Here is a 54,510-nt window from a genome sequence, read left to right as displayed (position 1 = left end):
CGTCGAGGAGGATCTGGCGGGCGACCGCGGCGAGCTCGCGCTCGGTGGGGGCGGTCTCGGCGAAGTCCTGCGCGGCGTTCCCGGACTTCAGGTAGACCGGCGCGCCCACGCGCACCAGCTCGGGGACGTCGTAGCCGCGCAGGAACCCGCCGGTCTGCCGGGGGTTGTCGGTGTGGAGGTCGAGCGGCACGGAGGTCGCGGCGCGCACCGCGGCGACCATCCGCACGTCGAGGTCGCGCTGGAGGTTGACGGAGTCCGCGCCCGCCTCGGCGAGCAGCAGCGCGTGCGCGGGGTTGGCGGCGCCCATGTTGGACGACGCCTTGAGCCGCAGGTCCGCCGGCAGCTCCCCGGCGGCGCGCAGCCGGTGCAGCACCAGGAGCAGCCCCTCGTCGAACACGAGGAACCCGCGCACGCCGAGGTCGACGGCGTGCGCGACGTCCTCCAGCCCCTGCGCCAGGTGGTCGGCGCCGCGCAGCCGGTACGCGCTGGCCGCGGCGACCGCGCTCGACGCGAGCTTCTGCCCGCCCACGTCGTGCAGGCCGCGCGGGCCGACCGCCATCCGGAGCTGGATGCCGCGCTCGCGCGCCACGGCGACCAGGTCGGTCACCTCGGCGTCCAGGTACCGCATCGTGCCGACCGTGTTGGTGACCTGGTGCAGCCGCACGCCCCCGGCGGCGAGCAGGTCGTGCAGGCGCGCGGTCGATGGGGCGTCCAGCGCGCCCGCGACCTCCCACTTGTACTGCCCGCCGTCGGCGAACCTCCCGGTGCTGGTCGCCGGGACGGCCGGGTCCTCCCCCGGCAGGCCCAGCCCCGTGAGCCAGGCGCGGGCGCGGTCCGGGCTCATGCGCCCACCTCCGTCAGCGGGACCTGCACGGCCGGCAGGTCGATGCGGATGTGCAGGTTGCCGTCGTCGTCGAGCCGCGCCTCGTCCCCGGGGCCGATCACCGCGGTCGACTCGGGGAGCTGGAGCACCGCCGGGCCGGTGACCGTGAAGCCCGGACGCTGCTCCAGCATCCGCAGCACCGGCGCCTCGACGGGACCGGTCTCCGGGAACCAGACGGTGCGGCTGCGGGCCGGGGCGGGCCCGTCGGCGACCGGCGGCACCGTGCGGACGAGCTCCGGCTGCGCGAACCGGCCGTACACCCGCACCCGCCACGTCACCACCTCCGCGCGGTCGTAGTCGGGCCGGGTGCCGTACACCCGGGCGTACTCGGTGGCGAACGCCTCCAGGTACTGCGCGGGGCCGTCGCCGTCCGCCACGGGCACCTCGATCTCGAAGCCCTGCCCGACGAATCGCATGTCGACGAACCGCTCGACGCGGTCCACGGGCTGCGCGAGCTCCGCGGCGGCCTGCGCCACCAGCCCGTCGTACAGGTCGGCGACCGTCCCGGGCTGCCAGCCGGCGAGCTCGGTCAGGTGCGTGCGGGACACCTCGACCATCGGCGGCGCCACCAGCAGCCCGGTCGCGGACAGCACGCCGGCCGCGGACGGGATGACGACCTCGCGCAGCCCCAGCGTGCGGGCCACGCGGGCGGCGTGCACCGGCGCGGCGCCGCCGAACGCCAGCATCGTGAACGTCCGCGGGTCGTGCCCCCGCTCGGTCGCGTGCACCTGCATGGCGAGGGCCATGTGCTCGTCGACGACGCGGACGACGCCGGCGGCCGCCGCGAGCGGGTCGTCGCCGAACGCCGCCCCGAGGTGCTCGACCATCGCGCGGCGCGACGCCTCGACGTCGAGCGACATCCGGCCGCCGAGGAAGTAGTCCGGGTCGAGGTAGCCCAGCACGATGTCCGCGTCGGTGACCGTCGGGCGGTCGCCGCCCAGGCCGTAACCGGCCGGGCCCGGGCGGGAGCCGGCGGAGTGCGGCCCGACCTTGAGCAGCCCCAGGTCGTCGAGCGCGGCGATGGAGCCGCCGCCCGCGCCGATCTCCAGCATGTCGACCACCGGCATGCTGACCGGGAGGCCGGACCCGGCCTTCAGCCGGTGCACCCGGCCGACCTCGAACCCGTGGTGCACCGTCGGCCGGCCGCCCTCGATCAGGCAGACCTTGGCGGTGGTCCCGCCCATGTCGAAGGCGATCAGCCGGTCCAGGCCGAGCCGGCGCCCGACGTACGCCGCGCCGATCGCGCCGGCCGCCGGGCCGGACTCCAGCAGCCGCAGCGGGTGCTCGCGGGCGGTGGGCGTCGAGATCACGCCGCCGTTCGACTGCATGAGCACGAGCGGCTGGTCGATGCCGAGCCGGCCGACGGCGCGCTCGATGTCGGCGAAGTGCTCCCCGGCGACGGGCCGGACGTAGGCGTTGGCCAGCGTCGTCACGGTGCGCTCGTACTCCCGGATCACCGGCACCAGGTGGCCGGACAGCGTCACCGGCACGCCCGGCAGCCGGTCCGCGAGCACCTTGCCCACCGCCTCCTCGTGCGCCGCGCTGGCGTAGGAGTGCAGCAGGCACACGGCCACGGACTCCACGCCGAGCTCCGCGAGCCGGTCCGCGATGCGGGCCACCTCGTCCAGGTCGAGCGGGGTGGCGACCGAGCCGTCGGCGCGCAGCCGCTCGGTGACCTCGAACCGCTGCGCGACGGGCACGAGCGGCTCCGGGAGCTTGAGCTGGGCGTCGTACAGGTCGTACCGCCACTCGCGGCCGATCTCGAGGGTGTCCCCGAAGCCGCGGGTGGTCAGCAGGGCGGTGTCGGCGCCGCGGCGCTCGATCAGCGCGTTGGTCACCAGGGTGGTGGCACCGACGACGGAGTCGCCGACGGCGTCCGCCCCGGTGCCCGCCGCGTCGAGCACCTGGCGGATGCCCTGCTCGATGGCGCGGCTGAAGTCGTCGTAGGTGGTCAGGCACTTGCCCAGCCAGGCACGGCCGGACACGTCGTCCAGCAGCACCAGGTCGGTGAAGGTGCCGCCGATGTCGAAGCTCACTCGCACGGGTCGCTCCTCGCGGAGGTCGAAGGGGTCAGGGGGTGGGTGCGGGGTGGTCCGTCGGCGGGCGGGGAGGCACGAGCAGCACGGGCTGGCGGTCCGGGACGGGGCTCACGCGACCACCACCGGGTACGCGAGGACGGGCAGGACGAGGCCGAGCTGGCCGCCGCGCTGCGTCCGGGCGAGCGCGGGGACCCCCCGCGGCGCGGCAGCACGCAGCGCGGCGTCGAACCCGACTCCCGCGGCGGCCCCCAGCAGGGCGGGGGCGGCGCGCACCGGCGAGGTGGCCCGCGTGCAGCGCCGCGACCTCGCCCGCCGCGCCCACCGCGGCCGCCACGAGCGCGAGCGCGCGCACCCGCCGGGCGGGCAGGGGGCCGAGCAGCAGCCGGGCGCCCCCGGCGCTCAGCATCACCAGGCCGGTGGTCGCCCCGGCGACGGTCGCCGCTCCCCCGGCGAGCCCGGCGACGACGCCCGGGAGGGTCGAGGAGAAGAGCCCGAGGACGCCGGTGCAGAGGAAGGCCAGGAGGGCGGGCAGCGCCGCGCGCGCGGGGGCGGCGGAGGGCGCGGACCCGAGAACGGCGGCGGGCGCGGGCGGAGCGGCGAGCGCGGACGCGGGCACCGGCACTCCGGGTGCCGACTCCGCCTCCACGTGGACCGCCGACGACACCGCCACCGGCGCCCCGGCCGCCACGCCGGCCACCTCGACGCGCCGCACGAGCAGCGCCGCGGCGGGCAGCAGCACCAGGCCGACGCCGAGCACCGCGGGCCGCGTCCACCCGGCGGCGGCGAGGCCGCCCGCGAGGAGGGCGCCCGCCCCGACGGCGCCCAGCACCGCCGCGGTCGCGACCGCCGTGCCCCGCGGGTGCCGCGCGATCCCCGCGGTCGCCAGCGGCGTGAGGGCCCCGAGCGCGATCCCCGTGACCACCCGCCCGGCGAGCAGCAGCGCGAACCCGCCGGGTGCGGGCGCGGCGACGAGCAGCACGGCGCCGGCGGTGTCCAGCAGCAGCAGCGCCGCGACGGCCCGCCCGGTGCCCGCCCCGGACGCCCGCGCCGCCGTCCCGGGCCGGGCGACGACCGTCATCGCGGCGACCTGCGCGACGCCGTGGGCGGCGAACAGCACCGCCGTGGTCCACCGCGACCCGGTCTGCTCCTGCACGAGGTGGTACCAGGCGGACGGGAACGCGGAGTACGCGCCGGCGGCGGCGAGCGCCACGGCGAGGCGGGTGGTGCCCGTCATGTCCGCACCCCCGGCAGGCAGGCGGCGAGCGCGACGTCGCAGACGGCGGAGCCCGCGACGTCGAGCAGCACCGGTCCGCGCGGCCGCTCGACGAGCCCGGCCAGCAGGCGCGGCACCGCGGGTGCCTCGGCGCCCGGCCGCACCTGGTCGTCCAGCACCGGGACGCCCGGCTGCCGGTGCCACGTGCGGGCGCCGTCCAGCGCGACGACGGTCGCGTCCGGCGCGAGCGCCGCGACGTCCGCCACGGGTGACTGCGCGCCCGTCGCGGAGAACGCCCAGTCCGCGTCGGCGAGCACCGCCGCGTCCGTCGCGATGCGCAGGTCCGGCACCCGGGGCGCGAGCTCGGCGTGCAGCGCCCGCGCCGAGGCCGCCGTCCGCACGAGCACGCGCACGGCCGCCGCCGGCTCGGACGCCAGCAGGGCGTCGAGGACCGCGCGGTTGGTGGCCCCGCAGCCGACGAACGCGACCGCGCGCGGCGGCCGGCTCGACGCCGCCCGGGCCACCGCGACGGCGGTCGCCGCCGTGCGCACCCGCGTGAACGCCATGCCGGCGACGACGGCGAGGGGTGTGCCGTCCGACGCGTCGGACACCACCACGGTCGAGGTGGACGTCCCCGGCCGGCCCGGCGCGCCCGGGGCGTACGAGGCCCACTTGGCGGCGGCCAGCCCCAGCCGCGGCACGACGCCGGCCAGCGAGAGGAAGAACGCACCGGGCCCGGTGGGCAGCACGGCCTTCGGCGCCTGCGACGCCGCCCCGGTGCCGAGGTCCGCCAGGCAGCGACCGACCTCGGCGACCACCGCGGGCAGGCTCACGCCGGCCACGTCCACGTCCGTCAGCTCACGCACCGGCCACCTCCCCGGGCGCACGGGCGTCCAGCGCCGCGTCGCGGGTGCGGGCCTCGACGGCCAGGGCGACGACGGCGGCGACGGTCCGCAGGTACGCGGAGCGGGCGGGCGGGAACGCCCGGGGCGCCCGGCTGACGAACGCCAGGTCCCCCCACACGCGACCGTGCACGTGCAGCGGGAACATCACGCACGCGTGCAGGTCCTCCGCGGTGGACATCCGGGCGGTCACGGGGAACCGCTTGGACAGCCGCGTCATGTCGGACATCTGGACGACCTCGCCGCGGGCGTACACCTGCGAGCCCATGAACCCCTCGCTGACGGGGTGCCCGGTCGCGATGGACTGCCGCCACCGCGCCGACATCCCGGCCGACGCCACGAGGCGGGAGAACCCGCGTCCGGCGTCGTCGACGTCGAGCCGGAACACCGTCGCCGCGTCGCCGAAGCCCCGCGTCACGGCCCACTGCACGACGGTCTCGGCGACGGTCGCCGCGTCCTGCGCGGCGGGCAGCGTGTCGATGAGCGCCTGGAGCGCGTCGGCCTGGGCGTTCAGCACGGCGATCGCCTGCCGGAGCCGCTCCTCGCTGCGGTCCTCGCCCAGCTCGGCGACGGGCTGGAGGAACTGGTAGCCGAGGCCGCGCGCGGACCCGATCCACCGCGGCGCGCGCGGCGGGTCGCCGATCTTGCGGCGCAGCCGGCCGACGTGGATCCGCAGGGTGTTCCGGACGTCGCCGTGCCGCCACCCCCACACCTGCTGGGCGATCTCGTGGTGCCCCGCGACCTGCTGGGCACGGCCCATGAGGTAGGCCAGCAGGTCGAACTCGGTCTGGCTGAGCTGCACCGGCTCGTCGTCGACCAGGCAGCGCCGGGCCTGCAGGTCCACGCGCATGGGCCCCGCCTGCAGCCACCGCACCTGCAGCAGCGCGTCACCGGCCGCGCTGCGCCCGAGAGCCGTCAGCCGCGCCACGACCTCGCGGGCGCCGGCGCGGGGCTCGACGACCAGGTTCGCGCCCGCACCGAGCAGCGTCAGCTCCTCGTCGGGGGTGACATCGGTCGCCACCACGGCGACCGGGAACGAGCCGGCCGTCCGCAGCTGCCGCACGGCGTGGTGCACCCACGCGAACGTGCTGCCCCCGACGAGCACGATCCGGGTGTCCCGGACCGACGCGACGTGCGCCGCCCGCGTGACGTCGTCGTGCACCGCCGTCGGCCACTCCGTCCGGCCCGCCCGGCCGCGCAGCCGCGACGCGGGCGACCCCGGCTCCGCGCAGAGCACGGCGGGGCTGAGCACCGCGAGGTCCTGCGGGCCGAGCGCGCGGCCGAGGCCGGCCTCCAGCGGCGTCGGGGACGTGGGGGCCGCCACGGCTCAGAGCACCTTCGACAGGAACGCGCGGGTGCGCTCGTGGGTCGGTGCGCCCAGCACCTGCGCGGGCGGGCCCTGCTCGACGATCAGGCCGTCGGACATGAAGGCGACCTGCGAGGCGACCTCGCGGGCGAACGCCATCTCGTGCGTGACGACGATCATCGTCATGCCGTCGGCGGCGAGCCCGCGCATCACGTCGAGCACCTCGCCCACGAGCTCCGGGTCCAGGGCGGACGTCGGCTCGTCGAACAGCATGAGCTCCGGCCGCATCGCCAGGCCGCGGGCGATGGCGACGCGCTGCTGCTGGCCGCCCGACAGGCTGCGCGGGTAGGCGTGCGCCTTCTCGGCCATCCCGACGCGCGTCAGCAGGTCCATCGCGGTCGACACCGCGGCGTCCCGCGAGTACCGCCGCACCCGCATCGGCGCCTCGATGACGTTCTGCAGCACCGTCATGTGCGGGAACAGGTTGAAGTGCTGGAACACCATGCCGATGTCGGCGCGCTGCGCGTGCACGGCCTTCGGGGGCAGCTCGTGCAGGCGGCCGCCGCGCTCCTCCATGCCGATGAGCCGGCCGCCGACCACCACCCGGCCCGCGTCGGGCCGCTCCAGGTGGTTGATGCAGCGCAGCAGCGTCGACTTGCCGGAGCCGGACGCGCCGATCAGGCAGAGCACCTCGCCGGCGCGCACGTCGAGGTCGACGCCGCGCAGCACCTCGTGGGAGCCGAACCGCTTGCGCAGCTCGCGGACCTGCACTAGCGCCTGGGGAGCAGCCACCGGGCCCACCTTCCGTTGCGGGTGACGTCGTCCGGGGTCCGGCGGAACCCGGCGCCGAGCCGGGCCTCGACCCGGGACTCCACGGCCGTGAGCGCGGTCACCACGACCAGGTACCAGAGGCAGACAACGATGAGGACGGGGATGGTCTCGTACGTGCGGGCGTAGATGAGCTGGCCGGCGTACAGCAGCTCCGGCAGCGCGATCACCGACACGACGGACGAGTACTTGAGCAGGCCGATGGCCTCGTTGGCGGCCGGCGGGACGATGACGCGCAACGCCTGCGGCAGCACGATCCGGCGGAACGTGTCGAGGCGCCCGAGCCCCAGCGCGTGCGCCGCCTCCGTCTGCCCCTTGTCGACCGAGATGATCCCGGACCGGATGATCTCGCCGAGGTACGCGGCCTCGTTGAGGGCCAGGCCGAGGATCGCGGCCGTCCACGGGGTGATGAGGTCGTTCGTGCTCGCCGACCACAGCGTGGGCCCGAAGGGCACCCCGATGCTGACCGTCGGGACCAGGATCGCCAGGTTGTACCAGAGGATCAGCTGCACCAGGACCGGCGTGCCGCGGAAGAACCAGACGTACACGCCGGCGGTGCCGCGCAGCAGCGGGCTGGTCGACAGCCGCATCGTCGCGAGCACCAGCCCCAGCGCCGCGGCGATGACCGTGCCGATGAGCGTGAGGAGCAGCGTCGTGCGCAGGCCGGCCAGGATCCGGGGGTCGAACACGTAGCCCGCGACGACGTCCCACTGGTAGTTCGGGTTCGTGACGAAGGACGAGACCACCGCGACCGCGAGCACCGCGACCACGGCCATGCCCACCCAGCGCCACGGCCTGGGCCGCGGGACGACGACGTTGTCGGCGCCCCGCGGCGGCAGGGTGAGGTCCGGACGGGTCATCAGAACGGCGACCCGTTGACGATCGGCTCGTCCATCGCCCGCGACGGGATGCCCCAGTCCTCGAGGATCGCGGCGTAGGTGCCGTCCGCCATGATCGCCGCGAACGCCTCCTCCACCTGGGCCGTGAGGTCGCTGTCCTTCGGGAACGCCGCCGCGAAGTAGCCCTCGTTGAGGTAGCCGCCGGACGTCTTCAGGTCGTCGGGGCTCTGGGACAGGATGTACGCGTTCGCGGCCGAGTCGTTCGGCGTGATGTCGATGCGGCCGGACTTCAGCGCCAGGACGGTCGCGTCGAGGTCGGCGAACTCGTTGACGGTGATCGCCGGCTCGCCTGCGTCCGTGCACGCGGTCGAGGCGTCGGCGAGCAGACCTGCCTCCAGCGCGCCGCCGGGGATGCCGACGACCTCGCCGCACAGGTCGTCCATGGACGCGACGTCGCGGAAGTCGGAGCGGGTGAGGAAGGTGTTCTCCGCCAGCAGGTAGTCCACGAAGTCGACCGTCTGCTGGCGCTCCTTGGTGTCGAACATGCCCGTGAGCGCCATGTCGTACCGGCCGGACGCGAGGCCCGGGATGATCGTGTCGAACCCGGCGCTGGTCATCTCGACCGGCCGGCCGAGCTGCTCGGACAGCGCGGCGGCCAGGTCGACGTTGATGCCCTCCCAGGTGGAGCCGTCCTCGCCGAGGAAGTTGTACGGCAGCAGGGAGGGGTCGGCGGCGGCGACGACCGGGTCGCCGCCCGCGCTCGAGGAGGGGGTGTCGCCGGTCGCGTCGGCGGAGCCGGAGCAGGCCGAGAGGCCGAGCGCCAGCGCCGCGGCGCCGGCCACGAGGAACCGCGTGCGGGAGGTGCGCATGGGAACTCCGTTCGGGGCGGGTCGAGGGTCAGGTGGGGGGAGGGATCCCGGCACCGGGGCGCCGCCCGCAGGGGGTCGGCCGGTGCCCGGCGTGCCGTGGTGACCATGAGACGGACCGGGTGTTACGACCGCGTGACGCTGGACGTTCCGGGCGGTTTCGACGCGGCGGAACCGACACGTTCCCGACACGGAGGGCTTCCTACGATGGCCGGGACGCCCTTCCCCGCGGTCGGGCCGACATGTTCCCGACGCACGAGAGGCCCCTCGGTGCCCCCCACTCCCCCGACGCCGCCCGCCCCGGCCCCCTCGCCCGCCGCGGGTGACGCGGTCGCCCGGATGATGGCGACCGAGACCGCCCCGGACGAGGTCGACCTCTCGATCGGCGAGCCCGACCAGCCGCTCCCCGACGTCCTGGTGGAGGCGGCCGTCGCGAGCCTGCGCGCCGGGCGGACCGGCTACACGCCGAAGCTCGGGCTGAGCGGGCTGCGTGCGCTGGTCGCCGACGACGTCGCCGCCGGGACCGGGTTCCGGCCGGATCCCGCCGACGTCGTCATCACCGTCGGCGGCACGGGGGCGGTGGCGGTCGCCCTGGCCGCGACGTGCGCCCCCGGGGGTGCGGCGGTCGTGCCCGACCCGGCGTGGCCGAACTACCGGGTGCTCGCTGACCGCCTCGGGATCGCGGTGCTGCCCTACCGGCAGGGTCCCTCCGGCGACGGGTTCGCCGACCTGGGTGCCGTGGAGGCGGGGCTGCGGGCGGGCGCCCGCCTCGTCGTCGTGAACTCCCCGAGCAACCCCACGGGTGCGGTCGCCTCGGCGGGTCTGCTCCGGGAGGTGGTCGCGCTCGCACGGGAGCACGACGCCTACGTGCTGTCCGACGAGGCCTACGAGGCCGTCGTGTTCGCGGGCGGCCGCGCCCCGTCACCGCTCGCGGACGGCGGCCACGACCGCACGCTCGCGGCGCGCACCTTCTCCAAGACCTGGTCGATGACGGGCCTGCGGGTCGGCGCCCTGGTCGCTCCGCCCGCGCTGCGGGAGGCCGTCGCCGCGCTCCACGGCACCACGGCGGGCTGCGCGCCCGTCACGGCCCAGCTCGTCGCCGCCGAGGCGCTGCGGGCGCTGCCCGACCGGGGCGCCGAGCTGGCGGCCGTCTACCGGGCGCGGTTCGAGCGGGCGGTGCGCCTGCTCGGGCCGTGGGCCCCGCGGGAGCCGGTCGCCGCGCTCGGCGGGTTCTACCTGTGGGTGGACGCGCGGCGCACCGGGCGCACCAGCACCGAGCTCGTCGCCGCCCTGCGCGGCCACGGCGTCGTCGCCTCGGCCGGCACGGTCTACACCGCGCAGGACGGCTACGTGAGGCTCGCGCTCACCGCCCCGGACGACGTCCTGGACACGGCCCTCGCGACGGCTCGGACGACGCTCGACGCGCTCGCCGCCGAGGCTCCGGCGCCGCGCTGACGGCGCGCCCCTCCCCCCGCTGCCGCACCGACACCCCCGGCGCGGCGGCGCTCAGGGCGCGCTCCGGGTCGGCAGGTCGTGAGGGGCCGGCGGCACCGGCCGTCACCTGGTCGCCCGCGCCCGGACGGCGCCGGCCGCGCGGTCCGGTCCGGGGACCAGCACAGCCGCCCCCGCGAACCGCCCGGCGCGCAGGTCCGCGAGCGCCGCGTCGGCGCGGTCCACCGGGTACGGCACGGCGTGCACGCGGACACCGGCCCGCGCGGCCTCCGCGAGGAACGCCCGGCCGTCCTCGCGGGTGTTCGCCTCGACGGACCGCAGCGTCCTCTCGTGGAACAGGTGGCGCCGGTAGTCGAGCGGGGGGACGTCGCTGAGGTGGATGCCGGCCACCGCCACGGTGCCGCCGGGTCGGACGGCGGCGAGCGCGACCGGCACGATCTCCCCGGCCGGCGCGAACACGATCGCCGAGTCGAGCGGCTCCGGCGGGGTGCCGGTCGCCCCGCCGGCGGACGCACAGCCCAGCTCGAGCGCGAGCCGGCGGGCGTCCGCCCCGCGCGTGAGGACGTGCACCCGCGCGCCGCGGGCGAGCGCGACCTGCGCGGTCAGGTGCGCGGAACCCCCGAACCCGTACAGGCCGAGCACGCCGCCGGCGGGCAGCTCCGCGCGGGACAGGGCCCGGAAGCCGATGATCCCGGCGCACAGCAGCGGCGCGTGCGTGGCGGGGTCCAGGTGCTCCGGCCAGCGGTAGGCGTAGGCGGCGGGCACGGTCGCGTACTGCGCGTACCCGCCGTCGGCGTCCCAGCCGGTGTAGCGCGACTCCCGGCAGAGGTTCTCGCGCCCCGCGCGGCAGTCGGCGCACCGGCCGCAGGTGTGCCGGAGCCAGGCGATGCCGGCGGCCTCCCCCGTCGCCCACCCGGTGACCTCGCTCCCGGCGTCGACGACGCGTCCCACGACCTCGTGCCCGGGGACGACACGCGGGCGGTGGGGCGGCAGGTCCCCGTCGAGCACGTGCAGGTCGGTGCGGCAGACGCCGCAGGCCTCGACGCGGACCAGCAGCTCCCCGGGACCCGGGGCGGGTACGTCGCGCTCCACGCGCGCGAGCAGGCCGGGAGACCGCACTTCCCACGCCCGCACGGTCACCACCCTCCCGAGGCCGCGGCGGCGTCACCGGCGGGCGGTGTCGTCCGCGCACCGGCGGGGTGCTCCGAGCGCGCGGCGCGCCACGCGGCGACCTCCGCGCGGACCCGGTCGAGCTGGCGGTCGAGCCGGTCGGCGCGGTCGGCCGCCGACCGCATCCGCGCCCGCACGTCCTCGGGGAGGCCCGCGTGCGCGAGGTCGTCGCCGAGCGGCCGCCGGAGCGCGTCCCACGCGTCCATGACCACCGTCAGGACCTGGACCTCGACGGTGCGGGTGCCGGGGCCGCCCGGCAGCCGGACCGGCACCGCGAGCACGGCGTGCAGGGTGCGGCAGCCGGAGACCGGCGGGTGGGCGAGGTGGTCCTCGACGGCGAGCAGGCCGGTGCCGGGCTCCGTGAGCAGCGCGCCGAGCACCGGCCGCACCGCGCGGCGGGACGTGCAGACCAGCCGGACGCCCGCGACGTCGGTGACCCCGCGCCGCAGCGCGGCCGGCGAGAGCTCCAGGCCGCGGTGCACCGCGGTGGCGACGATGCTCTCCGGGCTCCGCACCCGCCACGTGACGCGCTCCACCGGGTCGGCGCCGTGCAGCGCGCCGAGCCGGGCACGGACGGAGGCGACACGGCGGAGCGTCTCGTCCACGGCCAGCCGGGCGTCGGCGCGGAGCAGCGAGACGTCGCCGCGCAGGCGCAGGGACGCGGCCCGCGCGAGGTCAGCCTCGTGGCCGTCCGCGCGGGCGGCGGCGGGGCGGTCCACCCGGCACCTCAGCCACGCACGACGAGCACGGGGCAGGGCGAGTGCAGGACGACCGCGTGGCTCGTCGAGCCGAGCAGCATCCGCGACACGCCGTGCAGCCCCCGGCTGCCGACCACCAGCAGGCGCGCGCTGTCGGCGGCGGCGAGCAGCGCACCGGCCGGGTCGGTCTCGACGAGGCGGCGGCGGACCTCCAGGCCCGGGTGCTCCTCCTCGAGCCCCGCGGTCGTCGCCTCCAGGACGGCGCGGGCGTGCGCGTGCGTGGCGGACCCGAGGTCGGGCGGCACGCGGACCGCCCACAGCAGCGACGCCTCCTGCCAGGCGTGCACGACGTCCAGGACGCCGCCCGTGCGCGCCGCCTCGACGGCCGCCGTGCGGACCGCCGCGGCGCTCTCGGCCGAGCCGTCGGTCCCCACGACCACACGGTCGGAGGCGGGACGGGTCAGCGGCGGGACGACGGCGGCCGGGCACTGGGCGCCCGCGACCACCTGGTAGGCGAGGGAGCCGGAGAACACCCGCTGCGCGGGCCCGAGCCGCCGCGTGCCGACCACGACCAGCGCGGCACCCGCCGAGCGCTCCGTGAGGCTGCGCGCGGGGGTCTCGAGGTCGATCTCGGTGCGGGCCTTCAGGTCGGGGACCTGGGCGCAGACGCGCTCGGCCTCCCGCTCGAGCATCTCCCGGACGCCTGCCCGCACGGCCTCCTCCCAGACCTCGCCGTACCCGGCGCGCGGCCGGCCCACGGCGTGGACGAGCACCAGCTCGGCACCACGCGCGGCTGCCTGCTCCCCGGCCCAGTGCACCGCGCGCTCGCTCGACAGCGTGCCCGCGACCCCGACGACGACCTCGGTCATGATGCCTCTCCCCTCGATGCGGAACCTCAGGCCCGGGGCCGCGGCCGGCGACGGCTCAGTGCGACCGGACCACCAGGACGGGGCACGGCGAGTGCAGCACCAGCGCGTGGCTCACCGACCCGAGCAGCATCCGCGCCACGCCGCCGCGACCGTGGCTGCCGACCACCACCAGGCGGGCGGTGGCGCAGGTCGCGAGCAGCGCGGCCGCCGGGTCGGCCTGCACGAGCGTGCGCTCGACCTCGAGGTCGGGGTACATCTCCCCGAGCCCCGCGGTGGCCTCCCCGAGCACCACGCGCTCCTCGTCCTGCACCGCCGACGGGAGCTCGGGCGGCACCCAGCCCACCGACGCGAGGACCGCGGGCTCCTGCCAGGCGTGCACGACCTGGAGCCCCGCGCCGGCCCGGTCGGCCTCCTGCGCGGCGGCGGCCACGGCGGCGACGCTGTCCCGCGAGCCGTCGACGCCGACCACGACGCGGTTCTCGGGGACGCGCAGGGAGGGCGGGACGACCGCCACCGGGCAGTGCGAGCCCGCGACCACCTGGTAGGCGAACGAGCCGGAGTACACGCGGTGGGCGGTCGTCGTGCGGCGGGTGCCGACGACGAGCAGCCGTGCGGAGCCCGACCGGCGGGTCAGGGCGCGGCCGGGCGTCTCCAGGTCGATCTCCGTGCGCACCGTCAGGCCCGGGTGGCCCTGGGTCGCGACCTCGACCTCGTGCGCGAGCATCCGCTGCACGCCGGCGCCGACCGCGTCGTCCCACACGCTCTCGAACCCGCTCACCGGCAGGCCCAGCGCGTGGACGACGACGAGCGCCGCCCCCCGGGCCTGCGCCGCGTCCGCTGCCCACCGGACCGCCTGCTCGCTCGACGGCGTGCCCGCGACGCCCACGACGACCTCGCCGCTCATCAGGTGCTCCCTCCTCCGGGACGCGGGCACGTCGGCCCGGCCGCAGTCCCACCGTCCCGCCCGGGGCCCGGGACCGCCCAGGGCCGAACGACCCGGCGCGAGGCCGCAGCCGACCCCCGCCTGCCCTCAGCAGCGCGATGACAGCACGCGGGCCAGCCCCGTGCCGTGCACGCCGGGGTACTCGACGCAGATCACGTAGTCCCGACCCGCGGCGCGACGCTGCGCCCACCCCTGGACCTCCAGCACGTCGCGCGCCTCGAACACGCGGTGCACGTCGCCGGAGGGCCGCCCGTGCGTGACGAAGTCGACACGGTAGACGGGTTGGTCGTCGTCCTCGGCGGCGTGCCGGGGATCGCGGGGCAGCGTGCGCACGGCGGTGTCCTCTCGGTGGGTGGTGGGGGGCTGCGACGGGTCGTCAGGGCCGGGCGACCGGTCGGTGCCGGCGCGCGAGCCCGCGCAGGCCGCGGCGGCCGTGGTCGAACTCCTCGACGGCCTCGAGCGCCTCGTCGAACGTCCGGAAGATCGTCCCGCGCCCCTCGATGAGCTGCGGGGGCGTCCCCGTGGCGGGGACGAACACCGCCTCCCACCGCAGGTCGCGGATGCAGCGCACCTCGTAGCAGCCGTCGGCCGTCCCCGCGACGTGCGAGCTGCCGACCAGGTGCCACGCGAAGTCCGGCCCCGGACGCGGGCGCCCGGCCCTCCCGCCGGGGGTGCCGCCCGCGGGCGTCACCGTCTGCTCGTGCATGGCTCACGTCCTCCCTGCCTCGGCGCCGTTCCCGTCAGCGCCGGACGACCAGCACGGGGCACGGCGAGTGCAGGACCACCGCGTGGCTCGTCGACCCGAGCAGCATCCGCGCCACACCGTGCAACCCGCGGCTGCCCACGACGAGCAGCAGCGCCGACGCCGAGGCTGCCAGCAGCGCCGCGGCGGGCTGCGCGCGCACGAGCGTCCGCTCGACCTCCAGGTCGGGGAAGTCCGCACCGAGTCCCGCGGACGCCTCGGCCAGCACGACCTGCTCCTCCTCGCGGGTGACGTCGGACAGGTCCGGCGGCAGCCACGTGGCGGTCATCGTGACCGCCGGCTCCTGCCAGGCGTGGACGACCTCCAGCACGGCGCCGGCGCGGTCGGCCTGCTCGGCGCCCGCGCGTACGGCGGCGACGCTGTCCGGCGAGCCGTCCGCCCCGACGACCACGCGGTTCTCCGCGGGACCGGTCACGGGCGGCACCACCGCGACCGAGCAGTGCGACCCGGCGACCACCTGGTACGCGAGCGACCCGGTGAACACCCGCTCCGCGGCCGTCATGCGGCGGGTGCCGACGACCACCAGGCGCGCGGTCGCCGACCGGCGGGTGAGGCAGCGGGCGGGGGTGTCGGCGTCCACCTCCGTGCGGATCTTGAGCTCCGGCAGGTCGTGCCGCGCGCGGGCCGCCTCGCGGTCCAGCATCGCGGCGACCTCGGCGTCGAGCATCGAGTCCCAGGCCGACTCGAGCCCCGGCGAGGGCCGTCCGGTGGCGTGCACCAGCACCAGCTCCGTCCGGCGCGCCCACGCCTCCTGGGCGCCCCACTGCACCGCGCGACGGCTCGACTGCGTGCCGTCGACCCCGACGACGACCTCGTGGCCCATGCCGGACTCCCCTCCGTCCCGCCCCGAGCGGCGGCGTGCTGCCGTCACCCGCGACGCTAGGACGCCGCGCGGCACGGCGCAGGGGCCGGTCGTCCCCTCCCCGGCCGCCGACCGTCCCGGGCGCTCAGGGCCCCGCGCGGGCCGGGCGGACGGGGCCCAGCGGCACGCTCCACACCAGGCGCGTGCCGCCCTCCGGCCGCTCCCGGATGCTCAGGCCGCCGCCGAGCTCGGCGGCCCGCGACCGCATGTTCCGCAGGCCGTTCCCGGGCACGACGGCACCCTCGGACAGCCCCGTGCCGTCGTCCTCCACCTGCAGGGTGAGCGCGTCCGTGCGCGCGGAGACCAGCACCTGCACGGCGTGCGCCTGCGCGTGCCGTGCCACGTTGGTCAGCGCCTCCGTGAGCACCGACGTCAGGTGGGCGGCCACCGGCTCCGGCACCACGGTGTCCAGCGGCCCCTCCATGCGCACGCGGGGTTCGCAGCCGAGAGCAGGGACCGCCGCGCTGACCGTCTCCGTGAGCCGCCCCCGGAGCCCCTCCGCCATGCCCGGGCGCTGCAGCGCGAAGATGGCCGACCGCAGGTCCCGGATGGCCTCGTCGAGCTGGCCGACCACCTCGTCCGCCGTGGCGCACAGCTCCTGCGGCAGGCGCGGGCGCATGCTCTGGACCGTGAGGCCCGTGCCGAAGATGCGCTGGATGACCAGGTCGTGCAGGTCCCGGGCGATCCGCTCGCGGTCCCGGTAGACCGCCAGCGTGCCGCGCTGCACCTGCGACGTCGCGAGCTCCAGGGCGATGGCCGCCTGCCGGGCGAAGGCGTCCACCATCGCGCTGTCGTGCTCCCCCAGCGGTGACGCGCCCGGCCGGCGGGCGACGAGCAGCACACCGAGCACGTGCCCACGGGCGGACATCGGCACGATCCGGGCCGGTCCGAGCGCCGGCGCCCCCCGCAGCGTGGCCGAGCGCGAGTCGGCGCGGAAGTCCGGGACACCCTCGGGGGCCCCGGCCCGCAGCACCGCCCCGGTGAGCGAGCGCCCGACGGGCACGCGCGCGCCGCGCATGTCACCGGCGACGCGCCCGCTCGCGGCGTGGACCACCAGGTCGTCCCCGTCCGGCAGCAGGATGCTCACGAGGTCCGCCCGCGCGAGCGCCAGGGCCCGGTCGCACACCAGCGCCAGCGCCGCGGAACGGGGCATGCCCGCGAGCAGCTGCTGCTCGATCTCGACCGACGCCTCGAGCCACTGCTGCCGGTGCCGGCCGGTGTGGTACTGCCGCGCGTTGTCGATCGCGACGGCAGCCGCCGCGGCGAGCGACACCATGAGCTCCTCGTCGTCGCGGGTGAAGTCCGCGCCGCCCCGCTTGTGCGCCAGGTAGAGCACGCCGAACACCCGCGAGCGCACGAGCACCGGCACCCCGAGGAACGTGTGCACACCGGGGTGCCGCGGCGGGTCCGCCGCGGCCGCCGGGTGGGCAGCGAGGTCGTGCAGGCGCAGCGGCCGGGGGTCGTCCACCAGCAGCCGCAGCACCCCCCGGCCGCCGGGCGGCTCCCAGAGGCCGCGGTCCGGCCGGTCCGGGACGCCGTGCGTCACGGAGGTGCCGACGCGCTGGTCCGGCCCGAGCACGGCGAGCGCGCCGTACCGCGCGTCGGTCAGGACGCACGCGGCCTGCACGAGCCTCCCGAGGACGTCCCGCAGGTCGCCGTCGTCCTGCACCGCGACCATCGTGTCGATGAGCGCGCGCGCGTGGCGACGTGCCAGGGCGAGCCCGTCGGCCCGCTGCGGAACCGGTCTCTCGTGCACCGTCGGCATGCCTGCCCCCACCCGACCGCCCCGTCCCCGGGGTGTCCCCCGGAGCCCGAGTGCGGTACAACACCAGCATGGCCCACAGCGGCGCCGCTGCACAGATCCGCGTGTTCGTCCTCGACGACCACGAGGTGGTGCGCCGCGGCCTGCGCGACCTGCTGGGCCAGGAGCCGGACATCGAGGTCGTCGGCGAGAGCGGGTCGGCGGCCGAGGCGACGCGGCGCATCCCGGCGCTGCGGCCCGACGTGGCCGTGCTCGACGCCCGGCTGCCCGACGGCAGCGGCATCGAGGTGTGCCGGCAGGTCCGGTCCCAGGACCCGACGATCGCCGCGCTGATCCTCACGTCCTACGACGACGACGAGGCCCTGTTCGCCGCGATCCTGGCCGGCGCGGCCGGCTACGTGCTCAAGGAGATCGGCGGCGGCGAGCTGCTCGCCGCGATCCGCCACGTCGCGGCGGGGCACTCCATGCTCGACCCGGCGGTCACGGGCCGGGTGCTGGCACGGCTCCGGGCCGGCCCGCCGGAGCCCGACGAGCTGCACGACCTCACCGAGCAGGAGCGGCACATCCTGGCGTACATCGCCGAGGGGCTGACCAACCGCCAGATCGGCGAGCGCATGTACCTCGCGGAGAAGACCGTGAAGAACTACGTCTCCCACGTGCTCGCGAAGCTCGGCGTCGAGCGGCGCACGCAGGCGGCCGTGCTCGCGGCGCGGCTGCTGCGCGACTGACCGCCGGCCCGCCGCCGACCCGTCAGACGAACAGCAGCTGCGCACCCGCGGTCTTCTCCACGAAGTCCGCCGCGCTGATGATCCCCTCCAGGTCCTCGCGCAGGTCCGACTCGTCGAGCGCGAACATGTCCGCCGACATCCGGCAGCCCCACAGGTGCCCGCCGGCCGCGACGATCTGGTCCAGCAGCTCCGGGACGTCCGGGATCCCGAGGTCGCGCAGCTGGCGCCGCATCATGCGGGTCGTCACCGCCGAGACCCCGGGGGCGGGGGCCACCGCCTGGGGCAGTCGCAGGTCCCGCAGCGGCAGGTGCATCGCGGTGTTGGCGACGGGCGAGAACCGCAGGTCGTGCATCCGGGAGCGCACCACCATGTCGAAGCCCCAGAACGTGAAGAACAGGTGCGTCTCCACGCCCTCGCCGAGAGCCGCGTTGGCGATGATCAGCCCCGGGTAGGCCATGTCGAGGTTGCCCTTGGAGCAGATGATCGCGATCCTCCGGTCGTCGGCGGTGTCGTCGCCGAAGTCGGGGACGATCGCGGGCCGGGGGCCGGGCACGGTGCCGGGCATGGTTCCTCCTCACACGCAGCCGTGCGGCTTGGGCAGTCCCGCGACGTAGGCCATCTTGCGTCCGGGCTTGCGGGGGAACAGCGCGAACTGCTCCTTCACGGGCACCCCGCCCACCACGTCGACCCGGCGGGTCGTCGGGGTCTGCCCCCGGTCCGCGTAGTCGGCACGCAGGAACCGCAGGACCTCCCAGTGCCGCTCGGTGAGCGTGATCCCGATCTGCTCGGCGAGGGCCCTCGCCAGGTCCTCGTCCCACTCCTCGGGGCGGCTGAGGAACCCCTCGTCGTCGACGTGCACCGCGCGCTCGCGGATCTGCACCACGGGCATGGCGTCCTCCTGGTCAGACCGCGGCACCGGTCGCGGCGGGTTCGCGCCGCGGGGCGCGGCTGGGGATCGGGACCGGGCGTCCGTGCAGCAGCACGTTCCAGTACAGCCGCTGCGTCGCGGCCTTCGCCCAGTGGTTCGCCCGCGTCTCCGCGAGCAGGCTGAGCGGCCCGATCACGGGCAGCGGGTACCGGCCCGGGAGAGGCTCGGCGTCGTACCCGAAGTCGAGCAGCAGGGCACGGCCGCGGCCCGACTCGACGAAGCAGTTCGCGTGGCCGTCGTAGAGCCGGGTCATCGGGCGCCCGCGGTCGTAGGACACGAGGTTGTCGGCGAACACGTCGGCCTCGAAGTGCGCCACCGAGCCGGCCTTGGACGTCGGGACGTCCGTGGCGTCACCGACCGCGAACACCCCGGGGTGGGCGCGCGACATCAGCGTGCCGGGGTCCACCGGGACGTCCTGGAGCTCGTCGCCCAGCCCGGACCGCGCGACGAAGTCGGCCCCCAGGTTCACGGGCACCGTCACGAGCAGGTCGAACGGGACCTCCCTGTCGTCGACGGAGACGAGGCGGCGGTCGTCGACCCGGTCGACGAGGAAGTCCGTCCGCACCTGGACGCCCCGCGCCTCGAGCATGCCCCCGAGCCGGTCGCGGGCGACCGGCCGGGTGAACGCGCCGTCCAGCGGGGTGACGTACGTCAGCTCCGTGCCGGCCCGCAGACCGCGGCGGCGCAGGGCGTCGTCGAGCAGGAACGTGAACTCCAGGGGCGCGACCGGGCACTTGATGGGCATCTCGGTGACGTGCACGACGATCCGCCCGCCGAGCCACCGCTCGAGCCGGCGGTGCAGCGCGACGGCCCCGTCCGGGGTGTAGAACTCGTGCACCCGCCGCCGCCACTGGTCCCCGGCCATGCCCGGGGTCTGGTCGGGCCGGGGCGACGTCCCGCTCGCCACGACCAGGTAGTCGTACGGCAGGACCCGCCCGTCCTCCAGGTGCACGCGGCCGCGCGCCGTGTCGACGCCCTCGACCTCCCCGAGCACCAGCTCGACACCCGGCTCCAGGTACCGGCGCCGGGACCGGACGAGCTGCTCCGGCGTCGCCGCCCCGAACGGCACGGTGAGCAGCCCCGGCTGGTAGAGGTGACGGTCGTCGCGGTCCACGACGGTCACGCGCCAGAAGTCGCGCTCCACACGCAGCCGGTGCAGGACCCGGTTGGCGACCATCGTCCCGGCGGTGCCGCCGCCCAGGATCAGCAGGTGCTTCATGGTCGGTCCCTTCGCGGTCGGTCGGCGGGGCGCGGCGCGCAGGCCTCGCCCCGGTCACGTGCGGTGGCGCGGGGGCTCGTCGCCGTGGTGCACGGTCACGCCGGGGCCCGGGAAGAACAGACCCACGTGACCGGTGTCGGACCAGCGCACGGAGTAGGGCGGCGACCCGTCGGGGTGCGGCACGGCGACGATCTCGCCGTCACGGTCGGGGGCGTCGACCTGCGGTCCGGGGACCACGATGCGGTCCCCCACTGCGGCTCTCATCGTGACCTCGCCGGGGACGGGAGAGGAGGTCGTGCGCCGCGCCCCGGTGAGCGGCGCACGACCCGGCCGGGGTCAGCGCAGCACGGGCAGGCGGCGGACCGCCGACGTCTGCGCCCACCAGCGCCCGATGCCCCAGGTGTCGCCCGAGCGCAGGACCGCGCAGACGATGAGCACGAGCGCGAAGATCACGTGCGAGTCGACGGCGGGGTTCGTCGACCCCTGCGTCGGTGGCCACTCCGCCAGCCACATGAGGGCCATGAGGAGCGTCCCGGCGCCGGCGGCCACGTACAGCCCCGCCCCCGTGACGACGGCGATGCCGATGCCCGCGAGCGCGAGCATGAACAGCCAGTCGGCGACGGTCGGGTCGAGCCAGTCGAAGAACCCCTCGGCCGGGCCGGTCACCGACGCGAGGTAGCCCGCCGTCGGCGACCCGCCGTCCACCCAGGCCGTCCCGAGCTGCTGCCCGTCGACGACGGCCCCCGTGGAGTAGGTCAGACCGAAGAGCTTGTCGAGGAACGCCCACAGGAAGACGAACCCGATCGCGAGCCGGGTGGCGGCGAGCCACCGGCGGGCCGAGAGGGTCGAGACCAGGTCGGTCTCGACGAGGACCGCCGGGTGGACGGTCCGGTGCGTGGGCTGGTGCGCGGTGCTCATGGCGTCCCCCTCCGGGTGTACGTCCTGCCAGGTGGCACCACGGTGCCGCCCGCCGCCCGCTCCGCCCCAGGGTCGAACGCCCTCAGCGCGGGGCCGAGCGACCCGTCCGGGCCGGGACCCGCGCCGGCCGCCTCCCGACCCCGCCCGGCCGGGGCCCGGATCGGGACCTTCGGTGCCCGCCTCCCGGACCGTCCGGCTCTGACCGCCGCGCGCGCCCCGCCGCCACGCTGGAGCAGCACACCCGCAGCCGCGACGCACCACCCGGCGCCGCACGATCCGGAGGGACGACCACCATGACGCACACCTGGGACGTGCGGATCGACCTGTTCGAGGCCTCGGACGTGCCCGCCGCCGACCACACCACGACCACCGCCCACGCGATCCTCAGCACGTCCGCGGGCACGCGCATGAGCGGGACCGGGCGCGCGCGTCGCCGTCCCGGGGAGACCGACGTGCCGGAGATCGGCGACGAGCTCGCCGCGGCGCGGGCGCTCCGCGAGCTCGCGGACCGCCTGCTGGCGGCCTCGTCCGCCGACATCTCGGAGATCGAGCACCGCGAGGTTCACCTGGCGCGGTGAGCCGCGGAGCAGGAGGAGGGCGTCGTGAGCCAGGACCTGTCACCGGCAGCCCGTGCCGGGACCGCGCCGGGGGTGCCGGTGCTGAGCGAGCGCGAGCGGGTCGTGCTGCGGGAGCTCGTCAGCGCCCAGACGCTCGACGAGGTGGCCGGGCGGCTGTACGTGTCGCGCAACACCGTGAAGTCGCAGGTGCTCAGCATCCACCGCAAGCTCGGTGTCACGTGCCGCGCGGACGCGGTCGCCTGGGCGCGGGCGCACCTGCCCGACGTCGCGGGACCCGGTCGCACCGGAGGGGGCGCGGAGGTCGGGGCCGGCGCGGGCGTCGCTGCGCCCCGCGCGACGGCCGTCCCCGCCCGCCCGCTCGGGGCTCCCCGGCGCCCGGGCCCGTGACGCGATGTCCGCCCTGGTCGTGTACGAGTCGATGTTCGGCAGCACGCGCGACGTCGCGCACGCCGTCGCCGACGGGTTGCGCGAGACCGTGCCGGTACGGGTCGTGGAGGTCGGCGCCCTGCTCGCGGAGCCCGGCGGCACCGCGGTGCCCGAGGAGGTCGGCCTGCTCGTGGTCGGCGGCCCGACCCACGCCTTCGGCATGAGCCGGGAGTCCACGCGGGCGTCCGCGGCGCGCGAGGCGCGGACCGGGGCCGAGGCGCTCGTCTCCCGGCACGTGGGCATCCGCGAGTGGCTCGACGTCGTCCGGATGCCGGCGCACACCCTGCTCGTCGCGACCTTCGACACCAGGCTGCGCCGGCCGAACCTGCCCGGGTCGGCCGCCCGGTCGGCCGAGCGCGCGCTGCGGCACCGCGGCGCCGTCCCCGCCGTCGACGCCCGGTCGTTCGAGGTGCTCGGCATGGCCGACGGTCTGGCCGAGGGCGAGCTGGCGGCGGCGCAGGAGTGGGGGCGTCTGCTGGCCGGGACGCTGCCCGCCTCGCGATGACGGCGACGCCGCACCCCGGCGGCGGCGTGCTCACCGCCGCGACGGAGACGAGCGGGCTGAGGTCCGCAGAGGCAGCGGCTGCGCTGCGCCGCGACGGCCCCAATGCGCTGCCGCCCCCGGCCCGCCCGCACCCGGTGCGTCAGCTCCTGGCGCAGATGACGCACCGGTTCGCGCTCATGCTCTGGGCGGCCGCCGTGCTGGCGCTGCTCGCCGGCATGGTGCCGCTGGCGGCAGCGATCGGGGTGGTCGTCCTGGTCAACGGGTGCTTCGCGTTCTGGCAGGAGTACCGGGCGGACCGGGCGGCCGAGCGCCTGGCGGTGCTGGTCCCGTCCCGCGCACGGGTACGGCGCGACGGCGAGGTGCGCACGGTCGACACCGCGCAGGTCGTCGTCGGTGACGTCGTGCTGCTGGCCGCCGGCGACCGGGTCTGCGCCGACCTCACCGTCCTGGACGCGCACGCCCTGTCGGTGGACGAGTCGCTGCTCACCGGGGAGAGCGTCGCCGCCCGCCCGGGCCCCGGGGACCCGCTGCTGTGCGGCACGTTCGTGGTCGAGGGCGAGGCGGCGGCGCGCGCGGACCGCACCGGCACCGCGACGCGGCTCGCCGGGATCTCCGCGCTCACCCGCGGGACCAGCAGGTCCCGCACGCCGCTCGCCCGCGAGCTGGACCGGGTGGTGCGCGTCGTGTCGTACACCGCGCTGGCGGTCGGCGTGGTCCTGGCCGGCGGCGCGCTCCTGCTGGGACTGAGCACCGTCGACGCGCTGGTGTTCGGGCTGGGCGTCATGGTGGCGCTCGTCCCCGAGGGGCTGCTGCCGACGGTGACGCTGTCGCTCGCCCGGTCGGCGCAGCAGATGGCCTCCCGGCAGGCGCTCGTCCGCCGCCTGGACGCGGTGGAGACGCTCGGCGCGCCGACGTTCGTCTGCACGGACAAGACGGGGACCCTGACGCGCAACCACATGACGGTGGCACGCGTGTGGACCCCGCGCGGCGAGGTGGCGCTCCCGGGCTCCGACTACGACCCCACGGTCCCACTGCCCGCCGCGCCGGCGGACGACGGCGGCGCGGTCGGGGTCGACGGCGCGACGGCCGGGGCCGTGGACCGTGCGGTGCGGCGCGCGGCGCGGTCGGCAGCGCTGTGCGTGCAGGGTCGCGCGGTGCTCGGCACCGCAGGGTGGGCGGCGGACGGGGACCCGATGGAGGCCGCGCTCGACGTGGTCGACCGCCGGCTCACGGCGGCACCCCGGCCGGCCCCGCTGCGCCGCTACCCGTACACCGCCGCGCGTCGGCGGTCGGCGGTGCTGGTGCCGGGAGCCGGGCCCGCCCCCGGTCCCACGTCCCCTCCGGCGCTCCCCGGGGCCGGCGAGGGCGCCGAGCGGCCGGACGTGCTGCACGTGCTGGGCGCGCCGGAGTCGGTGCTCGCGGTCTGCGTGCCCGGCGACGAGGTCGCCCGGGCGGCCGTGCGCGCTGACGAGCTCGCGGCCTCCGGGCTCCGGGTGGTCGCGGTCGCCCGGCGCACGGCTCCCGGCCTCGCCGCCGAGGCCGACCCCGAGCACGACCTGGTGCTCACCGGCCTCCTCGCTCTCGAGGACCCGCCCCTGGACGACGTGGCCGGCGCCGTCGCGGCGTGCCACGAGGCCGGGATCCGGCTCGCGATGGTCACCGGGGACCACCCGGCGACGGCCGCGGCCGTCGCCCGGCAGGTGGGTCTGCTGCGCGGCAGCGGCCCGGTGCTCGTCGCGGCGGACCTGCCGGACGACCCGGCCGCGCTGGCCGGCGTCCTCGACCACCCGGACGGCGCTGTCGTCGCCCGCGTCGGCCCGGAGGACAAGCTGCGCATCGCCCAGGCCCTGCAGTCCCGCGGGCACGTCGTCGCCATGACCGGAGACGGCGTCAACGACGCGCCCGCGCTCCGCGTGGCGGACGTCGGCGTGGCGATGGGCCGCGGCGGGAGCGACGTCGCGCGCGAGGCGTCCGACCTGGTGCTGCTGGACGACCGCTTCGGCACGATCGTCGCCGCCGTGGAGCTCGGCCGGGCCACGACGCACAACATCCGGCGGTTCCTCACGTACCACCTGACCGACAACGTCGCGGAGCTCGCGCCGTTCGTGCTCTGGGCGCTGACCGCCGGGCAGGTGCCGCTCGCGATCGGGGTGCTCCAGGTGCTCGCGCTCGACATCGGGACGGACCTGCTGCCGGCGCTCGCGCTGGGCGCCGAGCCCCCGCACCCGCGCACGCTGCACGGACCGGTGCGCGCCGAGCACCTCGTGGACCGGCACCTGCTGGCGCGCGCGTTCGGCGTGCTCGGGCTCGCCGAGGCGGTGGGCTCGCTCGCGACCTTCCTCGTCGTGCTGCTCGCCGGCGGGTGGTCCTGGGGCGCCACGCCCCGGCCGGCGCTGCTCGCGACCGCCTCGGGGGCGGCGTTCGCCGCGATCGTGCTCGGGCAGCTCGTCAACGCGGTCGCGTGCCGCAGCCGGACCCGCCCGGTCACGCGGATGGGGCTGCGCGGCAACCCCCTGCTGCCCTGGGCCCTCGCGAGCGAGGCGGTCGCGCTCGCGCTCGTCCTGGGCCTGCCTCCGGTGGCCTCCCTGCTCGGCGGCACCTGGCCCGACCCGCGGGGCTGGGCCTGCGCCGTGCTGACCGGGACGCTGGTCGCGGTCGCCGACGCCACGCACAAGCGCCTCCGTGTGCACCACGACGGCGGCCTCCGGGGCGACGCGGTCGCCGCGCCGCGTCCCGGCCGCTGACGCGTCAGGCGCGGACCACGAGCACCGGCCGCCGGGCGTGCAGGATCACGGCGTGGCTCGTCGACCCGACGAGCAGGCGCGAGACCCCGTGCAGGCCCCGGCTGCCGACCACGACCAGGCGTGCGTGCGACCCCGCGGCCAGCAGCGCGGTCGCGGGCTGGGCCTTCACCAGCGTCCGCTCGACCTCCAGGTCCGGGAACCGGTCCGCGAGCCCGGCGGTGGCGCGCGCCAGGACGGCGGCCTCGTCCTCGCGCATCCGCGCGGTCAGGTCCGGCGGCACGTACCCCTGCGCGAGCAGGAGCGCCGGCTCCTCCCAGGCGTGCACCACCTGGAGCACGGCGCCGTGACGCTCGGCCTCCTGCGCCCCGGCCGTCACCGCGGCGACGCTGTCCGCCGATCCGTCGACCCCCACCACGACCCGGTTGTCCGCCTCCACGGGCACCGCCGGGACGACGGCGACGGAGCAGCTCGCGGCCGCGGCGATCTCGTACGACCGCGACCCGGAGAACACCCGCTGCGCCGGCGTCAGCCGACGGGTCCCGACCACCAGCAGCCGGGCGGAGCCCGAGCGGCGCACGAGGCAGCGGGCCGGCCGGTCGGCCTCCACCTCCGTGCGGATCTTCACGGACGGGCTGACCTCGCGGGCGCGCTCGGCCGCCCGGTCGAGCACGCCGCGGGCGACCTCCGCGAGCGCGTCGTCCCACGGGACGTCACCGAGCGCGTGCACCAGCAGCAGCTCCGCACCGCGGGCGGCCGCGGCGTCCGCACCCCAGCGCACGGCACCCTCGCTGGAGACCGTGCCCTCCACCCCCACGACGACCTCGTTGCTCATCGGACCGCTCCTCCACCTCTCGCGCGGCTCTGCGTCCACCGTCGACGCTACGGACACCCGTGGCGCGCCGGGCAGGGGCCGACGGGCCGTGGCGCCCGGGACTTCGGACCCCGCCGGCCGCGCGGTGACCGTCCGTCCCGCCCGGCCCGGCCGTTCGGCCCTTCCCGCGGGAGGCCGGCAGCCGGTGGCATGGCGGTGCAGCCCCAGCCACCGGGAGGGCACCGTGGACAGCACCCCGATCGCGGCCGTGTCGTGGCAGTCGCGCGGCGCCCTGGTCCGCCTCGAGCACGAGCACCCGGGGCGGGCGTACCTGGCGGTCCGGTCCGCGCCGACGCCGCGTGGGGACGCCGCGGCCCGCGACCTGGTGTGCGCCGCGGTGGTGCGGGCCCGGGCGGAGCGGATCAGCCACCTCGTGACCGCCCTCGACGCGTCGCGCCCGGTCTGCGGCGTGGTGCTCACCGCGCTGCGGGACCAGATCGGCACCCACGTACGGGAGCTGGAGTGCCACCGCAGCGGCGCGAGCGTGCTCGTCTCCGTCGAGCTCCTGCCCCCGTCCCGGGACGACGGCGCCTGGGCGTCGCCCGGCACCCGCCCGGGGCGACGCGCCCCGGTGTCGCTCGCGTGGCACGTGCGGGTCTACCTGACGGCGGCTCCCGACGTGCCCGCGCCCGGCCACGGGACGACCACCGCCCACGCCGTGCTGACGGTCGACGACGCGAAGCGGCTCACGGGGACCGGGCGCGCGCACCGGCACCCGCACGACGTCGACGTCCGGGAGGTGGGCGAGGAGCTGGCGACGGCGCGCGCGCTCGCCGAGCTCGCGGACCGGCTGCTCGCCGACGCCCGCGACCAGATCGGCGCCGGGGGCGCCGGGGGCGCGCCGGCAGCGGGCGGGAGCGCGAGCCGCTGACCCGCCCGCTTGCCCGCCGGATACCCCCGGGGGCATAGTGGCGCAGCACCGCGCCGGTCCGCGGGCGCTCCCCCGGGCGCCCCGACGACCGCGCGCCCACCACCCGGGAGGACCACCATGCCCGCCACCACCGACCCCGAGGCCGCCCGCCGCATCCTCAACCGCCTGCGCCGCGCACGCGGACAGCTCAACGCCGTCATCGACGCGGTCGAGAACGGCGGGTCGTGCCGCGACGTCGTCACGCAGCTCGCCGCCGTCTCCAGCGCGCTGGACCGCGCCGGCTACGCCGTGATCGCCACCGCCATGAAGGAGTGCCTGGTCGAGCCCGGGGCCGTCCGCAGCGAGGACGGCCTCACGCCCGACGAGCTCGAGAAGCTGTTCCTCACGCTCGCCTGACGACCGGCCGCCCTCGCGGACCGCGTCAGTGCGTCGTCCAGCCGCCGTCGATCACCAGCTCGGCCCCGGTGACGAACGCGGACTCGTCGCTGGCGAGGTACAGGTAGCCGTACGCGATGTCCATCGGCTCGCCGACGTGCGGCGGCAGCGGCGTGCGGCCCTGGTCGAACGCCGCCATCGCCTCCCGCGACTCGATCCCGGCGGCCCGGGCCATCCCGGTGAACACCGCGCCCGGGTGCACCGAGTTGACCCGGATGCCGTCGCCCGCGAACCACTGCGCCGCGTGCTTCGTCATCGACCGCACCGCGCCCTTGGACGCGCTGTACGCCGCGCCGTGCCCGTCGGCCTCGCCGCCGATCAGCCCCGCGATCGACGAGCAGTTCACGATCGACCCCCCGCCGCGCCTCTGCATCTGCGGGATCACGGCCTTCATCCCGAGCCAGACCCCCATGGCGTTGATCGACAGGACACGGTCCCAGTCCTCCCGCTCGGTCTCGAGGACGCCCTTGGCCAGGAACACACCGGCGTTGTTCACCAGCACGTCGACTCCGCCGTACGTGCGGACGGCCGTGTCCACGACGTGCGCCCACTGCTCCGCCCGCACGACGTCGAGCGGCACCGCCGTGAGATCGCCCTCGAGCCGACCGACCTGGGCCTCGAGCACGTCCGCGACCACGTCGGTCGCGACCACCCGCGCACCCTCCCGGGCGAACAGCTCCGCCGCGGCCAGCCCCATGCCGCTCGCCGCTCCCGTGATGACGGCGACCTTCCCGCTCAGCCGGTCCATGGTGGTCCTCTCCCCTCCCGCCTGCGCCGCGCGGTGCGGCGACGCCCGGGGCGCACCCGCCCCGTCCCCGTACCGTCGCAGGGACGGCGGCGCCACCGGCACGGGCGGACGTCACGAGTCCCGGGGTCCGACGTCCCGGGACCGGGCCCATCGGCTCCGCGCGACGTGCCGACCGGCCCCTGACCCCCGCGCGCCCCGCCGCCGTAGCGTGGGAGCACGCGGGCAGGAGGCGCTGCGATGGGTCACGAGGTCGTCGTCGGCGTGGAGGGCACGCTCTCCAGCAGACGTGCCGTGCACTGGGCCGCCGAGGCGGCCTGGGCGCGCCGCACGGAGCTGCTGCTGGTCCACGCGGTCGGGAAGCCGGCCCCCGGGCAGGAGGCCGCCTGGTCGGAGGCGGTGGACGGCGGCGTGCACGAGATGCTCCGCCGCGAGACCGAGCGGGTACGTCGCGCCGAACCGGGGCTGACCGTCCGGGCCGAGGTGGACCTCGACACGCCCGCCCGGGCGCTGACGCAGCGTTCGCGCACCGCGCAGCTCGTCGTCGTGGGCACCCGTCGCACGACCGCCGCGCAACGCGTGTTCTCCGGGTCGCTGTCCTACCAGGTCGCCGCCGGGGCCTCCTGCTCGGTGGCCGTGGTCCCGCCGCTGACCGGGCACGCCGAGAACCGCGTCGTCGTGGGCCTCGACCGTTCGCCCGACGCCCAGGCCGCCGTCCGCGCCGGTGCCCGCGAGGCCGACCGCGTCGGCGCTCGCCTGGAGCTGCTGCACGCCTGGCAGCCGCCCGCCGCGGCCGGGGACCGGGCGCTGGTCGACGGCACCGCCGACGACCTCGCGGACGACTTCCCGGGGCTTGCCGTCGACCGGCGGCTGGTGCAGTCCCACCCCGCGATCGCGCTGCTTACCGCTGCCGCCGGAGCACGGCTGCTGGTGGTCGGCAGCCGCGGGACCGACGGCGTCCCGCGGATCCCGCTCGGCGCCACCAGCCACGCGCTGGTCCTGCACGCCCCGTGCCCCGTGCTCGTGGTCCGCACCTGACCGGTGCCGTCGCCGGCTCGCGGGTCACCCGCGGTGCGCGCCCCAGCCGTGCCAGCGCTCGACCTCCACCACCGCGTCCCACCGCGGGCTCTCGCGGTCCGCGTACGGGTGCCCGGTGTAGTGCCGGGACAGCCGGTCGATGCCCGAGCGGTCGACGTCCTCCGCGAGCTCCACGACCCGCCCCACGAGCGTCACGTGCGTGTACCAGTCGTCCCCGTCCAGCACCGTGAGGGTCACGCGGGGGTCGCGGCGCAGGTGCCGGAGCCGCACCCGGGAGCCGTCGAGGTTCAGCAGCACCCGGCCGTCCTCCCGCCACAGGTACCAGGTCGCGGCGGACACCGGCGCACCGTCGGGGCGCAGCGTCGCCATCACGGCGGGGTTCGGGCGTCGCAGCATCGCGACGGCGTCGGGCGGCAGCGGCGGACGGGCCACGTCGGGCACCTCCAGGACACGGGTGACGGGACGCGCACCAGTCTGCCGGTCCGGGCGCCGCCCCGCCTCACCAGCCCGAGACGCTCCGCAGCCCGGCCGTCGGGGTGAGCTGGACGAGCGCGGTGCCGCCCGCGTCCTCGACCTCGAGGCTCACGGCGGCCGCCCGGCCCTGCTGGTGCCGGGCCACCCACTCCAGCACCTCGAGCACGTCGCCCGCACCCACGAGCCGCCAGCGCTCCGCCGGCCGGCCCGCCGAGGTGTGCAGGTCCACGACGTACACCGGGTCGTCGACCTGCACCCACGAGTACCGCGCACCCGCGTCCCGCACCGCCTGCATGGTCGTCCCCTCCGGTCGTCCGTCCCTGCGGCCAGTGTCGGCGCTCGCCGTGAACGCCGGGCGACGCCGAGGTGGCGGGGGCGGGTCGGGTGCGCGGACGGCGGGCGGGCCCCGGGGGGCGGGCCCCGAGGGGCGGGCCCGGTGTCCGGCGACCGCGGACCCGTGTTCACACCGCCGCGCGCCGCACCATCCCCGCGAGCCCGGCGCGGGCCGCCTCCTCCCGCTGCCACGTCGCCCCGGTGCCCCGGGCGAGCACCCGCTCCGCCCGGCGCTCGGCCGCGGCCCGGTCACCGGTCGCCTCGAGCGCCGGCGCGACGTGCGCGAGCAGCGCCGCGACCGCGGACCCCGCCGGCACCGGCAGCCCCGAGAGCGGGTGCAGCAGCTCGCCCGCCACCCCGGAGCGGCGCGCCCGCCCGGCGGCGAGCCGCAACAGCCCCGTCTCGACGGCCGGCGCCGGCAGGCCCGCGCGCCACTCCCGGGCGGCGGTGTCGACCAGGCCGCGGGCGAGCGCGGCGACCAGCACGGCGTCCTCGACGTCCCGGCACACGTCCGCCACCCGCACCTCCACCGTCGGGTACCGGTGCGACAGCCGGGCGTCCGCATAGAGCATCCCCGCGTCGAGCAGCACACCGGAGTCCAGGTACCGGCGGAGGCGCTCGCGGTACACGGCCACCGAGCCGTACAGGTCCGCCGGGCCGGTCGTGGGCCAGCGTCCCCAGACCTGCGTGCGGTAGCCCGCGTACCCGGTGTCCTCGCCGTCCACGAAGGGCGAGTTGGCCGCCAGTGCAGCGACGACCGGCAGCCAGACGCGCACGCGGTCGAGGACGGCGACGCCCTCGCGCGCCGACCGCACGGCGACGTGCACGTGGCAGCCGCACGTCAGCTGCTGGAGGCACGTGAGCGCGAACCTGTCGCGGATGGCCGCGTACCGCGCGTCGGGCGTCAGCGACGGACGCCCCGGCAACGGCGCGGTCGCGAGCGGCACCGCCAGCGCCCCCGCCGCACGGGCGGCGCGCCCGGCGCACGCTCGCAGCAGGCGGAGGTCCTCCTCCACGGCGCCGAGAGCCGTGCGCGGGGGCGTCGCCGTCTCGATCTGCTCCTGCTGCAGCTCCGAGGCCAGCAGCGGACGCCCGGCGGCGTCGGCAGCGAGCGCCAGGACCCTCGGTGCCACCGGCACCGCCCGGCCGCTGCGCGGGTCCACCAGCAGCAGCTCCTCCTCGACACCGACGGTCCGCACGGCGGCGGACCGGTCGGGGAACCGGTCGGCGACGCGGTCCCCCGCCCACCGGCGCGCGTCACCCGGCGGCAGGTCCGGCGGAGCCTCGGGTGGTGCGTCCAGGCACGGCTCGGGCACGCGGCCCTGCGCGGGCCGGCAGGACGTCCCCGGCCGGCCGGCCGTCGGCAGCTCCATCGCAGGCCCCCTCGCGTGCGCGGGCGGGCGCGCCCCGCGCACCGGAGCGCCGCACCGTCCGCCCAGCCTCACACGTCGGTGCGCGGGCCGCCATCGACCTCCGGCCCTGGCCCCTCCCCCTCGTGGGTCCCGCCCTGGAGGGCCAGGTGGGCCACCAGCAAGGCGATGTCGTCGTCGGGTGCGTCGCCGGCCGTGCCGCGGCTCAGCACCGCGTCGGCCAGGTACGCCGCGTCGAGCACGGCGTGGTCGCCGGCCCTGCGGCGGGCCTCGGGCACCAGCCGCGCGACCAGCTCCGCGAGGCGGTCCAGGCCGTCCTGCAGCTGCTCGCCCCGCCGCTCGACCAGGCCGTCCGTGAACAGCAGGACCGTCGAGCCCCGCGGCACCGTGACCTCCCCGTCGGTGCGGGTGACGTCCGCGGTGACGCCGAGGACCAGCTCCGGCTCGGTGCGGAGCTCCCGCACGGTGCCGTCGGGGGCGACGAGCAGCGGCGGCAGGTGCCCGGCGTTCGTCCAGCGCAGCGTCGTCCGGCCGGCCGCCCGGTCACCCGCGGTCTGCTCCACCCGCAGCACCACCGCGGACGCCATCGCGTCCACCCGCAGCCGCTCCATCGTCGTGTCCAGCGCGGCGAGCATCTGCGCGGGCGTGCCCCCGGTGGTCGCCCCGATGCCGCGCAGCAGGGTGCGGACCTGGCTCATCGCCGCAGCGGCGTGGCGGTCGTGGCCCATGACGTCGCCGATCACCAGCACCGTCGACCCGTCGGGCTGGACGAAGGCGTCGTACCAGTCACCACCGACCTGCGCCGCCGCCGCAGCGGGCACGTAGCGCACCGCGAGGTCGACGTCCGGCGGCTGCGCCGGAGCGGTCAGCAGCGCGCGCTGCAACGTCTCCGCCATCCGCCGCTGGCCCTGGTAGAGCTGCGCGTTGTCGAGCGCGACGCCGGCGCGGTCCGCCAGCTGCACCAGCAGCGCGACGTCGTCGTCCGTGAGGTCCGGCTGGTCGTCGTCGAGGAACAGCGTGATGGCGCCGACGGTCCGGCCCCGGGCGCGCATCGGCACGGCGTACGCGGCACGCGGCGCCAGGCTGCGGAGCACGTCGCGCGCCTCTCCGCTGAGCAGGACCGAGATCCGCTCCGTCGCGTCCGGCACCACCACCAGCTCGCCGCTGCGCAGCGCGCGGTGCAGATAGGACCCGGGCGCGAGCGCACCCAGGCGCACCCGGGCGTAGCGCGCGACCGCGGGCCGCAGGTGCGGCTCGGCGTGCCAGCCCGCGATGTCGCGGAGCCGGTGCTCCTCGTCCCAGAGCGTCACCAGGCACCACGAGCCGAGCTCGCGGACCAGGTGCCGCGCGAGGCGGCCGACGGCGTACTCGGTGTCGAGCGTGGAGCTCAGGTCGTCGCTCACGGTGGCGAGGACGGCGAGCCGGCGGGTCGCGGCGTCCGCCGCCGTGCGGGCGAGCACCCGCTGCTCCTCCGCACGCCGCCGCCCGGTGACGTCGTGGAAGTACACCGACAGGCCGTCCGGCCCGGGGAACGCCCGCACGTCGTACCAGGCGTCGAGCGGGGGCGGGTAGTACGCCTCGAACGACCGCGGCTCCCCCGCCGCGACGGCGCCGCGGTAGTGCTGCTCGAACAGGGAGCCCAGGGCGGACGGGAAGACGTCCCAGACCACCTCGCCGAGCAGCTCGGCGCGGCTGCGGCCCAGGAGCCGCTCCGCCTCGGCGTTCACGTACGTGAACCGCCACGCGTCGTCCAGCAGGAAGAACGCCGTGGACATCGTCTCGAGCACGCGTGCGATCCGGGCGTCCGCGTCGCGCTCGGCCGTCGTGTCGTACGCGGCGCCCAGGACCCGCTCCGCCGTGCCGTCCGGGCCGGGCAGCGTCAGGCCCTGGGCCTTCACCCAGCGGACTGTCCCATCCGGGTGCACCGCCCGGTACTCGGCGGCGTAGCGCGTGACGCCGTCCACCGCCTCCTGGAGCGCCGCCTGCACGCGCGGCCGGTCGTCCGGGTGCAGGCACGCGCTGAACGCCTCGATCGTGCCGCCGAACGTGCCCGGCTCCAGCCCGAACAGCGCGTGGAGCTGGTCGTCCCACAGGAGCGTCCCCGTGCGCAGGTCCCAGTCGAAGCTCCCGACGCCGCCGGCCGTGACAGCGAGGCGCCAGCGGACACGGTCGGCCGCGTAGTCGACGGCCAGCGCGGACAGCTCGAGCTCCGCGACGGCGGCCGCGGCCAGGTCGGCCAGCGCCGCGACGTCGTCGGGCGCCCACGCCCGCCCGCGGGCGTCGTACACGCACAGCCCGCCGACGACGCGGCCGCCGGGCCCGCGCAGGGGGACGCCGAGGTACGCGCGGAGCCCGCCCGCCGCGACCTCGTCGAGCCCCCGCAGCCGCACGTCGGCGCGGGCGTCGGCCACCGCGAGCGGCTCGCCGAGCCGCGCGACCACCGCGGCCGGCCCCCCGGGCGGGGCGGCCGCGGCCCCGTCCGGCCCACCGCTCCCGTCGACGCCGTCCGGGGACGCCGGCGCGTCGTCGAGCAGCACGGCGCGGGCGGAGGGCACGGAGAGCAGCCGGGCGGCGAGCCGCTCCAGGCGCGCGAGGAACGCCTCCGGCGACGCGCCCGGCGCGAGGGGCGTGCGTGCGTCGTCGTCGCGCTCCGGGGTCGGCAGGGGCCGTGGCGGATGCTCGGGCACGGGTCCCTCCATCCGGTCGCGTCCTGGCTGCAGCATAAGCGGGCACCCCCTGTGCGCTCTCGGCAGGCCGGAGGTCCCGCACCGTGCTCCTCGCGGCGCGTGCGGCGCGCTGACCTGCACGGAACCGCCCACGGGTACCCTGACGGCAGCCCCACTCGGCCGACCACCGGAGCGCCCCGCATGACCGATCCCGAGGAGCCGGCACCGACCCCCGCCGGCCCCGCCGCGGTCGCGGGGACGACCCCGCCGACCGCTCCCCCGACCGCACCGCCCGCCGCCGCACCGAGCACCGCACCGAGCACCGCGGCGCCGGCCACGCCGGCGGACTCCCGCAGGCCGCCGCGGTGGCTGCCGCGCGCGCTCGTGATGGCCGTCGTCGCCGTCTTCGCCGGGATCCTCGTCTGGCGGGCCGCCTCGATGCTCGGCAACGTCTTCACGATCCTCGTCGTCTCGTGGTTCCTGGCGCTGGCGATGGAGCCGATGATCCTGTGGCTCGGCAGGCGCGGCGTGAAGCGCCCGCTCGCCACCGGCATCACCATGCTCGGCTCGCTCGTGGTCGGCATCGGGGTGCTGGCCCTGCTCGGAGGCTTGTTCGTCAACCAGCTCGTCGCCCTCGTCCGGTCGATCCCCGGCTACTACGCCGACCTGCGCGAGTTCCTGGACGACCGGTTCGAGGTCACGCTGCCGCGCACCGACGAGCTGCTCACCAACGCCGGCGACTACGTCGACGACATCGCCCCGGGTGTCATCGGCGTCGGCACGTCCATCGCCGGCGGGCTGTTCACCGCCACGGCCGTGCTGCTGGTCGTGTACTACATGGCGAGCGCCGGTCCCCGGTTCCGTGCCTCCGTCTGCCGCTACCTGGCGCCCGACCGACAGCGCGAGGTGCTGCGGCTCTGGGAGGTCTCGCAGGACAAGGTCGCGGGCTTCATCACCTCGCGCATCGCCCTCGCGGCCATCTCGACCGCCGCGACGTGGGTGTTCCTGGCCGTGCTCGGCGTCCCGTACGCCCTGCCCCTGGCGACGTTCACCGGGCTCGTCTCGCAGTTCGTCCCGACGGTCGGCACCTACATCGGCGGCGCCCTGCCGGTGCTCGTGGCGCTGTCGGTGTCCCCTGTGCGCTCGCTCGCCGTGCTGGCCTTCATCATCGCCTACCAGCAGGTCGAGAACCTGTTCCTCACCCCGAAGGTGTCGCAGCGCTCGCTCGCGCTGAACCCCGCGGTGGCGTTCCTGTCGGTGATCGCGTTCGGGGCGGTGTTCGGCCCGCTCGGGGCGTTCCTGTCGCTGCCCGTCGTCGCGACCGTGCAGGCGGTCGCGTCGACGTACGTCCGCCGGCACGAGCTCGTGGACTCGGCGCTGCTCCAGGACGAGCAGCCCGGTCGGCGGCGGGACCCGGGCACGGACCTGCGGCCCCCGGTCGCGCCGCCCGCCGACGCGTCCTAGCGTCGCCGCATGACCGACGCCACCGACGACTGGATCCCCGACTCCCCCGCCGACGACCCGGACGCCGTCGACGCCCCGGACGCCCCCGACCTCGGCGGGGTGGACCGCGGCGACGACGTCGCGCAGGACCTCCAGGAGAACCTCGAGGACGGCGCGCTCGGCCAGGGCCCCGTCCCGGACCCGGTCGAGCCCCCGGCCTGACGGCGCGGCGGTCACCGGGACCCGGGGTAGCGGCCGCCGCGCCACCGCCCGCCCAGCCGCCGGTCGCCCAGCCGCCGGTCGTCAGGCGTAGAAGACGGCCTCGACCACGGCCCGCGCGCGGCGCGACGCGCGCAGCCACGCGTCCTCCAGCTCCTGCGCGGAGCCCGACGGGTAGCCGACGACCGCCGCGAGCCCCGACATCACGCGCCGGTCGTGCGGCAGCACGTCGGCGTGCGCGCCGCCCGTGCGCCCGGTCCACAGCACCAGCGCGTCCCGCAGCCGCGACGCCAGCTCCCACGCCTCGACGAGCACCGCGGCGTCGTCCGCGCCGAGCAGCCCCGCGTCGCGTGCGGCGGCCAGCGCCTCGAGCGTCGACGGGGTGCGCAGCGCCGGGTGCTCGTGGGCGTGGCGGAGCTGGAGCAGCTGGGCGGTCCACTCGACGTCCGCGATGCCGCCTCGGCCGAGCTTGAGGTGCCGGGTCGGGTCGACCCCGCGCGGCAGCCGCTCGGACTCGACGCGGGCCTTGATGCGCCGGACCTCGCGCACGCCGGCCGGGTCCAGCCCGCCCTCCGGGTAGCGCAGCGGGTCGACGAGCGCCACGAACCGCTCCCCGAGAGCCGCGTCGCCCGCCACCGGCCGGGCGCGCAGCAGCGCCTGGCTCTCCCAGACCAGCGACCAGCGCGCGTAGTACTCGGCGTAGGCGTCGAACGACCGCACCAGCGGACCGTTGCGGCCCTCGGGCCGCAGGTCCGCGTCGACCTCGAGCGCGGGCTCCGGCCCCACAGCCCCGAGCAGCGAGCGCAGCCGCGTCGCCACCCCGGTCGCGAAGTCCTGCGCGAGCTGCGGGTCCGCGCCGGGCGCGGGGTCGTGCACGAACAGCACGTCGGCGTCGGAGGTGTAACCCATCTCCCGGCCGCCGAGGCGCCCCATCGCGACCACGAGCACCGCCGTCGGGTCGCTGTCCAGGTGCCGGGCGGCCCGCTCCTCCCAGGCCGCCACCCGGAGCGCTCCCGCGAGCAGCACCTCCGCCGTGACGGTGAGGCTGCGCGAGGCGCGCGAGCCCGTGACCACACCCAGGACGTCCGCCACGGCCGTGCGCGCCAGCTCGCGCCGCCGCAGCGCCCGGAGCGCACCGACCGCCGGCACCGGGTCGTCCGCCCGGGTGAGGATCGCGTCCGCCTCCGCCGAGAGGCGCTCGTGGCTGCGGGGCTCCAGCTCGGCGTCGTCGTCGAGCCACACCACCGACTCGGGCGAGCGGCCGAGCGCGTCGGCGACGTACCGCGACGTCGACAGGGCCCGCGCGAGCCGCTCGGCGGCCGTGCCGGAGTCGCGCAGCAGCTTGAGGTACCAGTGCGTGCCGCCGAGCGTCTCGGACAGCCGGCGGAAGGCCAGCAGCCCGCCGTCGGGGTCCGGACCGTCGGCGAACCACCCGATCATCACCGGCAGCAGCTGCCGCTGGATCGCCGCCCGCCGCGACACCCCCTCCGTGAGCGCCGCGATGTGCCGCAGGGCGCCCGCCGGGTCGCGGTAGCCGATCGCCGCCAGCCGCTCCCGGGCGGCCTCCGGGGCGAGCGCGGCCTCCTCCGTGGAGAGCTGCGCGGTCGCGGGGAGCAGCGGGCGGTAGAACAGCGCCTCGTGCAGGTGGCGGACGTCGCGCCGCACCTGCCGCCACCGCTCGACCAGCCCTTCGGCGCCCTCCGCGCGCATCCCGACCGACCGGGCGAGCCGCCGCAGGTCGGCCTCGGCGGTGGGCATGAGGTGCGTGCGCCGCAGCCGGAACAGCTGGATGCGGTGCTCGACGGCGCGCAGGAACCGGTAGCAGACGGCGAGCTGCGCCGCGTGCTCCCGTCCCACGTAGCCGCCGGCCGACAGGGCGGCGAGCGCGGTGAGCGTGTTGCCGCTGCGGATCTCCGGGTCGGACCGCCCGTGGACCAGCTGCAGCAGCTGGACCGTGAACTCGACGTCCCGCAGCCCGCCGACGCCCAGCTTGATCTGCCGGTCGGCCTCCGCCGCGGGCACGTGCCGCTCCACGCGCCGGCGCATGGCCTGCGAGTCCTCGACGAAGTTCTCCCGCCGCACCGCCTGCCACACCAGCGGGTTCAGCGCCGCGACGTAGGCGTCCCCCAGCTCCCGGTCCCCGGCGAGCGGCCGCGCCTTGAGCAGCGCCTGGAACTCCCACGTCTTGGCCCAGCGCTCGTAGTACGACCGGTGGGAGTCGAGCGTGCGGACCAGCGGGCCGTCCTTGCCCTCCGGCCGCAGCGCCGCGTCCACCGGCCACAGCTCGGGCTCCCCCGACGGCCCGGCGCAGGCCCGCGCCAGGGCGGCCGCCAGGCGGGTGCCCGCGGCCAGGGCGGCGGCCTCGTCGGTCCCCTCCACCGGCTCCGCGACGTACACGACGTCGACGTCGCTGACGTAGTTCAGCTCCCGCCCGCCCGTCTTGCCCATGCCGATCACCGCGAGGCGGACCGACCGGCCGTGGTCGTCCAGCTCCGCCCTCGCCAGCGCGAGGGCGGCCTCCAGGGCCGCCGCCGCCAGGTCCGCGAGCGCCGCGGCGACACCCGGGAGGCGGGTCAGCGGCTCGCCGCTCGTGAGGTCCGCCGCGGCGATCCGCTGGAGCCGCGCCCGGTAGGCCCGGCGCATCGCGTCCACGCCCGCGGGACCGCCGGGTGCCGCCACCGGCACGTCGGCGTCCGGGTCCGCGCCGACGGCCCGCAGCAGCTCCGCCCGCACGTCGGCCGCGGGGACACCCGTCGCGGCCTCCTCGTCCAGCACCACGTCCAGGTGCTCCGGGTGCGCGCACAGGTCGTCCCCGAGGGCCACGGAGGCGCCGAGCACCGCGAGCAGGCGGGCGCGTGCCGAGCCGTCCTCGGTGAGCACGGCTCGGAGCCGGTCGCGCCGCCCGCCGTCGCCGTCGAGCACGGCACCCGCGATCTTCGCCAGCGACAGCAGCGCCTGGTCGGGGTCCGCGGTGTCGGCGAGCGCCGGCACCAGCGCGGCGGGCGCCACGACGCCCGGGTCCGGGGCGAGGCCGTCCGCGCCGGCGTCCGCGTCGCCGCCCAGCAGCCGCACGAGCGCGGCGTCGGACAGCAGCCGCTCCGCGCGCGCGGCGTCCGCGAACCCGGCGCGGGTCAGCCGACCCGCCAGCGTGCTGCCCCGACCCACCGACGTGCTGCTCACGCGCTCACGCTACCCACCGGCAGCGCACCCGCGCGCCGGCCGTCCAGCGCCCGGCCGACGGGCGGCAGGACGCGCGGTCAGAGCATCGGGAGGAAGCGGCGCAGCTCGTACGGCGTGACCTGCGCGCGGTACTCCTCCCACTCCTGGCGCTTGTTGCGCAGGACGTAGTCGAAGACGTGCTCGCCGAGAGCCTCGGCCACCAGCTCGGACTTCTCCATCACGGCGATCGCGGCCTCGAGCGACGCGGGCAGCGGCTCGATGCCCAGCGCCCGGCGCTCGGCGTCGGTCAGCTCCCACACGTCGTCGTCGGCGCCCTCGGGCAGCTCGTACCCCTCCTCGACGCCCTTGAGGCCGGCGGCGAGCAGCAGCGCGAACGCGAGGTACGGGTTGGTCGCCGAGTCCACGCCGCGGTACTCGATGCGCGAGGAGTTCGACTTGCCGGGCTTGTACATCGGCACCCGCACGAGGGCGGACCGGTTGTTGTGGCCCCAGCAGATGTACGACGGCGCCTCGGAGCCGCCCCACAGCCGCTTGTAGGAGTTCGTGAACTGGTTCGTCACGGCGGTGATCTCGGCGGCGTGCCGCAGCAGGCCCGCGATGAACGACCTCGCGGTCCTCGACAGGTCCAGGTGCGCGCCGGGCTCGTGGAACGCGTTGCGGTCGCCCTCGAACAGCGACAGGTGCGTGTGCATGCCGGAACCGGGCTGGTCGGCGAGCGGCTTCGGCATGAACGAGGCGAACACGCCCTGCTCCAGGGCGACCTCCTTCACGACCGTCCGGAACGTCATGATGTTGTCGGCCGTGGTGAGCGCGTCGGCGTACCGCAGGTCGATCTCGTTCTGGCCCGGCCCGGCCTCGTGGTGGGAGAACTCCACGGAGATGCCCATCGACTCGAGCATCGTGATCGCGGCGCGCCGGAAGTCGTGCGCGGTGCCGCGCGGCACGTGGTCGAAGTAGCCGCCCTGGTCCACGGGCACGAGCGGCTGGGCCGGGTCGGCGGGCGCCTCGAACAGGTAGAACTCCACCTCGGGGTGCGTGTAGAAGGTGAAGCCCTTCTCGCTCGCCCGGGCCAGCGCACGCTTGAGCACGTTGCGGGAGTCGGCGAGGGACGGCTCACCCTCGGGCGTGAGGATGTCGCAGAACATCCGCGCGGTGCCGTGCCGCTCGCCGCGCCAGGGCAGCACCTGGAACGTCGTGGGGTCGGGCTTGGCGATCATGTCCGCCTCGTACACCCGTGTCAGGCCCTCGATCGAGGAGCCGTCGAACCCGATGCCCTCCGAGAACGCGGCCTCGAGCTCCGCGGGCGCGACGGCCACCGACTTGAGGGTCCCGAGCACGTCGGTGAACCAGAGCCGGATGAATCGGATGTCGCGCTCCTCCACCGTGCGGAGGACGAACTCCTGCTGCCTGTCCATGCGGTACATCCTGCCTGATCCGGGGCCGCCGGGGGTGGTGCACCACGCCGCCGGGGGCCGGTGGCTGCGCCCGGTCCGCCCGAATAGGCTCGCGGCATGCCCGACCAGCACGACACCCGCGCGCTGCGCGTCGCCCTCGCCCAGATCGACACCTGCGTCGGCGACCTCGCCGGCAACGTCGACGCGGTCCTCACCTGGGCGCGCCGCGCGGCCGACGCCGGGGCCGACCTCGTCGCGTTCCCCGAGATGACGGTGACGGGGTACCCGATCGAGGACCTGGCGCTGCGCGCGTCCTTCCGCCGTGGCGCGGAGCGGGCGCTGACCGGTCTCGCCGCGTCGCTCGCGGAGGCCGGGCTCGGCGACCTGACGGTGGTCGTGGGCACGGTCGGCGAACGCACGACGCGCGAGCACGACGGCGCCCCGGCCCGCCCGACCAACCAGGCCGTCGTCCTGCGCGGCGGGAGCGTCCTGCAGCGCTACGACAAGCACCACCTGCCGAACTACGGCGTCTTCGACGAGTTCCGCATCTTCGCGCCGGGCGGCGAGCCGACCGTCGTGGACGTCGCCGGGCGCCGCGTCGGGCTGCTGGTCTGCGAGGACATCTGGCAGGACGGGCCGGTCGCGGAGCTGTCCGACGACGACCTGGACCTGCTCGTCGTCATCAACGGCTCGCCGTTCGAGGAGGGCAAGGGCCACATCCGCGCCGAGCTCGCGGGCCGGCGGGCGGCCGAGGTCGCCGCGCCCGTCGCCTACGTGAACATGGTGGGCGGCCAGGACGACCTGGTGTTCGACGGCGGCTCGTTCGTCGTCGGGCCGGACGGCGGGCTGCTGGCGTCGGCGCCGCAGTTCGTCGAGCACCTCCTGGTGTGGGACGTCCCGGCGCCCGGCACCCCGCCCGCGCGGGGCGACGTCGCTCCCCCGCTGCACCCGGACGAGGAGATCTACCGCGCGCTCGAGACGGGGCTCGCCGGGTACGTCCGCAAGAACGGCTTCCGGTCGGTGGTGCTCGGGCTGTCCGGCGGCATCGACTCCGCGCTCGTCGCCGCCGTCGCGGCGGACGCCCTGGGCGGCGACCGGGTGGTGGGCGTCTCGATGCCGTCGCGCTGGTCGTCGGACCACTCGAAGGACGACGCCGCCGACCTGGCGCAGCGCATCGGGGCCGACTACCGCGTGCAGCCCATCAAGCCGATGGTCGACGCGTTCGAGGGCGAGATGGCCCTGGACGGCGTCGCGGCGGAGAACCTCCAGGCCAGGGTGCGGGGCGTCATCCTCATGGCGCTGTCCAACGCCGAGGGCCACCTCGTGCTGGCCACCGGCAACAAGACGGAGCTCGCGGTCGGCTACTCGACCATCTACGGCGACGCCGTGGGCGGCTACGCCCCCCTGAAGGACGTCGACAAGTCCCGCGTCTGGGCGCTGGCCCGCTGGCGCAACCACCACGCGGTCGACCGCGGGGAGCTCCCACCGATCCCGGAGAGCTCCATCACCAAGCCGCCGTCCGCGGAGCTGCGTCCCGGACAGGTGGACCAGGACTCGCTGCCGCCCTACGACCTGCTCGACGAGGTGCTGGACGCGTACGTGGAGCACGCCGAGGGCCGCGCCGAGCTGCTGGACCGCGGGTTCGACCCGGAGATCGTCGACCGGGTGCTGTCGCTGGTCGACCGCGCCGAGTGGAAGCGGCGGCAGTACCCGCTCGGACCGAAGGTCACGGCGCTGGCGTTCGGCCGGGACCGTAGGCTGCCGATCACGACCCGCTGGCGCGAGCCGGTCCACGAGACCGCCTCGGCGGAGGCCACCGAGCGCGCCACCGGCACCACCAGCGACCCCGTGGAGCAGCACTGATGTCCCAGCACCCCGCCCCCTCTCCGGTCCGCCGCGTGCGGGTGCACCACCTCGCGGAGGCCAAGCAGCGCGGCGAGAAGCTGACGATGCTGACGGCCTACGACTTCGCGACCGCGCGGATCTTCGACGAGGCCGGCATCGACGTGCTGCTGGTCGGCGACTCCATCGGCAACACGATGCTGGGGCACCCGTCACCGATCCCCGTCACCGTCGACGAGATGATCCCGCCGACCCGCGCCGTCGTACGGGCCACGCAGCGTGCCCTGGTGGTCGCCGACCTGCCGTTCGGGTCGTACGAGTCCGGTCCCGACCAGGCGCTCGCGACCGCCACCCGGTACCTGAAGGAGGCGGGCGCGCACGCGGTGAAGTTCGAGGGCGGCGCCCGCGTGGCCCCGCAGATCCGGGCGCTCACCGACGCGGGCGTGCCCGTGGTCGCGCACCTGGGGTTCACGCCGCAGTCGGAGAACACCCTCGGCGGCCACCGCGTGCAGGGTCGCGGCGACGAGGCGGCGGAGCGGCTCGCCGAGGACGCCGTCGCCGTGCAGGACGCCGGGGCGGTCGCGGTCGTGCTCGAGATGGTGCCCGCACCCGTCGCCGCGCGGATCACCGAGGTGCTGTCGATCCCGACCATCGGCATCGGCGCCGGGCCGGACTGCGACGGCCAGGTCCTCGTCTGGACCGACATGGCGGGCATGTCCGACTGGTCGCCGCGGTTCGCGAAGATGTTCGCGCCCGTCGGCGAGCTGCTCGGGCAGGCCGCCCGGGCGTACGCCGCCGAGGTGCGCGGCGGGCAATTCCCCGACGCCGACCACTCGTTCCTCAGCTGAGCACGCCGGCGCCGGGCGGCGCACCCCAGCGACCGAGGGACGGGGCCGGTGCGCCGGACGCCCGCGCCGCTGCGGCACGCCCGGACACCACCCGGGCCCCGCGGCGGCGGGTGCTCGGCACGGTGGCGTGCACGGTGGCCTGCACTCTGGCCTGCGCCGTGGCCGCTGGCCTCGTGGCCGCGCTCCTCGCACCGGACCGGCTCGGGCTCACCGGCCGGGCGCCGTGGGTGCAGCTCGTGGCACTGCGCGGACTGGTCGCCGTGGCGCTCGTGCTCGCCGCGGCGGTGCTGCTGGCCGCGGTCGCCGGCTGGGCCCGGGTCGCCGAGAAGACGGGACTGCGCCGGCCCGGTCGGCGGCTCCCGCTCGCGCTCGCGGCGCTGCTGGTCGCGGGCGCCGGCGGTCAGGGCGCGGTCCTGGCGGGACGCGGTCTCGACGGCGACGGCCCCGGCGCCGCGCGTGCGGACGAGCTCGTCGTGCTGTCGTTCAACACGTTCGGCACCGTGACGGCCGGCGAGCTGGCCGCGCTGGTGCAGGAGCAGGACGCCGACGTGGCCGTGCTCCCCGAGACGTCGGGTCGGACGGCGCGCGAGGCCGCGCGCCTGCTGACCGACGCGGGGCGACCCACCACCGCCCTCGCCGCGGACGCGGTGGGCCGGCGGGCCGACGGGGTCGCCGTCCTGCTACGGGACGCGCTGGGCGGATACCGCACGACCACGCAGGGGCTGCCGGCGACGGACCTCGGCACGTTCGCGGCCGTCGCGACGGGTAGGAGCGCGGCCACGGAGCCCGGCGCGGGCACCGCGGCCGACCGCACCCCGCCCGCGCCCGGCGTCGTCGTGGCCGTCCACACCCGGGCACCGTCGTCGCGTGGCTCGATGCCGCAGTGGCGCGCACACGTCCCGGGCGTCGCCGACATCTGCCGCAGCACCCCCGGCGCGGTCGTCGCGGGCGACCTCAACGCCACCCTCGACCACCCCGGTCTGGCCGACCTGGGACCCTGCGTGGACGCGGCCGCGGTGACCGGCGCCGCCGGGCTCGGCACCTGGCCCGCCGACCTGCCCCGGGTGCTCGCCGCGCCCATCGACCACGTGCTGGTCGACGCCCGGGTCTGGCGTGTCACCGGATTCGGCGTGCTGCCTCGCGTCGGCACGAGCGACCACCGCCCGGTCGTCGCGCACCTCGTGCGGCACTGAGGCGCCGCGCGCCGGTCGCCGCGGCGCGCCGCACCGCGGACCCCGGAGCTCCCGCCGCGGACGCGTCCCGCCCTCTAGCCTCGTGCGCATGCGCCGCGACACCGCCGTCGACCCTTCCGGGGCGGCGCGCTCCCCGGCCGGTCCGACCGACCGCCCATCCGCCGACCGCCCGGGCGCGCCCGCCGGTCGCCCACGGCCCGACGCCCCGGCCGCGGGCCGTCGCCCCCCGGGACCGCCGCCGCTGCGCCTCACGCGCCGCGGGCTCGTCGTGCTGGGCGTGCTGGCGCTGGCGGTCGTCGGCCTGGTGGTCGCCCTGGTCGTGGCGGTCGTGCGCATCGCGGGCGGCAGCGAGCCCGCCCCGCCGGCCGCGCTGGTCGCACCGTCGTGCGTGCCGGACCGCGCCGAGTCGCTCAACTGCTGGCCGGCCGTCGACGAGGGCGACGACCCGCGGCTGGAGGTGTCCCCCTGGGTCACCGGCCGCCTGCTCGGCGGCGACGTGCGGACCGTCCTGGACCACGTCGCGCAGCGGTTCGACGCCGAGGTGGAACCCGTGGACGTGGCGAGCTCCTGGGGCTGGGCCTACCGGCCCGTCCGGGGCGAGGACGGCCAGGAGGACCGGCTGTCGAACCACGCCTCCGGGACGTCCATCGACCTCAACGCGACGGAGCACCCGCTCGGCGCCACCGGTACGTTCACCGCGGACCAGGTCGAGGCGATCCGGTCGATCCTCGCGGAGGTCGCGCCCGTCGTCGCGTGGGGCGGCGACTTCGACGGGCGGGTCGACGAGATGCACTTCGAGATCGTCGGCGACGCGGAGGCGGTCGCCGAGGTGGCGGCGCGGCTCACGGGCGCGGCCCCGGAGGGCTGAGCGCCGGCGGCGCGGCGCCCGTCGGGTCACGACCGCTCGCGGCGGTCCTCCTCGTCCCACGCCTCGGTGCGGGCGCGCGCCTTCTCGAGCGCGTGCTGCGCCGCCTCGCGCGTCGGGTACGGGCCCATGAGGTGCGACCAGGTCGACTGCTTGCCCTGTTCGACCTGGCCGGTCTCGGTGTTGTAGTAGAACTCGTCGGCCACGACGACCTCCCTCGGTGCGCGGGCCCGCGGTCGGCGTGCGGGCCGTCGCTTCGTAGACTGCCAGGCATGACGTCCGTCCACGCGCCGAGGCCGGCGCTCGTCCCGGGCCGGGTCGGCCCGCGGCGCCCGGTCCCCGCGTCCCTCCCGCGCCCCGAGTACGTCGACCGCCCCGCCCCCGAGCCCTACACCGGCAGCGACGTGGTGGCGCCGGAGGTCGTGGAGCGGATCCGGGTCGCCGCACGGATCGCCGCGCAGGCGCTCGCCGAGGTCGGCCGGCACGTCGCCCCGGGCGTCACGACGGACGAGCTCGACCGCGTCGGGCACGAGTTCCTGCTCGACCACCACGCCTACCCGTCCACGCTCGGCTACCGCGGCTTCCCGAAGTCCCTGTGCACCTCGGTCAACGAGGTGATCTGCCACGGCATCCCCGACTCGACCGTGCTCGAGGACGGCGACATCGTCAACGTCGACATCACGGCGTTCACCGGCGGCGTGCACGGCGACAACAACGCGACGTTCCTGGTCGGGGACGTCGACGAGGAGTCGCGGCTGCTGGTCGAGCGCACGCAGGAGGCCCTGACCCGTGCGATCAAGGCCGTGCGCCCCGGGCGCGAGGTCAACGTCATCGGCCGCGTCATCGAGAAGTACGCGGCCCGCTTCGGCTACGGCGTGGTGCGCGACTACACCGGGCACGGCGTCGGCGAGGCGTTCCACTCCGGGCTGGTGATCCCGCACTACGACGCCGCGCCCCAGTACGACCGGGTCATCGAGCCCGGGATGGTGTTCACCATCGAGCCGATGCTCAACCTCGGCACCCCCGACTGGACGACGTGGGACGACGGGTGGACGGTGGTCACCGCCGACCTGCGCCGCAGCGCCCAGTTCGAGCACACCCTGCTGGTCACCGACACCGGAGCGGAGATCCTCACACTCCCATGAGCGCGCACACCTCCCCCCACGCCCCGCGGGCGTTCGGCATCGACATCGGCGGCTCGGGGATCAAGGGCGCCCCCGTCGACCTGACGACCGGCGAGTTCGCCGCCGAGCGCGTCCGCATCCCCACCCCGCAGCCCGCGACCCCCGCCGCCGTCGCGGAGACGGTCGCCGAGCTGGTCGGGCGGTTCGACCTGCCGGACGACACCCCGGTCGGCGTGACGTTCCCGGCCGTCGTGCAGCACGGCGTCGCGCGGTCCGCCGCCAACGTCGACGTGTCGTGGATCGGCACGAACATCGAGCACGTGCTCGGCGAGGCGGTCGGGCGCCCGGTGCTCGCCGTCAACGACGCCGACGCGGCCGGGTACGCCGAGACGCTGTACGGCGCCGCGCGGTCCACGTCCGGCGTGACGTTCGTCTGCACGCTCGGCACCGGCATCGGCACCGCGATGGTCGTCGACGGGGTGCTCGTGCCGAACCTCGAGCTCGGGCACCTCGAGATCGACGGCCACGACGCGGAGACCCGCGCCTCCGACGCGGCGCGCGACCGCGAGGGCCTCGACTTCGAGCAGTGGGCCGAACGGCTGCAGCGCTACTTCGGCGTCATCGAGGACCTGTTCTGGCCGGACCTCATCGTGGTCGGCGGCGGCGTCAGCAAGCACCACGAGAAGTTCCTGCCGCTGCTGCACCTGCGCGCCCCGATCGTGCCCGCGCAGCTGCGCAACGCCGCCGGGATCGTCGGCGCCGCGGCGCTCGCCTCCCGCGCCGCCCGGGCCGCTGCCGGCGGCACCGCCTCCTGATCCACCCCGCCCCGGCCCCGCACGGCGTGCGCGGGCCGGGGCCCGGCCGTACGGTCCCCGCATGGGACTCGTGGTGAGCCAGCTCTGCATCGACGCGCGCGACCCGCTCGCCCTCGCCCGCTGGTGGGAGCAGGTGCTGGGCTGGCGCGTCGACGAGGACGAGGACGAGGTGGCGCTGGAGCCGCCGGACGGCGCCGCGCCGGCGTGGCTGTTCCTCCGCGTCCCCGAGGACAAGCAGGTCAAGAACCGGCTGCACGTCGACCTGCGGCCGCCCGACGGCTCCGACCAGGCCGCCGAGCTGGACCGTCTGCTGGGCCTGGGTGCCGTCCCGGTCGACGTCGGTCAGGGCGACGACGTCACCTGGTGCGTGCTGGCGGACCCGGAGGGCAACGAGTTCTGCCTGCTGCGCAGCACGCCCTCGCAGCTCGCGGAGGTGATCGCCGCGGAGGACGCCGCTCGGGATGCGGGCGGGCCGGTCCCGGCTTAGCGTCGAAGAGCCAGGTCACCGCAGCGCAAGGAGGATCTCATGGGACTCGACGACAAGATCGCGAACGCCGCGGAGAAGGTGTCCGGCAAGGCCAAGGAGGGCGCGGGCCGCGCGAGCGACGACGAGCAGCTCGAGGCCGAGGGCCGGACCGACCAGTCGAAGGCGGATCTCAAGGACGCCGGCGAGAAGGTCAAGGACGCCTTCAAGCACTGACCTCCGAGCCGCCAGGTGCCCCGCCCCGGTCCCCGGGCGCGGGGCACCGGCGATCCGGGGCCCGGACCACGGACTCATGCGACGTCGCGCGGCGCCCGGGTCGCGCCGACGGGCGCGCGGAACCGCGGAGCACCGTCCTCGCTCGGCTGGGGCACCCAGGGCCCGGTCGTGCTGAGCCCGACCACGTCGAGGTGCACCTGGGCGATGTCCGCCAGCGGGAGCGGGTAGTCGGGCGCGGAGGTGCGGCTCTCGGCGAGCGGGACGTCGTCCTCCGCGAGCAGCGTCAGGGTCCACGTGACCGCGTCCGCCCCGGTGTGCACGGGCGAGTGCACCAGCACGTGGCGCGCGCGGCCCGCCTCGGGTCCGCTGAGCGCTGCGATGCGCGGCAGCCGCCGTCCGGTCATCCATGCCCCCCTGCTCGCTCGAGGCCCGGGTCGCCCAGCCCGGTCCAGAGTGGCTCCCGCTGCGGCGTGACGGCAGGACCTCCGTCACTGGTGCGCCGTCGGACGGGCGCAGCCGTCGGCCTCCCGCTACAGCCGCTTCTCGAGCAGCAGCACGTCCCGCCACCGCCCCGCCAGCGGGCCGTGGGACATCAGCCCGAGCCGCTCACGCCGCCCGACCACGCGGAACCCGGCAGCCGCGTGGAGCGCGAGGCTCGCGGCGTTCTCCGGGAACACGCCGGACTGCACGGTCCAGACCCCGGCCGCCGCGGCGGCGTCCAGCAGCGCCTCCAGCAGCAGCCGCCCGACACCACGCCCGCGGGCCGCCGACGCGACGTACAGCGACGCCTCGACGACCCCCGCGTAGACGCACCGCCCGGACACGGGGCTCACGGCCACCCAGCCCAGGACCGACCCGGCGTCGTCGACGGCGACCAGCCGCAGGTCCTCCCGGTGACCCGCGTCGAACTCCTCCCACGTCGGAGGCTCCGCCTGGAAGCTCGCGTGACCCGTCGCGATCCCCTCGGCGAAGACCGCCAGCACCGCGTCGGCGTGCTCAACGGTCATCGGCACGGCGTGCACGGTGGCATCGGGCTGGGTGGCGGTCACCATGCGGTCCTCCGGTCGTGGTCGTGGCGCGCCCCCATGGTGCCACCGGAGATCACCCGCACCCCGACGGCGCCCCGCCGTGCCCCGACCTGCCCCCTGCCGGACACTGCCGTCGTGGACCTCGCGCAGACCGTGCCGGGCGGGATGGCCCGGCTCCGCGCCGCCGTCCCCCTGCTGAACGCTCTGCCCGTGCCGCCCGGCGAGCACCACGACGTCGACCGGCCCGTCCCCGTGACCGTCACGCTGCGCTGGGCGACCGGGGCCGAGCGGCTCGACACGGTCGCCGTGGAGTGGACGCGGACGCTGGTGCGGGTGCGGATCGCCGACCTGCGCGTGATGACCGGGGCCGTGTGGGTGCCGGCCGAGGACGTGCGGCGGCGCGCCTGCGCGGGCTGAGGCGCGCGGGTGCGGCTGAGGCGCGCGGGTGTGCGGCTGAGGCGCGCGGGTGTGCGGCTGAGGCGCGCGGGTGCGGTTCGGGGAGCCGGCACGGCCCGCGCGCGGGCTGACCGCGGCACGGCTCAGGGCTCGGCCCGACCGCGGGAACGGCTCAGGCCAGGCGTTCGAGCGTCACCGCAGCGTGGTGCTCGCGCGGCGAACCCGGACGGGCGCCCCACGACAGCACGCCGCGCTCGACGGCTCCCACGACGTCGGGCACGGCGCCCTCGTAGCGCGCGCTCGGGTCGTGGGCGAGCTTCTCCGCGAGCTCCGCGACGCCGCGGGCGTCCGCCGCCTCGTCCGCCGCGATCCGGGTCATCCGGAAGAGTCTGTCGGTCATCACAGCTCCTTCGTCGGGCCGGTGATCCCAGGCTACGATCCCGGCGGGCCGCCCGCCCGGCGGCAGCTCCCGCCCGGCGCAGGACGCCGGCACGTCCCACCGCACCGCCCCAGCAGACCCCGACCGCCGGCGACCGGCTCTCCACCCAGTGGCAGAACTCCGCGCCGCACCGCGCGGCCATGCTCGACGCGCCGTACATCGGCATCGGCATCGTGAAGGTCGGCAACCGGTACTCCGGCCTGCTGGTGTTCGGGGCGTCCTGACGTCCGCGCCACCCGGGACGCCGCACCCGGCTGTCCCCGTCAGGGCAGGCGGTCGGGCTCCTGCACCGGGAGCACGAGGCCCTGGGTCCGCACGGCCTCCGCGATCTCCTGCGTGAACCGGTCCATCGCGACGAGCGTCTCCCGGTCCCACGGGTCGACGACGTCCGCGTAGAGGTTCAGCGCGAGCGTCGACTCGGCGTCCACCAGCGCGGGCAGCGCCGCCGCCGACCGGAACCCCCGCTCGAGCGCGATCGTCCGCCACGCCGGCCACCGTTCGTCCGCCGCGATGTCCAGCACCAGCTCCCCCCGGAGCTGCTGCAACGCCGTCACGCACGGCCCGTCCGCGTGCTCGACCTCCACCCGGTCGCACTCCGCGGCGCGCTCACCGCTGCTCGCGACGTACTGCAGCAGGTCGCGCTGGCGCAGGATGATGCTGCACTCGGTCGGCACCCCGACACGCTCCGCGGCCTCACGGGCGAACGCGTCCAGGAACGCGAACGTCTCGTCGCGGTCGTCCATCTCGGGCACGGGGCACCTCCAGTCGGGGAGAGGAGTCTCCCACGGCTGCGGAGGGCCGGATGACACTGCGCCGCGGCGACAGCGACGGCCGGAGAACCCCGATGTGATTCACCCACACGGCGCTCTCGACCACCTCCGCGGGTTACTAGCATCCGGCACATGTCCGTGAGCAAAGGCGCCGGGGCCGTCGAGCTCGGCGAGCGGCTCGCTTCCCTCGCCAGCAAGGTCGAGCAGCAGAAGCCCTCCATCCAGACCGAAGAGGCGACGAAGAACGCGTTCGTGATGCCGTTCATCGCGCTCGTCCTCGGGTACGACGTGTTCAACCCGCAGGAGGTGGTTCCGGAGTTCACCGCGGACGTCGGTATCAAGAAGGGCGAGAAGATCGACTACGCCGTCGTCAAGGACGGCGAGGTCCAGATGCTCATCGAGTGCAAGACCGTGGGCTCGCCGCTGACGTTGAGCCACGCCTCGCAGCTCTTCCGCTACTTCGCCACCACGAACGCACGCATCGCCATCCTCACGAACGGTGAGCAGTACCACTTCTTCACCGACCTCGACCGCCCGAACCGGATGGACGACAAGCCCTTCCTGCAGCTGGACCTCACCGACCTCGACCCCTCGGTGTTCCCCGAGGTCGAGAAGATGGGCAAAGAGTTCTTCGACCTCGACTCGATCGTCAGCGCGGCCGAGGAGCTCAAGTACGTCGGCGCCCTCAAGCGCGTCCTGGCAGCGGAGTTCCGCGAGCCCGGCGACGACTGGATGCGGCTGCTCATCACGCGTGTGTACGACGGCCCGATCACCCAGCGAGTGCGGGAGCAGTTCGGTCCGCTCGTGCGCAAGGCGTCGAAGCAGTTCCTCGCGGATCAGGTGAACGAACGACTCAAGGCGGCACTCGGGACCCAGGCGAACGGCTTCTCGCCCGCACCTGAGGCCATCACCGGCGAGGTTGCGGCGGAGGAGAGCATCGCCGAGGCTGAGAACAGCCAGGACCGCGGCGTCGTGACGACTCTCGAGGAGCTCGAGGCGTTCCAGATCATCCGCGCCATCGGATGCAGCGAGGTCCCCGCGTCCCGGATCGTCGCCAGGGACACCAAGTCGTACTTCGGTGTCCTGCTCGACGACAACAACCGCAAGCCGATCGCGAGGCTGCACTTCAACACGAGCCAGAAGTACCTGGGCCTGCTCGACGAGGAGAAGGTCGAGACGCGGCACCCGATCGACACGCTCGAAGAGATCTACCACCACGCCGACGAGGTCCGGACGGCTGTTCGCAGGTACGTCTGAGCGGCCGTCCGGCCCTCCCGGGGCGTCCTCGCGGCTCGGGATCACGCTTCCCGGACGTGCCGGGTACGGTGATGAGCGCCATGAGCCGAGAAGACGATCCGCTACCGTCGCCGTGGACGTTGGCCGGTCTCGCCCTGTGGGGTGTGCTCTTCATCACCTGGCAGCCGTTCGCCTGGTGGCGGACCACCGCCGGGGTGGTCTTCCTAGTCGGCGCCGGGTGGGCAGCGGTCAGACTGCGACGTCACACCAGACGTGGGTGAACCAACCACACTGCGACCTCTTCAGGGAGATCGGTGCGCTGTGCCGCGCGACCTCGGCTGTCGGCCGAGCCGACGTGCCTTGGGCGCCACAGCGGTGCGGATGAGCTGGCCGGTACGCCGGGTTCCGCGGAAGGTGCTTCTGACCTGCTGCGATGCGGCCGTGGGGGCTCTGTGGGGGCTCTCAGTCCGCTGGGAGCGCAACGAGACCGTCGGACGCGACCCGCATCCGCTCCTCATCATCCACCCACAGGTGGGCGTACGTGGCGAGGGTCTCCTGCGGGCTCTTGTGCCCGAGCCGGTGCGCGACCGCCACAGGAGACGCTCCCCCTGCGATCAGGACCGACGCGTGGAAGTGCCGCAACTCGTGCCACCCTGTCCCCTCCTCGAGGCCGATCTTGGCGCCGGCCGCACGCCACGCGGTGGACGCCATGCCGCGGGTGATCGCTCGCCCCTGCCCGGTGGTGAACACCAGGCCCGTCCCGGGGTCGCCGAGGGCGTCTGCGGTGGCTTTCCCGATCGACACGGTGCGGACGGACGAGTCGGTCTTCAGCGGCCCCCACGCGGGGCGGGAGGAGGCCGTGGAGGTCATCTGCCGGTCGACGCGGATCTGCGCACCGAAGTCGGTGAGCGTCACTCGGTCCCAGGTGAGGCCACGGAGTTCCCCGGAGCGGAGGCCAGACGCCGCTGCGAGGACGGCCATGCGCTGGTACGGCTTCCACAGGGCGTCGATGAGGTGCTGGACCTGCACCACGGTCATCGGGACCACAGGGAGGGTCTCGATGGCCGGGAGGTTGATCTTCCGGCACGGTGACGTCGGGATGCGGCGCTCCTCGACCGCGAGGGAGCAGATCCCGGCGAGGTAGATGTACGCGACCCTCACGGTCGCTGGCGCGAGGGACTTCGTCCATTCAGTCACGGCCGCTTGGATGGTCGTGCGGTCGATCGCGGACAGCGGCTTGTCCCCCAGGGTCGGCAGGATCGTGCGGTCCAGCCGCCGGCGGACCACCGCGAGGGACGTGGCCCGCTGGTGGACCTGCTCGTCGTACCACCGCTCGGCCATGTCCCGCAGGGTGATCGCGGCGCGCTCGGGGGCGATGTACGTCCCGGACCGGAGCTCGACCCCGACGGTCTCGAGGTGTGCTTCGGCGGCGTCCTTCGTCCGGAAGGCACGCTTGCGGCGGCGGCCGTCGACCTCGTGCCAGACGGCCAGCCACCTCGAGCCCTGCCCGTGGCGGGGGCCCTTGACCTTCCGCCCGGTCGGGCCGGGGACCATCCAGCGGTCCTCGACGTGCGCCACGGGTCAGTTGCCGTCGAGCTCGAGGGTGAGCTGCTCGCCGCCAGCGATGTGGTCGACCACCCGCACGATCGTGTACTCGGTCTTGAGGCCCTCCGGTGTTCGCGTCTGCACCGTCCGCACTTGGGCGTGGATGATGTCTGCCTTCCCGAAGCGCTCGATGCCCTTCTCGACGCGGTCGACGAACGCATGATCCTCGACGCGAACGAAGAACCGCGAGAGGCCGTTGCTGACCTTCCACTTCCCGCCGCGGCGGAACGTGATGTCCATGGGCTGCAGCATCATCGGCTCGGTTCGGTCGAGGAGAACCGTCTCGTCGGGTCCTGCGACATCGAAGGCCGCTCGGTCGCTGGACTCGACGACCGTGGTCGTCCCGCGGTGGGCGATAGCGAAGGTCTCCACGCCCTCGTCGGCGAGGGGCTTGACGGCGTCGCGCAGTCCGATCATGACGCGGCCGTCCTGGTAGACGACCCAGGAGGCGTTGGTGGTCTCGAAGACCGTCCCGTCGGGGAAGGTGAGCCTGACGAGTGGAACGTCGGTGTCGCTCGTCGTCGGTACCGCCGCCGCAGTCGGCTTGCCTCCATGACGCAGGCGAAGCACGGCGATCGTCACAGCACCGATCACCCCGCCGACGATGTCCTTCACGGCGAGAGCCGCGGTGACCTCTGGGCCGGAGAAGACCGCGACGGCCTGCCGATAGAGCTCCGGGAGGTCGCGCAGGATGAGGTTGACGTCGAAGGATGCCGCCTCGGTGGCCTGGACCTCGAGGCGTACCGGGTAGTCCGGGGCGATGATCTGCTGGGCGCGCTCGACGGCGTCCGCGAACCCGAGCAGTGCCGGCGCGAGGTCCCTCACGCTCATGCGGTGCGTCGCCAAGGCGGGCCCGTCGTACAGGACGGTGAACTCCTCGCTCACTCTCGACCTCGCCATGCGCTCATTCTGTCTCCAACCACTGTCATCGGATCGGTCCCGCCCTCGACGTGCGCCACGCACTACCTCCTACTGGTCGCGGCGCGATCGCCGGGTCTCCCCGGTCACCGCTTCCGGCTCCGTCGCCCGCGCGGCAGACGAAGTCACTCGCCGCCCCCCACCGGCTTCCCCTGCGGTTGACGCCGGGTCGTCGCCCGTCTCCTGGCGACGCATCACCTCGGCGACGTACTGCGCGGTGAGGTCGATGTTGGTGGTCATCTGGGACAGGC

58 protein-coding genes (2 of these 58 only partly in view) are annotated in these 54,510 nt (G+C 76.1%); 21 read left to right on the top strand and 37 right to left on the bottom strand.

Annotation, left to right across the window (positions count from 1 at the left end):
• The 8 genes in view from K5O09_RS07780 to K5O09_RS07745 are tightly spaced (at most 28 nt apart) and all read right to left on the bottom strand, a layout consistent with a single transcriptional unit that may run on beyond the window.
• On the bottom strand, positions 1-844 hold the 5' portion of the coding sequence (locus tag K5O09_RS07780) for a U32 family peptidase (protein ID WP_222172194.1). The gene continues 59 nt to the left of window position 1, outside the view; only the first 844 of its 903 coding nucleotides appear in the window; it begins with the start codon at positions 842-844; its stop codon lies beyond the left edge, outside the window.
• Positions 841-2,925, bottom strand: coding sequence for a hydantoinase/oxoprolinase family protein (locus tag K5O09_RS07775; RefSeq protein WP_222172193.1), 2,085 nt, complete (start codon positions 2,923-2,925; stop codon positions 841-843). Before K5O09_RS07775 ends, K5O09_RS07780 begins: the two co-directional genes overlap by 4 nt.
• Before the next feature lie 28 nt (positions 2,926-2,953).
• Entirely contained in the window at positions 2,954-4,156 is a 1,203-nt protein-coding gene (locus K5O09_RS07770; RefSeq protein ID WP_222172192.1) for a hypothetical protein, read from the bottom strand.
• Positions 4,153-5,001, bottom strand: coding sequence for a hypothetical protein (locus K5O09_RS07765; RefSeq protein ID WP_222172191.1), 849 nt, complete (start codon positions 4,999-5,001; stop codon positions 4,153-4,155). Before K5O09_RS07765 ends, K5O09_RS07770 begins: the two co-directional genes overlap by 4 nt.
• Entirely contained in the window at positions 4,994-6,361 is a 1,368-nt protein-coding gene (locus K5O09_RS07760) for a winged helix-turn-helix domain-containing protein (RefSeq protein ID WP_222172190.1), read from the bottom strand. The genes K5O09_RS07765 and K5O09_RS07760 overlap by 8 nt, the downstream gene beginning before the upstream one ends.
• A gap of 3 nt (positions 6,362-6,364) precedes the next feature.
• The gene (locus K5O09_RS07755) at positions 6,365-7,135 is read right to left on the bottom strand and encodes an amino acid ABC transporter ATP-binding protein (RefSeq protein ID WP_222172189.1); all 771 of its coding nucleotides are present in this window, start codon (positions 7,133-7,135) and stop codon (positions 6,365-6,367) included.
• A complete protein-coding gene (locus K5O09_RS07750) occupies positions 7,114-8,031 on the bottom strand; it encodes an amino acid ABC transporter permease (protein ID WP_222172188.1) in 918 nt (305 codons plus the stop codon). The genes K5O09_RS07755 and K5O09_RS07750 overlap by 22 nt, the downstream gene beginning before the upstream one ends.
• The gene (locus K5O09_RS07745) at positions 8,031-8,879 is read right to left on the bottom strand and encodes an ABC transporter substrate-binding protein (protein ID WP_222172187.1); all 849 of its coding nucleotides are present in this window, start codon (positions 8,877-8,879) and stop codon (positions 8,031-8,033) included. The genes K5O09_RS07750 and K5O09_RS07745 overlap by 1 nt, the downstream gene beginning before the upstream one ends.
• A 336-nt stretch (positions 8,880-9,215) precedes the next feature.
• Here K5O09_RS07745 and K5O09_RS07740 point away from each other — a divergent pair, with 336 nt between their 5' ends.
• Positions 9,216-10,331, top strand: a complete 1,116-nt coding sequence (locus K5O09_RS07740) for a pyridoxal phosphate-dependent aminotransferase (RefSeq protein ID WP_222172186.1) — start codon at positions 9,216-9,218, stop codon at positions 10,329-10,331.
• A 102-nt stretch (positions 10,332-10,433) separates the two neighbouring features.
• On the opposite strand, the gene K5O09_RS07735 is transcribed toward K5O09_RS07740, so the two are convergent.
• From K5O09_RS07735 to K5O09_RS07700, 8 genes are all read right to left on the bottom strand, one after another.
• Positions 10,434-11,462, bottom strand: coding sequence for a zinc-binding alcohol dehydrogenase family protein (locus tag K5O09_RS07735; RefSeq protein ID WP_222172185.1), 1,029 nt, complete (start codon positions 11,460-11,462; stop codon positions 10,434-10,436).
• Between the two features lie 2 nt (positions 11,463-11,464).
• Complete coding sequence (locus tag K5O09_RS07730; RefSeq protein WP_222172184.1) at positions 11,465-12,217, bottom strand: GTP pyrophosphokinase family protein; 753 nt, start codon at positions 12,215-12,217, stop codon at positions 11,465-11,467.
• Positions 12,218-12,225: 8 nt separating this feature from the next.
• Positions 12,226-13,065, bottom strand: a complete 840-nt coding sequence (locus K5O09_RS07725; protein ID WP_222172183.1) for a universal stress protein — start codon at positions 13,063-13,065, stop codon at positions 12,226-12,228.
• A 55-nt stretch (positions 13,066-13,120) separates the two neighbouring features.
• Positions 13,121-13,969, bottom strand: a complete 849-nt coding sequence (locus K5O09_RS07720; RefSeq protein ID WP_222172182.1) for a universal stress protein — start codon at positions 13,967-13,969, stop codon at positions 13,121-13,123.
• A 126-nt stretch (positions 13,970-14,095) separates the two neighbouring features.
• Entirely contained in the window at positions 14,096-14,341 is a 246-nt protein-coding gene (locus K5O09_RS07715; RefSeq protein WP_222172181.1) for a hypothetical protein, read from the bottom strand.
• 43 nt (positions 14,342-14,384) lie between these two features.
• On the bottom strand, positions 14,385-14,714 hold the full coding sequence (locus K5O09_RS07710; protein WP_222172180.1) for a hypothetical protein: 330 nt from the start codon (positions 14,712-14,714) through the stop codon (positions 14,385-14,387).
• 34 nt (positions 14,715-14,748) lie between these two features.
• On the bottom strand, positions 14,749-15,594 hold the full coding sequence (locus tag K5O09_RS07705) for a universal stress protein (protein ID WP_222172179.1): 846 nt from the start codon (positions 15,592-15,594) through the stop codon (positions 14,749-14,751).
• Positions 15,595-15,718: 124 nt separating this feature from the next.
• Positions 15,719-17,389: a GAF domain-containing protein gene (locus tag K5O09_RS07700; RefSeq protein ID WP_222172178.1), complete on the bottom strand. Its 1,671-nt coding sequence runs from the start codon at positions 17,387-17,389 to the stop codon at positions 15,719-15,721.
• 77 nt (positions 17,390-17,466) lie between these two features.
• Here K5O09_RS07700 and K5O09_RS07695 point away from each other — a divergent pair, with 77 nt between their 5' ends.
• Complete coding sequence (locus K5O09_RS07695; RefSeq protein ID WP_222172177.1) at positions 17,467-18,123, top strand: response regulator transcription factor; 657 nt, start codon at positions 17,467-17,469, stop codon at positions 18,121-18,123.
• A 22-nt stretch (positions 18,124-18,145) separates the two neighbouring features.
• On the opposite strand, the gene K5O09_RS07690 is transcribed toward K5O09_RS07695, so the two are convergent.
• From K5O09_RS07690 to K5O09_RS07670, 5 genes are all read right to left on the bottom strand, one after another.
• Complete coding sequence (locus K5O09_RS07690; protein WP_222172176.1) at positions 18,146-18,688, bottom strand: DsrE/DsrF/DrsH-like family protein; 543 nt, start codon at positions 18,686-18,688, stop codon at positions 18,146-18,148.
• Between the two features lie 9 nt (positions 18,689-18,697).
• On the bottom strand, positions 18,698-19,012 hold the full coding sequence (locus tag K5O09_RS07685; RefSeq protein ID WP_222172175.1) for a TusE/DsrC/DsvC family sulfur relay protein: 315 nt from the start codon (positions 19,010-19,012) through the stop codon (positions 18,698-18,700).
• 13 nt (positions 19,013-19,025) lie between these two features.
• Positions 19,026-20,270 carry an NAD(P)/FAD-dependent oxidoreductase gene (locus K5O09_RS07680; RefSeq protein ID WP_222172174.1) on the bottom strand — a complete coding sequence of 415 codons (1,245 nt, stop codon included), beginning with the start codon at positions 20,268-20,270 and terminating at the stop codon, positions 19,026-19,028.
• A 54-nt stretch (positions 20,271-20,324) separates the two neighbouring features.
• The gene (locus K5O09_RS07675; protein WP_222172173.1) at positions 20,325-20,534 is read right to left on the bottom strand and encodes a DUF1918 domain-containing protein; all 210 of its coding nucleotides are present in this window, start codon (positions 20,532-20,534) and stop codon (positions 20,325-20,327) included.
• Between the two features lie 72 nt (positions 20,535-20,606).
• The gene (locus K5O09_RS07670) at positions 20,607-21,188 is read right to left on the bottom strand and encodes a DoxX family protein (RefSeq protein ID WP_222172172.1); all 582 of its coding nucleotides are present in this window, start codon (positions 21,186-21,188) and stop codon (positions 20,607-20,609) included.
• 293 nt (positions 21,189-21,481) lie between these two features.
• Between K5O09_RS07670 and K5O09_RS07665 the strand changes: the two genes are divergently transcribed.
• Genes K5O09_RS07665 through K5O09_RS07650 form a run of 4 tightly spaced genes read left to right on the top strand, consistent with a single transcriptional unit; the run spans position 21,482 to position 25,441 of the window.
• A complete protein-coding gene (locus K5O09_RS07665; protein WP_222172171.1) occupies positions 21,482-21,766 on the top strand; it encodes a dsRBD fold-containing protein in 285 nt (94 codons plus the stop codon).
• Between the two features lie 24 nt (positions 21,767-21,790).
• Positions 21,791-22,153 carry a LuxR C-terminal-related transcriptional regulator gene (locus K5O09_RS19530; RefSeq protein WP_370635545.1) on the top strand — a complete coding sequence of 121 codons (363 nt, stop codon included), beginning with the start codon at positions 21,791-21,793 and terminating at the stop codon, positions 22,151-22,153.
• Positions 22,154-22,157: 4 nt separating this feature from the next.
• Entirely contained in the window at positions 22,158-22,697 is a 540-nt protein-coding gene (locus K5O09_RS07655; RefSeq protein ID WP_222172170.1) for a flavodoxin/nitric oxide synthase, read from the top strand.
• Positions 22,694-25,441 carry a cation-transporting P-type ATPase gene (locus tag K5O09_RS07650; RefSeq protein ID WP_222172169.1) on the top strand — a complete coding sequence of 916 codons (2,748 nt, stop codon included), beginning with the start codon at positions 22,694-22,696 and terminating at the stop codon, positions 25,439-25,441. The genes K5O09_RS07655 and K5O09_RS07650 overlap by 4 nt, the downstream gene beginning before the upstream one ends.
• Positions 25,442-25,445: 4 nt before the next feature.
• Here K5O09_RS07650 and K5O09_RS07645 read toward each other — a convergent pair whose 3' ends face one another.
• On the bottom strand, positions 25,446-26,273 hold the full coding sequence (locus K5O09_RS07645) for a universal stress protein (RefSeq protein ID WP_222172168.1): 828 nt from the start codon (positions 26,271-26,273) through the stop codon (positions 25,446-25,448).
• A 223-nt stretch (positions 26,274-26,496) separates the two neighbouring features.
• On the opposite strand from K5O09_RS07645, the gene K5O09_RS19420 reads away from it, so the two are divergent.
• Positions 26,497-27,183: a dsRBD fold-containing protein gene (locus K5O09_RS19420; protein ID WP_304518609.1), complete on the top strand. Its 687-nt coding sequence runs from the start codon at positions 26,497-26,499 to the stop codon at positions 27,181-27,183.
• A gap of 117 nt (positions 27,184-27,300) precedes the next feature.
• A complete protein-coding gene (locus K5O09_RS07635; protein ID WP_222172167.1) occupies positions 27,301-27,579 on the top strand; it encodes a metal-sensitive transcriptional regulator in 279 nt (92 codons plus the stop codon).
• Positions 27,580-27,604: 25 nt separating this feature from the next.
• On the opposite strand, the gene K5O09_RS07630 is transcribed toward K5O09_RS07635, so the two are convergent.
• The gene (locus K5O09_RS07630) at positions 27,605-28,366 is read right to left on the bottom strand and encodes an SDR family NAD(P)-dependent oxidoreductase (RefSeq protein WP_222172166.1); all 762 of its coding nucleotides are present in this window, start codon (positions 28,364-28,366) and stop codon (positions 27,605-27,607) included.
• 237 nt (positions 28,367-28,603) lie between these two features.
• Here K5O09_RS07630 and K5O09_RS07625 point away from each other — a divergent pair, with 237 nt between their 5' ends.
• A complete protein-coding gene (locus K5O09_RS07625) occupies positions 28,604-29,401 on the top strand; it encodes a universal stress protein (RefSeq protein ID WP_222172165.1) in 798 nt (265 codons plus the stop codon).
• Positions 29,402-29,425: 24 nt separating this feature from the next.
• Here the strand turns inward: K5O09_RS07625 and K5O09_RS07620 are convergent, their stop codons facing one another.
• The 4 genes from K5O09_RS07620 to K5O09_RS07605 all read right to left on the bottom strand — a co-directional run bounded on the left by K5O09_RS07620 (position 29,426) and on the right by K5O09_RS07605 (position 34,265).
• Positions 29,426-29,833: a PPOX class F420-dependent oxidoreductase gene (locus tag K5O09_RS07620; protein WP_222172164.1), complete on the bottom strand. Its 408-nt coding sequence runs from the start codon at positions 29,831-29,833 to the stop codon at positions 29,426-29,428.
• Positions 29,834-29,900: 67 nt separating this feature from the next.
• Positions 29,901-30,170 carry a hypothetical protein gene (locus K5O09_RS07615; protein ID WP_222172163.1) on the bottom strand — a complete coding sequence of 90 codons (270 nt, stop codon included), beginning with the start codon at positions 30,168-30,170 and terminating at the stop codon, positions 29,901-29,903.
• A gap of 166 nt (positions 30,171-30,336) precedes the next feature.
• Positions 30,337-31,581 carry a glutamate--cysteine ligase gene (locus tag K5O09_RS07610; RefSeq protein WP_222172162.1) on the bottom strand — a complete coding sequence of 415 codons (1,245 nt, stop codon included), beginning with the start codon at positions 31,579-31,581 and terminating at the stop codon, positions 30,337-30,339.
• A gap of 68 nt (positions 31,582-31,649) precedes the next feature.
• Positions 31,650-34,265 carry a SpoIIE family protein phosphatase gene (locus K5O09_RS07605; protein ID WP_222172161.1) on the bottom strand — a complete coding sequence of 872 codons (2,616 nt, stop codon included), beginning with the start codon at positions 34,263-34,265 and terminating at the stop codon, positions 31,650-31,652.
• A gap of 180 nt (positions 34,266-34,445) precedes the next feature.
• Between K5O09_RS07605 and K5O09_RS07600 the strand changes: the two genes are divergently transcribed.
• Positions 34,446-35,708: an AI-2E family transporter gene (locus K5O09_RS07600; protein WP_222172160.1), complete on the top strand. Its 1,263-nt coding sequence runs from the start codon at positions 34,446-34,448 to the stop codon at positions 35,706-35,708.
• Between the two features lie 9 nt (positions 35,709-35,717).
• Positions 35,718-35,909: a hypothetical protein gene (locus K5O09_RS07595; RefSeq protein WP_222172159.1), complete on the top strand. Its 192-nt coding sequence runs from the start codon at positions 35,718-35,720 to the stop codon at positions 35,907-35,909.
• An 81-nt stretch (positions 35,910-35,990) separates the two neighbouring features.
• On the opposite strand, the gene K5O09_RS07590 is transcribed toward K5O09_RS07595, so the two are convergent.
• Both K5O09_RS07590 and K5O09_RS07585 read right to left on the bottom strand, forming a co-directional pair.
• A complete protein-coding gene (locus K5O09_RS07590) occupies positions 35,991-39,086 on the bottom strand; it encodes a bifunctional [glutamine synthetase] adenylyltransferase/[glutamine synthetase]-adenylyl-L-tyrosine phosphorylase (protein ID WP_255596192.1) in 3,096 nt (1,031 codons plus the stop codon).
• 77 nt (positions 39,087-39,163) lie between these two features.
• Positions 39,164-40,501: a glutamine synthetase family protein gene (locus tag K5O09_RS07585; protein ID WP_222172158.1), complete on the bottom strand. Its 1,338-nt coding sequence runs from the start codon at positions 40,499-40,501 to the stop codon at positions 39,164-39,166.
• 96 nt (positions 40,502-40,597) lie between these two features.
• Between K5O09_RS07585 and K5O09_RS07580 the strand changes: the two genes are divergently transcribed.
• The 4 genes from K5O09_RS07580 to K5O09_RS07565 all read left to right on the top strand — a co-directional run bounded on the left by K5O09_RS07580 (position 40,598) and on the right by K5O09_RS07565 (position 45,231).
• Positions 40,598-42,343: an NAD+ synthase gene (locus K5O09_RS07580; RefSeq protein WP_222172157.1), complete on the top strand. Its 1,746-nt coding sequence runs from the start codon at positions 40,598-40,600 to the stop codon at positions 42,341-42,343.
• Positions 42,343-43,170 (top strand): 3-methyl-2-oxobutanoate hydroxymethyltransferase, encoded by an 828-nt coding sequence (gene panB / locus K5O09_RS07575; protein WP_222172156.1) that lies wholly within the window; start codon positions 42,343-42,345, stop codon positions 43,168-43,170. Before K5O09_RS07580 ends, panB begins: the two co-directional genes overlap by 1 nt.
• A 173-nt stretch (positions 43,171-43,343) precedes the next feature.
• Entirely contained in the window at positions 43,344-44,363 is a 1,020-nt protein-coding gene (locus K5O09_RS07570; RefSeq protein ID WP_255596191.1) for an endonuclease/exonuclease/phosphatase family protein, read from the top strand.
• 88 nt (positions 44,364-44,451) lie between these two features.
• Entirely contained in the window at positions 44,452-45,231 is a 780-nt protein-coding gene (locus tag K5O09_RS07565; protein WP_222172154.1) for a M15 family metallopeptidase, read from the top strand.
• A gap of 26 nt (positions 45,232-45,257) precedes the next feature.
• On the opposite strand, the gene K5O09_RS07560 is transcribed toward K5O09_RS07565, so the two are convergent.
• Positions 45,258-45,434, bottom strand: coding sequence for an SPOR domain-containing protein (locus tag K5O09_RS07560; RefSeq protein WP_222172153.1), 177 nt, complete (start codon positions 45,432-45,434; stop codon positions 45,258-45,260).
• 66 nt (positions 45,435-45,500) lie between these two features.
• Between K5O09_RS07560 and map the strand changes: the two genes are divergently transcribed.
• The 4 genes from map (at position 45,501) to K5O09_RS07540 (ending at position 47,867) form a co-directional block, all read left to right on the top strand.
• Positions 45,501-46,373, top strand: a complete 873-nt coding sequence (gene map / locus K5O09_RS07555; RefSeq protein WP_222172152.1) for a type I methionyl aminopeptidase — start codon at positions 45,501-45,503, stop codon at positions 46,371-46,373.
• Positions 46,370-47,167 carry a polyphosphate--glucose phosphotransferase gene (gene ppgK / locus K5O09_RS07550; RefSeq protein WP_222172151.1) on the top strand — a complete coding sequence of 266 codons (798 nt, stop codon included), beginning with the start codon at positions 46,370-46,372 and terminating at the stop codon, positions 47,165-47,167. The genes map and ppgK overlap by 4 nt, the downstream gene beginning before the upstream one ends.
• A gap of 61 nt (positions 47,168-47,228) precedes the next feature.
• The gene (locus K5O09_RS07545) at positions 47,229-47,654 is read left to right on the top strand and encodes a VOC family protein (RefSeq protein WP_222172150.1); all 426 of its coding nucleotides are present in this window, start codon (positions 47,229-47,231) and stop codon (positions 47,652-47,654) included.
• A gap of 39 nt (positions 47,655-47,693) precedes the next feature.
• Complete coding sequence (locus K5O09_RS07540; protein ID WP_222172149.1) at positions 47,694-47,867, top strand: CsbD family protein; 174 nt, start codon at positions 47,694-47,696, stop codon at positions 47,865-47,867.
• Between the two features lie 74 nt (positions 47,868-47,941).
• On the opposite strand, the gene K5O09_RS07535 is transcribed toward K5O09_RS07540, so the two are convergent.
• Both K5O09_RS07535 and K5O09_RS07530 read right to left on the bottom strand, forming a co-directional pair.
• Positions 47,942-48,271: a hypothetical protein gene (locus K5O09_RS07535; protein WP_222172148.1), complete on the bottom strand. Its 330-nt coding sequence runs from the start codon at positions 48,269-48,271 to the stop codon at positions 47,942-47,944.
• A 126-nt stretch (positions 48,272-48,397) separates the two neighbouring features.
• A complete protein-coding gene (locus K5O09_RS07530) occupies positions 48,398-48,919 on the bottom strand; it encodes an N-acetyltransferase family protein (protein ID WP_370635542.1) in 522 nt (173 codons plus the stop codon).
• A gap of 111 nt (positions 48,920-49,030) precedes the next feature.
• Between K5O09_RS07530 and K5O09_RS07525 the strand changes: the two genes are divergently transcribed.
• The gene (locus K5O09_RS07525) at positions 49,031-49,312 is read left to right on the top strand and encodes a hypothetical protein (protein WP_222172147.1); all 282 of its coding nucleotides are present in this window, start codon (positions 49,031-49,033) and stop codon (positions 49,310-49,312) included.
• A gap of 151 nt (positions 49,313-49,463) precedes the next feature.
• On the opposite strand, the gene K5O09_RS07520 is transcribed toward K5O09_RS07525, so the two are convergent.
• Positions 49,464-49,691: a hypothetical protein gene (locus K5O09_RS07520; protein ID WP_222172146.1), complete on the bottom strand. Its 228-nt coding sequence runs from the start codon at positions 49,689-49,691 to the stop codon at positions 49,464-49,466.
• 302 nt (positions 49,692-49,993) lie between these two features.
• On the bottom strand, positions 49,994-50,473 hold the full coding sequence (locus K5O09_RS07515) for a GAF domain-containing protein (protein WP_255596312.1): 480 nt from the start codon (positions 50,471-50,473) through the stop codon (positions 49,994-49,996).
• A 159-nt stretch (positions 50,474-50,632) separates the two neighbouring features.
• On the opposite strand from K5O09_RS07515, the gene K5O09_RS07510 reads away from it, so the two are divergent.
• Positions 50,633-51,757: a type I restriction enzyme HsdR N-terminal domain-containing protein gene (locus tag K5O09_RS07510; protein ID WP_222172144.1), complete on the top strand. Its 1,125-nt coding sequence runs from the start codon at positions 50,633-50,635 to the stop codon at positions 51,755-51,757.
• A 441-nt stretch (positions 51,758-52,198) separates the two neighbouring features.
• On the opposite strand, the gene K5O09_RS07505 is transcribed toward K5O09_RS07510, so the two are convergent.
• From K5O09_RS07505 to K5O09_RS07495, 3 genes are all read right to left on the bottom strand, one after another.
• The gene (locus K5O09_RS07505; RefSeq protein WP_222172143.1) at positions 52,199-53,314 is read right to left on the bottom strand and encodes a site-specific integrase; all 1,116 of its coding nucleotides are present in this window, start codon (positions 53,312-53,314) and stop codon (positions 52,199-52,201) included.
• A 3-nt stretch (positions 53,315-53,317) separates the two neighbouring features.
• On the bottom strand, positions 53,318-54,226 hold the full coding sequence (locus K5O09_RS07500) for a hypothetical protein (protein ID WP_222172142.1): 909 nt from the start codon (positions 54,224-54,226) through the stop codon (positions 53,318-53,320).
• A gap of 84 nt (positions 54,227-54,310) precedes the next feature.
• Positions 54,311-54,510, bottom strand: partial view of a hypothetical protein gene (locus tag K5O09_RS07495; RefSeq protein ID WP_222172141.1) — the 3' portion only. 229 nt of this gene lie beyond the right edge of the window; only the last 200 of its 429 coding nucleotides appear in the window; its start codon lies beyond the right edge, outside the window; it ends in the stop codon at positions 54,311-54,313.

Source organism: Cellulomonas sp. C5510 (genome assembly GCF_019797765.1).
Classification (GTDB): domain Bacteria; phylum Actinomycetota; class Actinomycetes; order Actinomycetales; family Cellulomonadaceae; genus Cellulomonas.
This window is presented reverse-complemented; position numbering and strand designations above follow the sequence as displayed.

Excerpts from the sequence above, each read along its gene's own strand:
- K5O09_RS07670 (WP_222172172.1), bottom strand. The coding sequence starts at position 21,188 with ATGAGCACCGCGCACCAGCCCACGCACCGGACCGTCCACCCGGCGGTC.
- K5O09_RS07770 (WP_222172192.1), bottom strand. The coding sequence starts at position 4,156 with ATGACGGGCACCACCCGCCTCGCCGTGGCGCTCGCCGCCGCCGGCGCG.
- K5O09_RS07540 (WP_222172149.1), top strand. The coding sequence starts at position 47,694 with ATGGGACTCGACGACAAGATCGCGAACGCCGCGGAGAAGGTGTCCGGC.
- K5O09_RS07655 (WP_222172170.1), top strand. The coding sequence starts at position 22,158 with ATGTCCGCCCTGGTCGTGTACGAGTCGATGTTCGGCAGCACGCGCGAC.
- K5O09_RS07530 (WP_370635542.1), bottom strand. The coding sequence starts at position 48,919 with ATGGTGACCGCCACCCAGCCCGATGCCACCGTGCACGCCGTGCCGATG.
- map (WP_222172152.1), top strand. The coding sequence starts at position 45,501 with ATGACGTCCGTCCACGCGCCGAGGCCGGCGCTCGTCCCGGGCCGGGTC.
- K5O09_RS07690 (WP_222172176.1), bottom strand. The coding sequence starts at position 18,688 with ATGCCCGGCACCGTGCCCGGCCCCCGGCCCGCGATCGTCCCCGACTTC.
- K5O09_RS07650 (WP_222172169.1), top strand. The coding sequence starts at position 22,694 with ATGACGGCGACGCCGCACCCCGGCGGCGGCGTGCTCACCGCCGCGACG.
- K5O09_RS07610 (WP_222172162.1), bottom strand. The coding sequence starts at position 31,581 with ATGGAGCTGCCGACGGCCGGCCGGCCGGGGACGTCCTGCCGGCCCGCG.
- K5O09_RS07740 (WP_222172186.1), top strand. The coding sequence starts at position 9,216 with ATGATGGCGACCGAGACCGCCCCGGACGAGGTCGACCTCTCGATCGGC.
- K5O09_RS07600 (WP_222172160.1), top strand. The coding sequence starts at position 34,446 with ATGACCGATCCCGAGGAGCCGGCACCGACCCCCGCCGGCCCCGCCGCG.
- K5O09_RS07750 (WP_222172188.1), bottom strand. The coding sequence starts at position 8,031 with ATGACCCGTCCGGACCTCACCCTGCCGCCGCGGGGCGCCGACAACGTC.
- K5O09_RS07695 (WP_222172177.1), top strand. The coding sequence starts at position 17,467 with ATGGCCCACAGCGGCGCCGCTGCACAGATCCGCGTGTTCGTCCTCGAC.
- K5O09_RS07710 (WP_222172180.1), bottom strand. The coding sequence starts at position 14,714 with ATGCACGAGCAGACGGTGACGCCCGCGGGCGGCACCCCCGGCGGGAGG.
- K5O09_RS07745 (WP_222172187.1), bottom strand. The coding sequence starts at position 8,879 with ATGCGCACCTCCCGCACGCGGTTCCTCGTGGCCGGCGCCGCGGCGCTG.
- K5O09_RS07665 (WP_222172171.1), top strand. The coding sequence starts at position 21,482 with ATGACGCACACCTGGGACGTGCGGATCGACCTGTTCGAGGCCTCGGAC.
- K5O09_RS07630 (WP_222172166.1), bottom strand. The coding sequence starts at position 28,366 with ATGGACCGGCTGAGCGGGAAGGTCGCCGTCATCACGGGAGCGGCGAGC.
- K5O09_RS07675 (WP_222172173.1), bottom strand. The coding sequence starts at position 20,534 with ATGAGAGCCGCAGTGGGGGACCGCATCGTGGTCCCCGGACCGCAGGTC.
- panB (WP_222172156.1), top strand. The coding sequence starts at position 42,343 with ATGTCCCAGCACCCCGCCCCCTCTCCGGTCCGCCGCGTGCGGGTGCAC.
- K5O09_RS07725 (WP_222172183.1), bottom strand. The coding sequence starts at position 13,065 with ATGACCGAGGTCGTCGTCGGGGTCGCGGGCACGCTGTCGAGCGAGCGC.
- K5O09_RS07645 (WP_222172168.1), bottom strand. The coding sequence starts at position 26,273 with ATGAGCAACGAGGTCGTCGTGGGGGTGGAGGGCACGGTCTCCAGCGAG.
- K5O09_RS07635 (WP_222172167.1), top strand. The coding sequence starts at position 27,301 with ATGCCCGCCACCACCGACCCCGAGGCCGCCCGCCGCATCCTCAACCGC.
- K5O09_RS07565 (WP_222172154.1), top strand. The coding sequence starts at position 44,452 with ATGCGCCGCGACACCGCCGTCGACCCTTCCGGGGCGGCGCGCTCCCCG.
- K5O09_RS07685 (WP_222172175.1), bottom strand. The coding sequence starts at position 19,012 with ATGCCCGTGGTGCAGATCCGCGAGCGCGCGGTGCACGTCGACGACGAG.
- K5O09_RS07625 (WP_222172165.1), top strand. The coding sequence starts at position 28,604 with ATGGGTCACGAGGTCGTCGTCGGCGTGGAGGGCACGCTCTCCAGCAGA.
- K5O09_RS07545 (WP_222172150.1), top strand. The coding sequence starts at position 47,229 with ATGGGACTCGTGGTGAGCCAGCTCTGCATCGACGCGCGCGACCCGCTC.
- K5O09_RS07535 (WP_222172148.1), bottom strand. The coding sequence starts at position 48,271 with ATGACCGGACGGCGGCTGCCGCGCATCGCAGCGCTCAGCGGACCCGAG.
- K5O09_RS07580 (WP_222172157.1), top strand. The coding sequence starts at position 40,598 with ATGCCCGACCAGCACGACACCCGCGCGCTGCGCGTCGCCCTCGCCCAG.
- K5O09_RS07585 (WP_222172158.1), bottom strand. The coding sequence starts at position 40,501 with ATGGACAGGCAGCAGGAGTTCGTCCTCCGCACGGTGGAGGAGCGCGAC.
- K5O09_RS07720 (WP_222172182.1), bottom strand. The coding sequence starts at position 13,969 with ATGAGCGGCGAGGTCGTCGTGGGCGTCGCGGGCACGCCGTCGAGCGAG.
- K5O09_RS07615 (WP_222172163.1), bottom strand. The coding sequence starts at position 30,170 with ATGCAGGCGGTGCGGGACGCGGGTGCGCGGTACTCGTGGGTGCAGGTC.
- K5O09_RS07520 (WP_222172146.1), bottom strand. The coding sequence starts at position 49,691 with ATGACCGACAGACTCTTCCGGATGACCCGGATCGCGGCGGACGAGGCG.
- K5O09_RS07680 (WP_222172174.1), bottom strand. The coding sequence starts at position 20,270 with ATGAAGCACCTGCTGATCCTGGGCGGCGGCACCGCCGGGACGATGGTC.
- K5O09_RS07595 (WP_222172159.1), top strand. The coding sequence starts at position 35,718 with ATGACCGACGCCACCGACGACTGGATCCCCGACTCCCCCGCCGACGAC.
- K5O09_RS07510 (WP_222172144.1), top strand. The coding sequence starts at position 50,633 with ATGTCCGTGAGCAAAGGCGCCGGGGCCGTCGAGCTCGGCGAGCGGCTC.
- K5O09_RS07705 (WP_222172179.1), bottom strand. The coding sequence starts at position 15,594 with ATGGGCCACGAGGTCGTCGTCGGGGTCGACGGCACGCAGTCGAGCCGT.
- ppgK (WP_222172151.1), top strand. The coding sequence starts at position 46,370 with ATGAGCGCGCACACCTCCCCCCACGCCCCGCGGGCGTTCGGCATCGAC.
- K5O09_RS07515 (WP_255596312.1), bottom strand. The coding sequence starts at position 50,473 with ATGGACGACCGCGACGAGACGTTCGCGTTCCTGGACGCGTTCGCCCGT.